Source organism: Nonomuraea sp. NPDC052116, assembly GCF_040680035.1.
GTDB lineage: Bacteria > Actinomycetota > Actinomycetes > Streptosporangiales > Streptosporangiaceae > Nonomuraea > Nonomuraea angiospora_A.
The window spans coordinates 1-57,519 of the sequence record NZ_JBFAWA010000044.1 but is presented as its reverse complement, the minus strand read 5'-3'; the positions used below and the strand labels follow the sequence as shown (position 1 = coordinate 57,519).

General features: G+C 69.3%; 46 protein-coding genes, 1 tRNA gene and 4 pseudogenes. 29 read left to right on the top strand and 22 right to left on the bottom strand.

The annotated features are described in order from the left end of the window. Positions 1-479 precede the first annotated feature (479 nt). Genes AB0L65_RS53275 through AB0L65_RS53255 form a run of 5 tightly spaced genes read left to right on the top strand, consistent with a single transcriptional unit; the run spans position 480 to position 10,969 of the window. A complete protein-coding gene (locus AB0L65_RS53275; protein ID WP_364263467.1) occupies positions 480-1,883 on the top strand; it encodes an acyltransferase domain-containing protein in 1,404 nt (467 codons plus the stop codon). Beyond that, positions 1,880-4,804, top strand: coding sequence for an SDR family oxidoreductase (locus AB0L65_RS53270; protein ID WP_364263464.1), 2,925 nt, complete (start codon positions 1,880-1,882; stop codon positions 4,802-4,804). The genes AB0L65_RS53275 and AB0L65_RS53270 overlap by 4 nt, the downstream gene beginning before the upstream one ends. Beyond that, positions 4,801-7,332: an SDR family NAD(P)-dependent oxidoreductase gene (locus tag AB0L65_RS53265; protein WP_364263461.1), complete on the top strand. Its 2,532-nt coding sequence runs from the start codon at positions 4,801-4,803 to the stop codon at positions 7,330-7,332. Before AB0L65_RS53270 ends, AB0L65_RS53265 begins: the two co-directional genes overlap by 4 nt. Continuing rightward, complete coding sequence (locus AB0L65_RS53260) at positions 7,329-8,663, top strand: cytochrome P450 (protein ID WP_364263458.1); 1,335 nt, start codon at positions 7,329-7,331, stop codon at positions 8,661-8,663. Before AB0L65_RS53265 ends, AB0L65_RS53260 begins: the two co-directional genes overlap by 4 nt. After that, positions 8,660-10,969 carry an SDR family NAD(P)-dependent oxidoreductase gene (locus tag AB0L65_RS53255; RefSeq protein WP_364263455.1) on the top strand — a complete coding sequence of 770 codons (2,310 nt, stop codon included), beginning with the start codon at positions 8,660-8,662 and terminating at the stop codon, positions 10,967-10,969. The genes AB0L65_RS53260 and AB0L65_RS53255 overlap by 4 nt, the downstream gene beginning before the upstream one ends. Positions 10,970-10,999: 30 nt before the next feature. On the opposite strand, the gene AB0L65_RS53250 is transcribed toward AB0L65_RS53255, so the two are convergent. Then, positions 11,000-12,316 (bottom strand): S41 family peptidase, encoded by a 1,317-nt coding sequence (locus AB0L65_RS53250; RefSeq protein WP_364263452.1) that lies wholly within the window; start codon positions 12,314-12,316, stop codon positions 11,000-11,002. A gap of 87 nt (positions 12,317-12,403) precedes the next feature. Between AB0L65_RS53250 and AB0L65_RS53245 the strand changes: the two genes are divergently transcribed. Together AB0L65_RS53245 and AB0L65_RS53240 are read left to right on the top strand one after the other, a co-directional pair. After that, a complete protein-coding gene (locus AB0L65_RS53245) occupies positions 12,404-13,057 on the top strand; it encodes a response regulator transcription factor (protein ID WP_364263449.1) in 654 nt (217 codons plus the stop codon). Then, positions 13,054-14,157: an ATP-binding protein gene (locus tag AB0L65_RS53240; protein ID WP_364263446.1), complete on the top strand. Its 1,104-nt coding sequence runs from the start codon at positions 13,054-13,056 to the stop codon at positions 14,155-14,157. The genes AB0L65_RS53245 and AB0L65_RS53240 overlap by 4 nt, the downstream gene beginning before the upstream one ends. Positions 14,158-14,179: 22 nt before the next feature. Here the strand turns inward: AB0L65_RS53240 and AB0L65_RS53235 are convergent, their stop codons facing one another. The 6 genes from AB0L65_RS53235 to AB0L65_RS53210 form a co-directional block, all read right to left on the bottom strand. After that, positions 14,180-14,767, bottom strand: coding sequence for an isochorismatase family protein (locus AB0L65_RS53235; protein WP_364263443.1), 588 nt, complete (start codon positions 14,765-14,767; stop codon positions 14,180-14,182). 180 nt (positions 14,768-14,947) lie between these two features. Next, positions 14,948-15,955, bottom strand: a complete 1,008-nt coding sequence (locus AB0L65_RS53230; RefSeq protein WP_364263440.1) for a 1-aminocyclopropane-1-carboxylate deaminase — start codon at positions 15,953-15,955, stop codon at positions 14,948-14,950. Positions 15,956-15,965: 10 nt separating this feature from the next. Beyond that, positions 15,966-16,652 (bottom strand): GntR family transcriptional regulator, encoded by a 687-nt coding sequence (locus tag AB0L65_RS53225; RefSeq protein ID WP_364263437.1) that lies wholly within the window; start codon positions 16,650-16,652, stop codon positions 15,966-15,968. 44 nt (positions 16,653-16,696) lie between these two features. Then, entirely contained in the window at positions 16,697-17,863 is a 1,167-nt protein-coding gene (locus AB0L65_RS53220; protein WP_364263434.1) for an aminotransferase class I/II-fold pyridoxal phosphate-dependent enzyme, read from the bottom strand. Positions 17,864-17,897: 34 nt separating this feature from the next. Beyond that, entirely contained in the window at positions 17,898-18,665 is a 768-nt protein-coding gene (locus tag AB0L65_RS53215) for an amino acid ABC transporter ATP-binding protein (RefSeq protein ID WP_364263432.1), read from the bottom strand. 67 nt (positions 18,666-18,732) lie between these two features. Continuing rightward, positions 18,733-19,323 (bottom strand): amino acid ABC transporter permease, encoded by a 591-nt coding sequence (locus AB0L65_RS53210; RefSeq protein ID WP_364263430.1) that lies wholly within the window; start codon positions 19,321-19,323, stop codon positions 18,733-18,735. A gap of 48 nt (positions 19,324-19,371) precedes the next feature. On the opposite strand from AB0L65_RS53210, the gene AB0L65_RS53205 reads away from it, so the two are divergent. Continuing rightward, a complete protein-coding gene (locus AB0L65_RS53205; RefSeq protein WP_364263427.1) occupies positions 19,372-20,574 on the top strand; it encodes a cysteine desulfurase-like protein in 1,203 nt (400 codons plus the stop codon). Between the two features lie 91 nt (positions 20,575-20,665). On the opposite strand, the gene AB0L65_RS53200 is transcribed toward AB0L65_RS53205, so the two are convergent. Beyond that, complete coding sequence (locus AB0L65_RS53200; RefSeq protein ID WP_364263424.1) at positions 20,666-21,298, bottom strand: TetR/AcrR family transcriptional regulator; 633 nt, start codon at positions 21,296-21,298, stop codon at positions 20,666-20,668. 112 nt (positions 21,299-21,410) lie between these two features. Here AB0L65_RS53200 and AB0L65_RS53195 point away from each other — a divergent pair, with 112 nt between their 5' ends. Both AB0L65_RS53195 and AB0L65_RS53190 read left to right on the top strand, forming a co-directional pair. Then, positions 21,411-21,875 carry a nuclear transport factor 2 family protein gene (locus tag AB0L65_RS53195; protein WP_364263421.1) on the top strand — a complete coding sequence of 155 codons (465 nt, stop codon included), beginning with the start codon at positions 21,411-21,413 and terminating at the stop codon, positions 21,873-21,875. Next, positions 21,855-21,963 (top strand) — tRNA-Met (locus tag AB0L65_RS53190). The genes AB0L65_RS53195 and AB0L65_RS53190 overlap by 21 nt, the downstream gene beginning before the upstream one ends. Positions 21,964-22,724: 761 nt before the next feature. Here the strand turns inward: AB0L65_RS53190 and AB0L65_RS53185 are convergent. Then, a complete protein-coding gene (locus AB0L65_RS53185; RefSeq protein ID WP_364263418.1) occupies positions 22,725-22,985 on the bottom strand; it encodes a hypothetical protein in 261 nt (86 codons plus the stop codon). A 322-nt stretch (positions 22,986-23,307) separates the two neighbouring features. Here AB0L65_RS53185 and AB0L65_RS53180 point away from each other — a divergent pair, with 322 nt between their 5' ends. Further along, entirely contained in the window at positions 23,308-23,577 is a 270-nt protein-coding gene (locus AB0L65_RS53180; protein ID WP_363969230.1) for a hypothetical protein, read from the top strand. A 753-nt stretch (positions 23,578-24,330) separates the two neighbouring features. On the opposite strand, the gene AB0L65_RS53175 is transcribed toward AB0L65_RS53180, so the two are convergent. From AB0L65_RS53175 to AB0L65_RS53160, 4 genes are all read right to left on the bottom strand, one after another. After that, positions 24,331-27,231, bottom strand: a complete 2,901-nt coding sequence (locus AB0L65_RS53175; protein WP_364263415.1) for a S8 family serine peptidase — start codon at positions 27,229-27,231, stop codon at positions 24,331-24,333. Positions 27,232-27,307: 76 nt separating this feature from the next. Beyond that, complete coding sequence (locus tag AB0L65_RS53170; protein WP_364263413.1) at positions 27,308-27,763, bottom strand: hypothetical protein; 456 nt, start codon at positions 27,761-27,763, stop codon at positions 27,308-27,310. Positions 27,764-28,033: 270 nt separating this feature from the next. Then, complete coding sequence (locus AB0L65_RS53165; RefSeq protein WP_364263410.1) at positions 28,034-28,708, bottom strand: RNA polymerase sigma factor; 675 nt, start codon at positions 28,706-28,708, stop codon at positions 28,034-28,036. A gap of 820 nt (positions 28,709-29,528) precedes the next feature. Continuing rightward, complete coding sequence (locus tag AB0L65_RS53160) at positions 29,529-30,770, bottom strand: MATE family efflux transporter (protein ID WP_364263407.1); 1,242 nt, start codon at positions 30,768-30,770, stop codon at positions 29,529-29,531. A 54-nt stretch (positions 30,771-30,824) separates the two neighbouring features. Between AB0L65_RS53160 and AB0L65_RS53155 the strand changes: the two genes are divergently transcribed. From AB0L65_RS53155 to AB0L65_RS53120, 8 genes are all read left to right on the top strand, one after another. Beyond that, positions 30,825-31,379 (top strand): PadR family transcriptional regulator, encoded by a 555-nt coding sequence (locus tag AB0L65_RS53155; RefSeq protein ID WP_364263404.1) that lies wholly within the window; start codon positions 30,825-30,827, stop codon positions 31,377-31,379. Positions 31,380-31,650: 271 nt separating this feature from the next. Further along, complete coding sequence (locus tag AB0L65_RS53150; RefSeq protein WP_364263401.1) at positions 31,651-31,806, top strand: transposase; 156 nt, start codon at positions 31,651-31,653, stop codon at positions 31,804-31,806. Between the two features lie 91 nt (positions 31,807-31,897). Further along, a complete protein-coding gene (locus AB0L65_RS53145) occupies positions 31,898-32,386 on the top strand; it encodes a hypothetical protein (protein ID WP_364263398.1) in 489 nt (162 codons plus the stop codon). Positions 32,387-32,769: 383 nt separating this feature from the next. Further along, entirely contained in the window at positions 32,770-33,108 is a 339-nt protein-coding gene (locus AB0L65_RS53140; RefSeq protein WP_364263395.1) for a hypothetical protein, read from the top strand. Beyond that, a complete protein-coding gene (locus tag AB0L65_RS53135; RefSeq protein ID WP_364263392.1) occupies positions 33,105-33,671 on the top strand; it encodes a hypothetical protein in 567 nt (188 codons plus the stop codon). The genes AB0L65_RS53140 and AB0L65_RS53135 overlap by 4 nt, the downstream gene beginning before the upstream one ends. Before the next feature lie 209 nt (positions 33,672-33,880). Continuing rightward, complete coding sequence (locus tag AB0L65_RS53130) at positions 33,881-35,440, top strand: carboxylesterase family protein (protein WP_364263389.1); 1,560 nt, start codon at positions 33,881-33,883, stop codon at positions 35,438-35,440. 76 nt (positions 35,441-35,516) lie between these two features. Next, entirely contained in the window at positions 35,517-36,173 is a 657-nt protein-coding gene (locus AB0L65_RS53125; protein WP_364263386.1) for a response regulator transcription factor, read from the top strand. Between the two features lie 19 nt (positions 36,174-36,192). Next, the gene (locus AB0L65_RS53120; RefSeq protein WP_364263383.1) at positions 36,193-37,383 is read left to right on the top strand and encodes an ATP-binding protein; all 1,191 of its coding nucleotides are present in this window, start codon (positions 36,193-36,195) and stop codon (positions 37,381-37,383) included. A gap of 178 nt (positions 37,384-37,561) precedes the next feature. On the opposite strand, the gene AB0L65_RS53115 is transcribed toward AB0L65_RS53120, so the two are convergent. After that, positions 37,562-37,753, bottom strand: coding sequence for a hypothetical protein (locus AB0L65_RS53115; RefSeq protein ID WP_364263380.1), 192 nt, complete (start codon positions 37,751-37,753; stop codon positions 37,562-37,564). 232 nt (positions 37,754-37,985) lie between these two features. Here AB0L65_RS53115 and AB0L65_RS53110 point away from each other — a divergent pair, with 232 nt between their 5' ends. Further along, the gene (locus AB0L65_RS53110) at positions 37,986-38,417 is read left to right on the top strand and encodes a hypothetical protein (RefSeq protein ID WP_364263377.1); all 432 of its coding nucleotides are present in this window, start codon (positions 37,986-37,988) and stop codon (positions 38,415-38,417) included. Positions 38,418-39,296: 879 nt separating this feature from the next. Here AB0L65_RS53110 and AB0L65_RS53105 read toward each other — a convergent pair. The 4 genes from AB0L65_RS53105 to AB0L65_RS53090 all read right to left on the bottom strand — a co-directional run bounded on the left by AB0L65_RS53105 (position 39,297) and on the right by AB0L65_RS53090 (position 44,651). Further along, positions 39,297-42,053 (bottom strand): bifunctional YncE family protein/alkaline phosphatase family protein, encoded by a 2,757-nt coding sequence (locus AB0L65_RS53105; RefSeq protein WP_364263374.1) that lies wholly within the window; start codon positions 42,051-42,053, stop codon positions 39,297-39,299. Between the two features lie 6 nt (positions 42,054-42,059). Beyond that, the gene (locus tag AB0L65_RS53100; RefSeq protein ID WP_364263371.1) at positions 42,060-43,409 is read right to left on the bottom strand and encodes an ABC transporter permease; all 1,350 of its coding nucleotides are present in this window, start codon (positions 43,407-43,409) and stop codon (positions 42,060-42,062) included. Continuing rightward, the gene (locus tag AB0L65_RS53095; RefSeq protein WP_364263368.1) at positions 43,406-44,320 is read right to left on the bottom strand and encodes an ABC transporter ATP-binding protein; all 915 of its coding nucleotides are present in this window, start codon (positions 44,318-44,320) and stop codon (positions 43,406-43,408) included. Before AB0L65_RS53095 ends, AB0L65_RS53100 begins: the two co-directional genes overlap by 4 nt. A gap of 133 nt (positions 44,321-44,453) precedes the next feature. Beyond that, positions 44,454-44,651 (bottom strand): hypothetical protein, encoded by a 198-nt coding sequence (locus AB0L65_RS53090; RefSeq protein ID WP_364263365.1) that lies wholly within the window; start codon positions 44,649-44,651, stop codon positions 44,454-44,456. A 267-nt stretch (positions 44,652-44,918) separates the two neighbouring features. Between AB0L65_RS53090 and AB0L65_RS53085 the strand changes: the two are divergent. Further along, a pseudogene (locus AB0L65_RS53085) lies at positions 44,919-45,217 on the top strand (transposase); the annotation flags it as partial. A 17-nt stretch (positions 45,218-45,234) separates the two neighbouring features. Continuing rightward, positions 45,235-45,441, top strand: a complete 207-nt coding sequence (locus AB0L65_RS53080; protein WP_364263362.1) for a hypothetical protein — start codon at positions 45,235-45,237, stop codon at positions 45,439-45,441. 18 nt (positions 45,442-45,459) lie between these two features. On the opposite strand, the gene AB0L65_RS53075 is transcribed toward AB0L65_RS53080, so the two are convergent. Then, complete coding sequence (locus AB0L65_RS53075) at positions 45,460-47,637, bottom strand: NACHT domain-containing protein (protein ID WP_364263359.1); 2,178 nt, start codon at positions 47,635-47,637, stop codon at positions 45,460-45,462. A 581-nt stretch (positions 47,638-48,218) separates the two neighbouring features. On the opposite strand from AB0L65_RS53075, the gene AB0L65_RS53070 reads away from it, so the two are divergent. From AB0L65_RS53070 to AB0L65_RS53050, 5 genes and pseudogenes are all read left to right on the top strand, one after another. Beyond that, entirely contained in the window at positions 48,219-50,846 is a 2,628-nt protein-coding gene (locus AB0L65_RS53070) for a caspase family protein (protein ID WP_364263356.1), read from the top strand. Between the two features lie 239 nt (positions 50,847-51,085). Further along, a pseudogene (locus AB0L65_RS53065) lies at positions 51,086-51,319 on the top strand (transposase); the annotation flags it as partial. A gap of 61 nt (positions 51,320-51,380) precedes the next feature. Continuing rightward, on the top strand, positions 51,381-52,565 hold the full coding sequence (locus AB0L65_RS53060; RefSeq protein ID WP_364263353.1) for a transposase: 1,185 nt from the start codon (positions 51,381-51,383) through the stop codon (positions 52,563-52,565). A 144-nt stretch (positions 52,566-52,709) separates the two neighbouring features. Then, positions 52,710-52,985: pseudogene (locus tag AB0L65_RS53055) on the top strand (recombinase family protein); the annotation flags it as partial. Between the two features lie 101 nt (positions 52,986-53,086). Beyond that, complete coding sequence (locus tag AB0L65_RS53050) at positions 53,087-53,407, top strand: hypothetical protein (RefSeq protein ID WP_364263611.1); 321 nt, start codon at positions 53,087-53,089, stop codon at positions 53,405-53,407. A gap of 263 nt (positions 53,408-53,670) precedes the next feature. Here AB0L65_RS53050 and AB0L65_RS53045 read toward each other — a convergent pair whose 3' ends face one another. Continuing rightward, the gene (locus AB0L65_RS53045) at positions 53,671-54,654 is read right to left on the bottom strand and encodes an alpha/beta hydrolase (RefSeq protein ID WP_364263350.1); all 984 of its coding nucleotides are present in this window, start codon (positions 54,652-54,654) and stop codon (positions 53,671-53,673) included. 231 nt (positions 54,655-54,885) lie between these two features. Between AB0L65_RS53045 and AB0L65_RS53040 the strand changes: the two are divergent. Beyond that, positions 54,886-55,182 (top strand): annotated as a pseudogene (locus AB0L65_RS53040) (Tn3 family transposase); the annotation flags it as partial. Between the two features lie 13 nt (positions 55,183-55,195). Here AB0L65_RS53040 and AB0L65_RS53035 read toward each other — a convergent pair. Together AB0L65_RS53035 and AB0L65_RS53030 are read right to left on the bottom strand one after the other, a co-directional pair. Continuing rightward, positions 55,196-56,026, bottom strand: coding sequence for an SDR family NAD(P)-dependent oxidoreductase (locus tag AB0L65_RS53035; RefSeq protein WP_364263347.1), 831 nt, complete (start codon positions 56,024-56,026; stop codon positions 55,196-55,198). Between the two features lie 105 nt (positions 56,027-56,131). Beyond that, positions 56,132-56,743 (bottom strand): maleylpyruvate isomerase family mycothiol-dependent enzyme, encoded by a 612-nt coding sequence (locus tag AB0L65_RS53030; protein WP_364263344.1) that lies wholly within the window; start codon positions 56,741-56,743, stop codon positions 56,132-56,134. Positions 56,744-57,123: 380 nt separating this feature from the next. Here AB0L65_RS53030 and AB0L65_RS53025 point away from each other — a divergent pair, with 380 nt between their 5' ends. Further along, the gene (locus AB0L65_RS53025; RefSeq protein ID WP_364263341.1) at positions 57,124-57,441 is read left to right on the top strand and encodes a hypothetical protein; all 318 of its coding nucleotides are present in this window, start codon (positions 57,124-57,126) and stop codon (positions 57,439-57,441) included. The last annotated feature ends 78 nt before the right edge of the window (positions 57,442-57,519 follow it).

Here is a 57,519-nt window from a genome sequence, read left to right as displayed (position 1 = left end):
CAGCCGCGCCGCTGATCTCAGCGATCAAGCCGGCCCGCCGCTCCTCGCCTGGCGCATGATCCTGGCAATTCCTCAAGGATCGACAACGCCCCCTCCTCATACATCCGCGACGCCGGCGTGCCCTACCGTATGAGTTACCCGACCTGAATCCCGAGAGGGCTGCCGGTGACGCCTGCTGTCGCTGCGACTGCTTGAGAAATGTACGGCGGGCAGCCCTTCCCCCACCGACGGGCATCCCATCGGCCAGGAGACGGCCACCGCAGTCGTGCGGGCCGCCCCAAAACCCGCAGGTTGGCCCTTCGCCGGCCCGAGGTCCATTTCACGGCTTTGCGATCACCCCTGACTTCACGCCTGCTTTAGGGGTGTCCGCGACGCATGCAGCGCGGTTACCTTGGCTTCATCGAGCTCGCACGCGGAATATTCAACGCGAATCCCAGGTATGGGAATTTCGCCGACACCGTGCTCTGAGGGGGACCGGAATGCTGAGCTCCGTTGAAATTGTCGTGGGTCTTTTCCCGGGTCAGGGAGCCTATCTGCCGGGCGCTCTGCCACGGCTACGCGCACATGATCCCGGGACCGCCAAGGTGATCGAAACCATTGACGCGGTGGCCGGCGGCATTCTCGGAAAAGGCCTGAGCCGAGCCTTTTCCGATGATTCCGTCGATCAATTAGTCGAAGCGGCGCCGGACGTGCTCCAGTTGGCTGTTTTCGCCACTTCGGTCGCCGCCTTTCGTGCGCTCTCCGATCAGGGAGCGCGGTTCAGCGTGCTCGTCGGGCACAGCCTCGGCGAGATCGCGGCGCTGGTCGCCGGTGGCGCGCTGGACGTCGCCGAGGGCGCGGAGATCCTCTGCCACCGGATCACCGTGCTGCGCGAGCACGACACCAGCGGCGGCGGGCTGCTGGCGCTGGGCTGCGAGCCCGACCGGGCCCAGCAGATCCTCGACCTGCTGCCGACCTCCGGCGCCGTGATCGCGGTGGACAACGGGCCGGCGCAGACGGTGGTCGCGGGGCGGGCGGACGCGCTGCGCCGCACGGCGACGATCGCCACCGCGATCGGGCTGCCGTCGACCACACTGCACTCGCCGCATCCGTTCCACAGCCCGCTGCTCGCCCCGGCGCGGCAGGAGCTCGCCCGCCGGCTCAGCGGATACGGCCGGAGGGGCCTGCGCATTCCCGTCTTCTCACCTGTGCTCGGCCGCTACTACCGTGATTCCGACGACCTCGGCGAACTGCTCGCCTCCCACCTCGTCACGCCGGTGCGGTTCGGACCCGCTGTGGAGCGGCTGCATCGCTCGGGCGCCGGCGTGTGGGTGGAGGTGGGCGCGGGGCGCGCGCTGACGTCCCGGGTCCGCTCGATCGAGTCGTCCGCCTCCGTGCACACGCCGCTGCTGCCGGACCTGGACACGCTCCGCGAGACCGGCCAGTTCCTGGCTCCCGCCGCCGAACCACGGACGGTCCGGCACACCGGCACGACCATGGCGCACCCGCCCGCACCCGCCGCCGTGACACCGGACCCGAGCACGCCTCCCGCAGTGACACCGGACCCGAGCACGCCTCCCGCCCCGGTTCCGCCGCAGGACACGAGCGCGCCCTCCGCGCCGACGCCGCCCGCGGGGCCCACGTCGAGGGAGACGGTCGCCGTCCGGGTGCGTGATCTCTACGCCACCACGCTGGAGTACCCGGAGGAGGTCTTCGAGGACGGCGCCGAGTTGGAGGCCGACCTCGGCGTCGACTCGGTCAAGCGGGTGGAGCTGATGGGCAGGCTCGGCGTGCTGTTCGAGCTGGGCCCGCCGCCTGAAGACATGCGAATGGCCGATTACCGGACGTTCGGCCAGGTGGTGGACTTCGTTCTCGACTCGCTCGCCAGGGCGGGCACGACATGACGGGATTCCACGGCCGCGTCGCCCTCGTCACCGGCGGCGCGGGCAGCGTGGGCGCGCGCATCGTACGCTCGCTCGCCGAGTCCGGCGCCAGAGTGATCATCAACTGCTTCCACTCCTACGACGAGGCCAGGACGCTCGCGGCCGAGCTGGGTGACGGCGTCGAGGTGATCAGGGCGTCAGTGGCCAAGCCGGATCAGGTACGGCGCATGTTCGACCAGGTCAACGCCACCCACGGACGGCTGGACCTGCTGGTGAACAACGCCGCCGGCGGGACGTTCGCCGCCTGGGACGAGCTGGCGGAGGAGCACCTGGACCAGGCGTTCGAGGTCAACGTCAAGGGCGCGCTCTGGTGCGCGAGGGCGGCCCGCCCGCTGCTGGCCCGGTCCGGCGCGGGCTGCATCGTCAACGTCTCCTCGCTCGGCGCGTCTTACGCCCCGGCCAACTACCTGCCGGTCGGGCTGTCCAAGGCGGCTTTGGAGGCGCTGACCCGCTACCTTGCGGCGGAGTTCGCCCCGGACGGCATCCGGGTGAACACCGCCTCCGTCGGGCTCATGGACAATCCGGTCGGCCGCATGTTCCCGGGATTCGAGTCGGTGAGCGCCAACCTGGTGGCGGCCACCCCGCTGGGGCGGCTGGCCACACCCGACGACCTGGCCGACCTGGTCCTGCTGCTGGCCTCTCCCGGCGCGGGATGGATCACCGGGCAGACCGTGGTGGCGGACGGCGGCATGTCATTGCAGCGCCGCGCCACGTCCCCAGACCCGGAGCCGAAACCAGAGCCGGCGCCGCAACCAGAACCGGAGCCTGAGCCAGAGCTGGAGACGCATCCCGATCAAGACGTGGATCCTGTCGCGGTGGTCGGCATGGGGCTGGCCGTGCCGGGGGCCAGCGATCCGGACGGCTTCTGGTCGCTGCTCATGGAGGGCGCGGAGCTGTTCGTCGACGTCCCGGCGGATCGCTGGTCGATGGCGGGCTTCCACGACGACGACCCGAGTGCCGCCGACAAGACGTACCAGCGCCGCTCGGGCTTCATCACCGGCTTCACGCCGCACCCCAAGCTGGCCGCCGAGCGGCCGGACGACGGGCTCGACTTCACCACGGTGTGGCTGCGGCACAGCGTGCACCAGGCGCTGGAGGGCGTGGCCAGGCGGGACGGCGACACGTACACCGCCTGTTTCGGCTTCACCCCCGACGGCAGCCAGCACCTGCAGGAAGCGCTCATCCGCGAGGAACTGGGCGAGGTCCCCGACTCCGTGCTGTGGCACGGTGACGCCACCCGATCGCAGCCGTTCCCGCACCGGATCGGCGCCAGCGCCATCGAGGGCCTGTTGCCGGCGGACACCCGGCTGCTCATGGTGGACACGGCGTGCTCGTCCTCGTTGTACGCGATCGACCTGGGACTGCGTGACCTGTTGTCCGGCCGGGCCGACGTCGCGGTGTGCGGCGGGGCGTTCGCGCTGGTCCCCAGCGGGTCGGTGCTGTTCTCCAAGCTGTACGGGTTGTCCAGGAGCGGAGAGGTGCGCGCGCTCGACAGGACCGCCGACGGCGTGCTGTTCTCCGACGGAGCGGGCGCCGTGGTGCTGAAGCGGCTGTCCAGGGCTCTCGCCGACGGTGACACCGTGTACGGCCTGGTCGCCGGGGTCGGCCTGTCCGCGGACGGCAAGGGCAAGGCCATCTACGCGCCGTCCAGCGCGGGCCAGGAGCTGGCCGTCGCCCGCGCGCTGGACAAGTCGCGCGTGGAAGCCGGCGAGGTCGACTGGGTGATCGCGCACGCCACCGGAACCCCGGCGGGTGATGAGGCCGAGTTCCTGAGCCTGCGCGCGGCCTACGCCGGGACGAACCCGGTCCAGGTGACCTCGAACAAGTCCCTGATCGGCCACACGGGCTGGGCGGCCGGGGTGGTGTCGGTCATCCACGCGCTTCTGGGGCTGCGGCACGAGGTCATTCCCGCCCAGCACCGCTTCTCGGCGGCCCCGGACAGCTTCGGCCTGGAGTCGTGCAATCTGGAGATCCCCAGGCGACCCGTGCCCTGGCCGGCGCGGTCGGACCGGCCGCGCACCGTGGCCGTGTCCGGCTTCGGTTTCGGCGGCACCAACGCGCACCTGCTGATCCAGGAGTTCCGGCCGGGCCGTCGCGGCAAGGCCGGCTACGGAGCCAGGACCGGCGAGCCCATGGTGATCGTCGGCTGGTCGGCGCACGTGCCCGGCGCCGAGAGCAACGCGCAGGTCGCGGAGTGGGCGCAGGGCAGGAACATCCTGCCGAACTCCTTCGGCGACGGCTACCCGAGCCCGCCGTTCGCCCGGCTGCGCCTGCCGGCCTCCACGATCCGGGCGACCGACCGCACCCAGCTCATGATCATCGAGTGCATGCACCGGATGGACCCCCGGGTCCGCGAATTCTGCCGGCGGCACAGCCGTACCACCGGGGTGGTGGTGGGCCACACCGGGCCCACCAGGAACGCGGTCCTCTACGCGATCCGCGCCCACCTCGACGAGCTCGACCGCCAGGCCGTCCCCAAGGCGCAGGAGCTGCGCGAGCGCGTGACCGGACTGATCGCCGCGCCGGACGAGGACTCCTTCCCCGGCGAGATGCCCAACGTCATCCCCGCCCGGCTGTGCGGCTACTTCGACCTGCGTGGCCTCAACATCGCCGTGGACGGCGGCGGAGCCTCGCTCGCCGACGCCTTCGAGGTGGCCGAGTGCTACCTGGACTTCGGCGACGTGGACGCGGTCCTGGTCGCCGCGAGCAACGGCAACAGTCTCACGTCCTGGGGCCGCCTGCTGGGCTGCGGGGAGATCGGCGAGGGGACGTTCCTGTTCGCGATCACCAGGAAGTCGCTGGCGCTGGCCGAAGGCCTGCCGGTGCTCGCCGAGGTGTCCGTGGAGTCCACCGTGGAAGAGATGCTGGAGGCCATCGCATGACCCGCGCGAACTTCCTGGGCGCGCAGGGCGGGCGCGAGCTGATCGCGTTCCTGAGCGGCGCGCAGAGCCGGACGGCGGTCGAGCTCAGGGCCGACCGGCAGGCGAGCCCGCGGGTGATCCGGCTGAGCAGGCAGCCGAAGGCAGCCCGTCTGCTGGACCGCCACGTGATCGAGCTGGCGCCCGCGCCACGCCGGCCCATCCGCTCCGCCCCTCCGGCGATCCCGGCGGACTCCGTCGTGCTCACCAACTCCGCCGCGTTCCGCACCGCGCTGGCCCACCAGGACGGCCAGGCACCCCGGCACGTACGGGTGCTGGTGGACGCCACCGATCCCAGCCTGCGCGAGGCCCGCTGGTCGGACCCGGTCCGCGAGCTGCTCGCCCTGCACGAGCGCACGTTCATGACGGCCAAGGAGTGCGCGCCACGCCTGGCGGGCGGCTCGTTCGTGGTGAGCGTGGTGGGCGGCGTCACCGAGGCGGGGGTGCCGCTGCCCGTCACCGGGTTGTTCACGGGCCTGGTCAAGAGCCTGGCGCTGGAGCTGCCGGACACGAACGTGCTCGCCACGGTGCATGCGCCAGTGCCGCTAGAGGAGGTGCTGGCCACGGTGAGCGCCGAGCTGGGCGCCGGCCAGCTCCTCCCGGTCACCTATCACGTCGGCGGGCGCCGGCTCACCCCGCGAGCGGTGCCCGCCGAGGCGGTGCCGGCCGGGATGCCGGCGCTGGGCCAGGACTCCTTGGTGGTGGCCGCGGGCGGGGCGCGCGGCATCGGCGCGCCGATCCTCACGGCGCTGGCCGGGCGCTACCGCCCGCGCATCGTGATCCTGGGCAGCTCCCAACTGCCCGGCGACTCCGGGGAGCTGCCCGAGCGCAGCACGTTCATCAGGGCCCAGCTCAACGGGCCGGGCCGGGTCAGTGTGGCCGAGGCGAACGCGAGGTTCGACCGGCTGCGCGAGCAGCGGCAGGTCCGGGACACGCTCACCGAGCTGGAGCGGCTGTCCGGGCCCGGGCGGGTCCGCTACCTGCGCTGCGACCTCCGGGACCCGGACGCGGTCAAGCATGCCGTCGACTCCGTGGACGGCCCCATCGACCTCCTGCTCAACATCGCCGGCACCAACCGGGCCTCCGACGTCACCGCGAAGTCCGTCGGCGACTTCCGCACGGTGCGTGACCTCAAGGTGCATACGTACCTGAACCTCAAGGAGGCGCTGCGCGGGCGGGAGCCGCGCCGCTGGTGCAACTTCGGCTCGTTCATCGGGCTGACCGGCCAGCGCGGCGAGACCGACTACGCCGCGGCCAACGACTTCCTCAACATGGCCGCGATGAGTGCGGAGAACGAGTTCACCATCGGCTGGACGCTCTGGCGCGACGTCGGGCTCGGTGCCACCCCGCTGATGCGCGCCTTCCTCGCCGAGATCGACGCGTACACCCCGATGCCGACCGAGGAAGGCGTCGACCACTTCCTCACCGAGCTGACCGCCGTGCGGGACGCGCCGGCCACGGTGTTCCTGGGCGACAAGGAACGTGAGCTCGTCAGGGGCATCCGGCCGGAGTTCCTGGACTTCTGCATGGGCGAGGCGCGCGCGCTGCCGTACATCGACACGGTGCTGCGCCGCAACGCCACGGAACTGGTCGCGGAGCGCACGTTCACCCTGGACAGGGACGGCTATCTGGAGTTTCACCAGGTACGCGGCTATCCGACCTTGCCCGGCACGTTCGTGCCCGAGCTGGCCGCGCAAGCCGCGGTCTCGCTGGTGCCGAACCGGGTCCCGGTCGTCTTCGAGGACCTACGGCTGGAGTCGTTCCTGCGGATCTACCGGAAGGACCGGCCCGAGGTCAAACGGCTCACCGCCACGCTGCTGCGCACCGACGAGCGCGAGTCGGTGGTGGCCGTCCGCGTGCTGGGCGACGTGGTGGCGCCGAACGGCGTGACCGTGGCCCGCGACAAGCTGCACTTCTCGGTCACCGTACGGCTGCGCGACGCTCCCGTGCCCGGCCCGAGGTGGACGCACTGGGACGAGCACGGCAGCAGGCCCCTCCGCGACCCCTACCACGCGCCCGGGTCGGACGTGCTCCTGCGCGAGGTGTTCCGGTCGACCACCGGCACCCGGGAGCACCCGCTGGGACGGCGAGGCCGGCTCGCGCTCGACGCGCCCGCGTTGCGACGCTGGTTCCCCGACCTGCTGGTCCCCTCCGTCACGCTCGACGGTCTGGTGCGCGTGGCCGTCCTCCACACCGTCGCCGACCGCTGGACGCCCGTCGCGATCCCGCGCACGGTCCGCCGGATCGACCTGTACGGCGGCCACACCGACCTGACGCTCGCCGCGCTGACCGAACCCGTCGAGCTCTACGTCACCCCCGTCGACCTCGACCTGGAGGATCCCGAGCCGGAGAACCGGGCGATCGCGGTGGCCGCCGACGGCGAGGTGCTGCTCCAGGTGAAGGACATCACGGGCGCCATCGTCGGCTACGTGGACCAGGAGACCGGCCAATACGTCGACAGGGAACGATTCGACCGCCAGGAGCGCTCATGACACGCCAAGGAACCTGCCCTGTCGCCCACGGCCCGGCCGGGCTGCCGGTGATCGGTGACGCCATCCCCTACTTCAAGGACCCCCTGGCCTACACCCTGCGCATGCAGGAACGCGACTCGCTGGTGTCGGTCAAGCTGCCCATCCCGTTCGTGCAGGTCACCGAGCCGGAGGCGATCGAGCGGGTGTTGCGTACCAACCCGGACAACTACGTACGGGGCAAGCTCTACCGCGGATTCTCCGGCGTCATGGGCTCCGGCCTGCTGACGCTCGACACCGACCAGTGGCGCGGGCCGCGCAAGGCCGTCCAGCCCGCGTTCAGCCTGCAACTCGTGCGGAGCAACGCGCGCGAGGCCGTCGGCGCCACCGAGGAGGTCGTCCGCCGCTGGACGGCGCACGCGAAGTCCGGCGACGTCGTGGACGTGGCACCCGACCTGATGGACATCGCCGCCAGGGTCCTGGGCATGGCGCTGATCAGCCAGGACCTGTCGGGCACCGACTACGCGCGAGCCGCCGCGATCGCCAACAAGGTCATCTTCACCCGCACGATCATGGGCCTGCCCGCCATGATCCCCTCCTTCGTGCCGACCCGGTATCACCGCGACCGGAAGTGGGCGGACCGGGTGCTCGACGGCATCATCCACCGGGTGATCAGCTCGCGCCGCGCCGATGGCGAGTACGGCTCCGACGCCGCCGGGCAGCTGCTCCGCGCCGGCCTTTCCGAGGCGGAGGTGTCGGACAACCTCCGCACCCTGCTGCTGGCCGGCTCCGACACCACCGGCCAGGCGCTCGCCTGGACCATGTACGAACTGGCCAGGCACCCGCAGGCCCGCCGCGCCGTCGAGCGCGAGGTCGACGAGGTGCTCGCGGGCCAGGCTCCCACACCCGACCGGCTGGGCGAACTGGTGCAGACCACGGCCGCGATCAACGAGGCGCTCCGACTGCACCCGCCGGTCTGGCAGTTCCCGCGCGACGCCGTCGAGCCGGACTGCCTGGCCGGCCGCACGGTGCCGGCGGGGACGACGGTCCTGCTCAGCGTGTACGGCACGCACCGCTCACCGGAGCACTGGTCCGACCCGGAGGCCTACGATCCCCGGCGTTTCCTCGACGACACCCAGGGCAAGCGGCACAAGTACGCCTTCCTGCCGTTCGGCGGCGGGCGGCGCATGTGCATCGGCAAGGGGCTGGCGATGGCCACGCTGGTGACCGCGGTGGCCATCCTGTCGCAGCGCTACCGGCTGCGGCTGTCGGGTGCGCACACGGTGCGCAGCGGACACTACGTGACGCTGTTCCCCAGCGGCGGGATCCCCGCGGTCGTGCAGGAGCGGACGTGACGGCCGCCGCGCCGGTCCGCCCGCACCTGGTGTCCTTCGACACCACCTCCTTCGTCCGGCCGGTCCGTCGCATGATCTGGGAACCCGTACCGCACCCGCTTCCGCCTCCCTCCCCTGTGGCGCGGCGGCTGCTGGTCATCGGCTCCGACGCGGAGCTGGCCGCGGAGGTGGCGCGCGCGCTCGGCGCGGACCTCTGCGCGCCCGGCCGCGAACCCGAGCGGGACGACTGGGACGGGATCATCGACCTGAACGTCGTGGGCGTCCCCTACCGGTTCGACGGCGGGGAATGGCGGGACGCGCTGGCCAGGACGACCCGGATGGTGCAGCGCAGATACGGTGCCTGGGGAGCCGACCCCCGCGCCGACCGGTACTGCTACGTCGCCGTCACCGCCATGGGCGGGCTGATGGGTTACCACGACGGGGCGATCGACTCCCCGCTGGGCGGAATCTGGGCCGGCTTCGCCAAGTGCCTGCCCCGCGAGCTGCCCAACCTCGCGGTGAAAGTCCTGGACGTCGACGCCATCGACCCGGCCCGCCTGGCCGAGCTGCTGACGGCCGAGCTGGCGGCCTGGGACCTGTTCGAGATCGGCTACCGGCGGGGAGTCCGCCACGCCTTGAACGCGCGGCCGAGCCCGGAACCGCCGCCCCGCGTCGAGCTGGGGTCCGACGACCTGGTGCTGATCTCGGGGGGCGCCCGTGGCGTCGGCTTCGCCCTGGCCCGCGGGCTCGCCGAGGAGTTCGGCTGCCGGGTCGTGGTGACCGGCCGCGACGAGCTTCCGGCCGACGCCGGCTGGCTGGCCATGGACGACGCGGACTACTCCGAGCACTGCCGGGCCAGAGTGCGGTCCGCCCGCACCGCCAGGGAGCTCCGGGACGTACGCGCCGCGCTCAAACGCGAGGCCGAGCTGCGGCAGGTCGGCGCGAACCTGGCAGCGGCCCGGCGGGACGGTCTGCGCATCGCGTACGAGCCGTGCGACTGCGTGCGGCCGGAACAGGTCGACGCGCTGTTCGCCCGCATCCCCGATCCCAGCGTGATCGTCCACAACGCGGGCATCGATGTGCCGACCAGGCTCGACAACAAGACCCCGGAAGACGTGGTCCGAACGGTCGACGTGAAGGTGACGGGCTTCGCCAACCTCACCCGCGCGGTGCTCCACACTCCCGGCAGGCGGGACACGCTCAAGGTGTTCTGCAACGTCGGCTCGCTGGCCGGACGCATGGGCGGCATGATCGGGCAGATCGACTACGCCGCGGGCAACGAGGCTCTGTCCAGACTCGGGTTCTGGGCGCGCAACACGCTCGGGCTGCCCGCGCAGACGTTGTGCTGGCCGACCTGGGAACGGCTCGGGGTCATCGCCAACTACGACGCGGCGGTCCGCTACGTGTCCACCATCGATCCGGCCGAGGGAGTCCGGCGGTGGATCCGCGAGCTGCGCTCCGGCCACACCGGGGAGGTCATGTTCATCGGCCAGGTCGGCAGCATGCTGGTGCCCACTCAGCTACGCGGCTTCCGGCTCTTCACCGGGCACCCGGATCTGCCCAGATTGCACGGGCTCGCGCACTTCCTGGGCTCCGTCGAGCTGTTCGAACCGTCTCGCCGGCTACGCAGCAGCGTGATCCATACGCCGGGCACTCATCCGTGCCTGACCGAGTTCACCGTGGACGGGCGTGCCGCGTTGCCGATCTCGGTGCTGATCGAGCAGGCGTGCTCGGTCGCCGACTGGGTCGTGCCGCCGGACCGGCCGCCGCAGCACCTGGTCGAGGTGCGGGACGTGCAGGTCCGGCTGCCCGCGCTGGTCCTGGCCCCGGACGGGAGCCGGTTCACCACCCGGGCGCTGGGCGAGACCCTGGAGGAAGGCTGGAGCGTCCAGGTCACGATCACGGCGGAGACCGGGGAGACGGCCGGGTCGATGCGACTGCTCTACCGGTCGTCGCCGCCGGTGCCTCCGCCGTCCGTGCCGCCATCGGTCATGCGCGGCGTGGCCGCTTCTGGCGGGCGGCTGGCCTGGTCGGGGCTGGTGCTCGGCGCGGGAGACCGGCTGCCGGCCGTGACCGCCGCCGATCTGTGGACGTCGCCGTTCCCGCCGCAACACGGGATCGCCCCCGCCGCGCTCGACGCCGTGGTGCGCCGAGCGGGGCCGGTGACGGGCGACGTCGTCGAGATCGCCCGTATCGTTCCGTATCCAGGGGCGCAGCAGGTGGACGAGCTCCGTCCGGTCGCCGGCGGCTGGGCCGGGCTGAGATCAGGCTGCCAGGTCCTGTCCATCGAGGGGGTGACAGCCGGGACCGCCCTGCCCACTCCCTGAGCCCGCCCGAGGGCCGTTGCGGCGAGCACGTCAAAGAAGCGTCAGCGCCTTGGCCACGCCCGGGTCGCGCCCGGTGGCCAGGTCGAGGGCGGTCATGGGGGCGTAGTGGTCGACCGGGACGCCGATCGTGTCGATGATCTCGCGGGCGGGCCCGAGGTGCCGGACCTTGGGCAGGAGCAGGATGCTGCCGTCGTCGAGGAGGTATCCGTCGCTGGGGCCGGAGACGGCCCCGGCGGTGCGGGTCCCGATGAGGGTGCCGAGGCCGTTGTCCTTGACGGCCGCGCTGAAGTCCTCGCAGGCCGAGGCGCATCCGCGGTCGGTGAGGACGACCAGGCGCGAGCCGAGCAGCGGGATGCTGTCGTCGGTCCGGTTGGGCACGCAGTCGCCCTTGAGCGGGCAGAAGTAGCTGGTGACCTTGCCGTGCGCGAACGCGCCGAGCAGCCGAGTCACCTCGCGAGGCGACCCGCCGCCGTTGCCGCGCAGATCGAGGACCACCGCCTCCGGCTTGTCCTTCAGCTTGGCGATGACCTGGTCGGCGGCGCCTTCGTAGAATCCGGGCAGTTGGACGTAGGTGACGCCGTCGGCGAGCTTCTTCGACGTCACCGCCGGAGGCTGCTGCGTGACGGGGCCCTCTCTGAGCTCGACGGTGCGGGTCCGTCCCGTCGTGGGGCGCTTGAGCGTGAGCGTCACCGTGCCGGCGGTGAAGGCTTGGACGATGCTCTGGTTCACGGTGTCCCCGATGAACGGCGGTATGCCGTTGGCCTTGACGATGATGTCGCCGGGCCTGATGTCGGCCTTGGCGGCGGGGCTGCCGGGCAGGACGCGGGTGATGAACAGCGGCGGCTTGGCCGCCGGGTCGAGTTGCGGGCCCTGCTGGGCCGACACACCCACGATGCCCGTCCCGACCGGCCCGCCTTCCGGTGGAGGAGTCGGCCTGACCGCGCGGGCGTGGTTGTCGTGCAGTCCGGCGACCATCGCGGTGATCGCGGCGCGCAGCGCGGGCACGTCACCGGCGCCGAGGGCTTTCGCGAAGGCGGCCCAGTCGGTGTCGCGGTTCCCGGTCAGTTCGGGCAGCTGGAGGTCGGGCCGATCGGCGCCGCGCCGCATCAGGTCCTGGGTGTAGGCGGCGAAGGCGCTCTTCAGCAGCGCCTTCGCATCCATGGCCGGACCGCTGTAGTAGTTGTCCAGCACGCAGAAGTACGCCTGCCGGAGCGTGTTCACCGAGGTCGGCGGCGCCGACTCCGGCGGTGGCCCGGTGAGGGCGGTGCAGCGCTCGGCAGGCGCGGAGGCGGGTGCGGACAGGGAGCAGGCCGCCATGAGGATGGCGGCGCAGAGGGATTTGATCACGCCGCCAGCGTGGCCGGAAGCGGGTTGCTCGGCTGTGAACGAATCCGTTAACGCCGCTGTTACCCCGGTTCGGGTACGAACATCGCTATGCGGGTTCTGGTGGCCGAAGACGAACGAGACCTGGCCGATCTCGTGGCGGTGGGGTTGCGTCGCCACGCCATGGCCGTCGACGTGGTGTACGACGGGGTCGCCGCGTCGGAGCGGCTGGCGGTGAGCGACTACGACGTTCTCGTACTGGACCGGGACCTGCCCGAGATGCACGGCGACCTCGTGTGCCGTGAGCTGGTGGCGCGCGGGAGCCGTACGCGGATCCTGATGATGACGGCGGCCGCGGCGGTGCCGGAGCGGGTGGCCGGCCTCGGGATGGGGGCCGACGACTACCTGCCCAAGCCGTTCGACTACGCCGAGCTGGTCGCACGGGTGCAGGCGCTGGGGCGGCGCAGCCAGGCGCAGGTTCCGCCGGTGCTGACGCGGCGCGGGATCGTGGTCGACACCCACCGGCTGCAGGCGTCGCGGGACGGGCGGCATCTGCAGCTGTCGCTCAAGGAGTTCGCCGTCCTTGAGGTGCTGATGAGGGCGGACGGCGCGGTCGTGAGCTCCGAACGGCTGCTCGAAGAGGCATGGGACGAGAACGTCGACCCGTTCACGACGGTGGTGCGGGTCGTGGTCAGCCGCTTACGCGCGAAGCTGGGCGATCCGCCCTGCATCCAGACGGTTCCCGGCGCGGGATACGTGCTGTGACGACGGTCCGGGTACGCCTCACCCTGATCTACTCCGGATTGTTCCTGCTGACCTCGACCGTGCTGCTGGTCACGGTCAACCTGCTGCTGCGCCACGCGCTGGACAGGAGGATCGGGCGGATCGGGCCGCTCCCGGTGGCGCCGGCGGCGCCGGACCTCCCGGGCCATCAGCCGCCGACGCTGCCCGATCTGGTGGACGAGGTGATCGACTACCAGTGGGGGGTGACCGTGGCGACGGTCGGAATCCTGACGCTGGTGTCAGTGATCGTCGGCTGGCTGGTCGCCGGGCGGATCCTGCGGCCCGTCCACCGGATCACCGCCACGGCGCAGCGGCTGTCCATGTCGACCCTGCACGAACGCATCGCGCTCAGCGGCCCGAAGGACGAACTGAAGGAACTGGCCGACACGTTCGACGCGATGCTCGACCGCCTCCAACGCTCCGTCGAGGGGCAGCGGCGGTTCATCGCGAACGCGTCCCACGAGTTGCGGACCCCGTTGGCCGTCCAGCGAGCGGCGATCGAGATCGGCCTTCCTGAGGACATCGGTGAGATCCGCGACAAGCTCCTGTTCCACAACCACCGCACCGAGAGCCTCATCGACGCCCTGCTGGTCCTGGCCCAGGCGGAGCACGGCCTCGAGAAGAGGACACCGGTGGCCCTGGACGAGGTGGTGCTGCTCGTCCTGGCCGAAGGCGGCTCGGACGAGGTCACCGTGACGACGCGGATCGAACCGCTGGTCGTCGACGGGGATCCGATCCTGCTGAGCCGGCTCGTCACGAACCTCGTCGACAACGCGGTTCGCTACAACCATCCCGGCGGAACCGTTGAGGTGACGCTCTCCCGTGGGGTTTTGACGGTCCGTAACACCGGCCCGCACGTGCCCCAGGAACGCTTCGGCGATCTCTTCGAGCCCTTCCGGCGGCTGCAGACGACCCGTGGACAGGGCGCCGGGCTCGGGTTGTCGATCGTCGCGTCGATCGCGAAGGCCCACGGAGCCGACGTGCGAGCGAGCCCCAACCCGGGGGGCGGGTTGGAACTCGTCGTGATCTTCGCGGAACCCGAGGCTGCGGTGCCTGTCACGGACGACCGCAGCCAGTGCTGACCCCCGAGCGTGGCGCCTGAGTTCAGGCGACGACAGGCTCGCCGGTCAGCGCGACACCGGCCCGGCGCATTTCGTCCAGTGCGGTGCGCGTGGTTTCGGCAGCGACGCCGGCCGTGTAGTCGAGCAGGACCCGCACCGCGAAGCCCGCGCGCGCTCCGTCCAGTGCCGTGGCCTTCACGCAGTGATCGGTCGCGATGCCGACGACATCGAGTTCGGCGATGTCACGGGCCTTCAGCCAGGCGGACAGTGTCGTGCCGTCCTGGGTCGAGCCCTCGAAACCGCTCTTGGAGGCGGAGTGAGCGCCCTTGTAGAAGACCTCGTCGACGTGCCCGGAGTCGACGGCGGGCGCGAAATTCGGATGGAACTCGCCTCCCTCACCACCGACGACGCAATGCACGGGGAATGAGTCCCGGAAGTCGGGGTTGTCGGAGAAGTGGGCGCCCGGATCGATGTGGTGGTCACGGGTGGCGAGGACGAAGGCATACTGCCCGTCTGAGCGCCGGACCAGGTCCGCGATGGCGGCGGCTCGATCCGCGCCACCCTTCACCGGAACGCTACCGCCCTCGCAGAAGTCCTTCTGCACATCGACAATGATCAGTGCACGACTCACGGACGATCCCCTTCCCTCGGATGAGCCACATCCACCCAACTGTGACATTGAGTGCAGACAACCTCACTATATGTGTTCATAGTAGGGGGCAGAAGGGAGCGCGCCGCTCGTTCGCCCGTCTCCCGCGCGAGCCGCAACCTGCCGTTCGAGCAGCCGATGGCGTTCGGCTCGGCCCAACGCTCAGCGGAAGACGCCGCTGTAGGCGTTGAGGGCGGGCTGGCCGCCGAGGTGGGCGTACAGGACGTTGGAGTCCTTGGGAATCTCGCCGCTGCGGACCAGGTCGATGAGCCCGGCCATCGACTTGCCCTCGTAGACAGGGTCGATGATCATGCCTTCCAGCCGTCCGGTGAGCCTGATGGCGTCGAGGGTGGACCGCACGGGGATGCCGTACCGGTCACCGGCCCAGCCTTCCAGCACCGTGATCTCTTCCTCGTGCAGGTCCCGGCCCAGGCCGATGAGTTCGGCCGTGGCGCGGGCGATCTTCGCCACCTGGGCACGCGTCTCGGCGAGCTTGGCCGAGCCGTCGATGCCCAGCACGCGCCGGGGACGATCCTGGCCCGCGAAGCCGGCGATCATGCCTGCCTGGGTGCTCCCGGTGACGCTGCACACCACGATGGTGTCGAAGAAGACGCCGAGCTCGCGTTCCTGCCGCTGCACCTCGTACGCCCAGTTGACGAAGCCGAGACCGCCCAGCGGATGGTCGGACGCTCCGGCGGGGATCGCGTACGGACGGCCGCCGGCGGCCGTGACCCCCTCCAGGGCTTCGTGCCAGCTGTCCTTGAGCCCGATCCCGAAATCGGCCTGAACCAGGCGGACGTCCGCGCCCATGATGCGCGACAGCAGGATGTTGCCGACCTTGTCGTTGACCGCGTCCGGCCAGTCCACCCAGCTCTCCTGCACGAGTACGGCCTTCAGCCCGACCTTGGCGGCGACCGCGGCCACCTGCCGGGTGTGGTTGGACTGCACTCCCCCGATGCTGACCAGGGTGTCCGCACCCTGGGCGAGGGCGTCGGGGATCAGGTACTCCAGCTTGCGGGTCTTGTTCCCGCCGAACGCCAGCCCGCTGTTGCAGTCCTCACGCTTGGCCCAGACGCGGGCTCCGCCGAGGTGGTCGCTGAGCCGGTCGAGGCGGTGGACGGGGCTGGGACCGAAGAGCAGCGGATAGCGCTCGAAATCGTCGATGGACATGTACGGCTCCTCAGGTTGAAGACTCGTTCTCGGAAGCGGCGGGCATGGCATCGAGGAGTGGGACCAGGGTCCCCCAGTTGGCGCGTACGGCGAGCGCCGCCCCCTCCACGTCTCCGGCCGCGCACAACGCGATGATCCGTTCGTGTTGCGCGACCGACCCCCGGCCGCTCAGAGAGGAGAACCGCATCCGCTCCACGCGCCGCAGCACCGGCGTGAACTGGTCGAGAACGGCACGTATCGCATGATTCGCGGACGCGATCACCGGGATGCCGTGGAAGTCGTCATCGGCGGCGAGCGCCGCGTCCACGTCGTCGCGGCGCAAGGCCTCGGCGAAACGCGCGTTGGCCTCGCGCATGGCGTCGAGCTCGCCGGCGGACAGATTCGGCAGCGCCTCCCGGACGGCGAGCTCGTGTATGGCGGCCGTCACCGACTGGGCGGCGCGCACGGCCCGGACGTCCACCGTGCTGACGATGGTGTAACGGCCGGGCTTGGTCCGCACCAGCCCGGCCTGCTCCAGACGCGTCAGCGCCTCCCGGACGGGGGTGCGGCTCACGCCCAGCCACTGGGCCAGATCGCCGTCGTTGAGACGTTCGCCCGGGGCGAGCGTGCCGTCGACGATGGCGTCTCGGATGGCGCGATAGGCGTTCTCCCGGAGAAGCGACCTGGTGACCGCTCCTCGGCTCTGTGGAACCGGCATGCAATATATTGCATGACGCATGTCGCGAGGAGTCAAGGCCCGTCTCAGAAACGCCCGGCGGGGTGAAGGAGGCCGCTGGCGCAGATGCGGCGGATGCCTTCACGCAGGTCGTCGGCGGAGGCCGCGAGCGACAGGCGGATGTACTCGCCCGAGCGTTCGCCGAAGGCCGGGCCGGGGCCGACCGCGACGCCGTGCTCGGTGATCAGTCTCTTGGCGATCTCCATGCCGTCGAGATCCCGGTTGCCGGTGCGCATCCACAGGTAGAAGGCGCCCTGCGGCCGGTAGACGTCGAAGCCGTGGGCGGCGAACTCCCCGACGGCGAGGTCGCGGTTGGCCCGATAGGTCTCGACCATCGCGCGCTGCTCGTCTTGCGGTCCGGTGAGCGCGGCCAGTGCCGCGTACTGACCCGGTGTGCTGATGCAGGAGACCATCGGCTCCTGCAACCGCGTGATGATCTCCGCGAGCGACGGCGGCGCCGCCAGGTAGCCGATGCGCCAGCCGGTCATCGCGTACGTTTTGGAGAAGGTGAACACCGAGATCGTCCGCTCCGCGCCGCCGACGGCCGCCGTGGAGGCGAAGGTGTCGTCGAACACGACCTGGTCGTAGCACTCGTCGGAGACGATCCACAGGTCGTTCCGCTCGGCGAAGGCGATCAGCTCGGCGAGGGTCCCGGCCGGGAACACCGACCCGACGGGGTTGGACGGCGAGTTCAGCATCAGCACCTTGGTGCGCGGCGTGACGAGTCGTTCCAGCTCGGCGAGGTCGGGGAGGAACCCGGTCTCGGGCGCCAGGGAGTAGGCCGTGGTGGAGGCGCCGAGGATCTTCCCGAACGCGATGTAGTTGGGCCAGGCCGGGTCCGGGATCAGGATGTCGTCGCCCGGCTCTACCAGCGCGGTGAGCGTGGCGAACAGCGCCTGCACCCCGCCGGCCGTGACCACGATGTCCTCGGGGCGGGCGTCGAACCCGTTGACCCGCTTGATCTTGTCGCTGAGCGCCGCCCGCAGTTCCGGGATCCCGGCGTTGGCCGTGTACTTGGTCCGCCCCGCCGCCGCGGCCTCGTCGGCCGCGCGCACCACGTGCGCGGGCGTCGGGAAGCCGGGCTCGCCGATCTCCAGCCGGATCAGGTCCGGGCGGGTGCCGGACATCGCCAGATCCATGATCGTACGGATGCCGTTGTGCTTCATGCCTGCGACGGCGGGGGCAGCGCGCATGCTTGGCTCTTTCCTGGAGGACCGCGTCCGGCGGTCAGTGGATGCTGCGGAGGAACTGCTTGGTGCGCTCGTGCCGGGGGTGGTCGAAGAACTCCTCCGGCGAGGCCGACTCGACGATGCACCCCTGGTGCATGAACACGACCCTGTCGGCGGCCTGGCGGGCGAACCCCATCTCGTGCGTCACGACGACCATGGTCATACCGCCCCTGGCGAGGTCGGTCATCACCTTGAGCACCTCGCCGACCAGCTCGGGGTCGAGCGCCGACGTGGGCTCGTCGAACAGCATCACCTTGGGGTCCATGGCCAGCGCGCGGGCGATCGCCACGCGCTGCTGCTGCCCGCCGGAGAGCTGCGCCGGATAGTGGCCCGCCTTGTCGGACAGGCCGACGCTGTCCAGCAACTCGGCGGCCCGCCGCTTCGCCTCGGCCTTGGGGCGGCCGAGCACGCCGCGCGGCGCCTCGATGATGTTCTGCAGCACGGTCAGGTGAGCGAACAGGTTGAACCGCTGGAACACCATGCCGATCGGCACCCGCTGCCTGGCGACCTGCTTGGGGGTCATCTCCCGGTAGTGGTCGCCGCGCGGCTCGTACCCGATGAGCTGGTCCCCCACCCAGATCTGGCCGCCGTCGATGGTCTCCAGCCGGTTGATCGCGCGCAGGAACGTGCTCTTGCCGGCGCCGGAGGCGCCCAGCAGGCACACCACCTCGCCGCGGTTCACCTCCAGGTCGATGCCGGACAGGACCTCGAGCGGGCCGAACGACTTGCGCACGCCGACGGCCTTGATGATCGGATCGTCGCTCATGCGCCCCCCTGCGTCGGTCGCATGAGCGACAGACGGCCGTGTTCATTTGGTCGCTCGCTTCGCTCGCTCATGCCTTGAACCTCTTCATCGGGGGCCGCAGGATCGTACGCAGGATCGAGGCGCTCGCCGACCTGGCGCCCGGTGCCGACACGTCGTAGGCCCGCTCCAGGTAGTACTGGCCGACGCTGGTGACGCTGACCACGACCATGTACCAGAAGCCCGCGGCGAACAGCGTCTCCATGACCTGGAGGTTGCGGCTGGAGATGTTCTGCGCGGCGCGCAGCAGCTCCTCGTACGTGATGACCGAGGCGAGCGACGTGGTCTTCAGCATGTTGATGAAGTCGTTGCCGGTCGGCGGGATGATGACCCGCATCGCCTGGGGCAGCACGATCTTCCACATGGTGCGGGCCGGCGACATGCCGAGCGCGCCGGCCGCCTCGATCTGGCCGTGGTCCACGCTCTTGATGCCGCCGCGGATGATCTCCGCCATGTAGGCGGACTCGTTCAGCGCCAGGCCGAGCAGCGCCGCCATGAACGGCGTCATCAGATCGTTGGTGGTGGTGCTGTAGAGCACGCCACCGAACGGGCTGGGAATCGTGATCCGGTCCACGACCATCGACAGGTTGTACCAGATGAGGATCTGCAGCAGCACCGGCACACCACGGAACCGACACCACCCGCTGATCCCCCTAGGAATGAACCGATCATGACCTACTCCCTTCAGGCCCTTCGCGCGCACTTCCCCGCCCTGGCGCAGGGGGCGGCGCACTTCGACGGCCCCGGCGGCTCGCAGACACCCACCGCCGTCGCCGACGCCGTACACCGCACGCTCACCGCCGCCATCGCCAACCGTGGCCTGGTCACCGAGGCCGAGAGGTTCGCCGATGAGGTGACGCTCGCCGCCCGGACGGCGATGGCCGACTTCGTCGGCGGTGATCCGCGCGGCATCGTGTTCGGACGCAGCATGACCCAGCTGACCTTCGACTTCGCGCGTACCCTGGCCAAGACCTGGCGGCCGGGCGACGAGGTCGCGGTGTCGCGGCTGGACCACGACTCCAACATCCGGCCGTGGGTGATCGCCGCCGAGGCGGCGGGCGCCACGGTGCGCTGGATCGACTTCGACCCCAAGTCGGGAGAGGTCACCCTCGACGCGGTCGAGGCGGTGCTGTCGGAACGCACCCGGCTGGTCGCGATCACCGCCGCCTCCAACCTGATCGGCACCCGCCCGCCGATCACCGAGATCTCCCGGCTGGCGCACGCCCGCGGTGCTCTGTTCTACGTCGACGGCGTGCACTACAGCGCGCACGTCCCGGTCGACCTGGCCGCGCTCGGCGCCGACTTCTTCGCCTGCTCGCCGTACAAGTTCCTCGGCCCGCACCTCGGCGTGGTGGCCGCCGCGCCCGAGACGCTGGAGTCGCTGCGGCCGGACAAGCTGCTCCCGGCCACCGACGTGGTGCCGGAGCGCTTCGAGCTCGGCACGCTGCCGTACGAACTGCTCGCCGGGACGACCGCCGCCGTCGACTTCCTCGCCGGCATCCTGCCCGGCACCGGTTCCCGGCGTGAGCGGCTGCTCGCGTCCATGGCCGCCGTCGAGAAGAACGAGGACGGACTGCGCGAGGGCCTGGAGAAGGAGCTCGGCGGCCTGCCTCAGGTGATCTCGCACTCGCGTGCCGCCAGCCGTACCCCCACACTGCTGCTCACCTTCGACGGACACCCGGCCACCGCCGTACGCGACTTCCTCGCCGACCGGAAGATCAACACGACGGTCAGCAACTACTACGCGATCGAAGCGTCGCGCTGGATGGGCCTCGGCGACGAGGGCGGGCTGCGCGTCGGCCTGGCTCCCTACAACGACCAGAACGACATCGACCGCCTCACCACCGCGCTACGCGACTTCTTCTCCCGCTGAGCTCCGGCCGACCGGCCGGGCTCGGGCCGGAGTTGCGACGCCAACGCGAGATCATCGCCGGGGCGACCGGGAACACCTCCACCCACCGGTTCTAGGCCGATTCCGGCGGCCGAACGCCTCGGGTGAAGGCGTCGACCAGGGAGTGTGCCAGCTTCGCCGTCTCCCCGGCGGTGGGCGTCCTGGTCATGGCCTGCTGGGCGCCGTCACGGACAAGGACGACCAATCCGTGCGCGGCCGCCCAGGCCAGCAGCGCCAGCTCTTCGGGTGGTGCGGCGCCGGGCTCCTGCTCGGGTCCGCTCATGGTGGCGGTGGCCTGCCTCAGTACGGAGAAGGGCTGCTGCTGGGAGGCCACCAGGTCCGGATCGTCGGCGTGGAGTTGGTCCGGGCGGAACATCAGGTCGAACAAGGCCGGGTTGTTCAGGCCGAAGCGCAGGTAGGCCAGTCCCAGCGCGCTGAAGCGGGCGGAGGTGTCCTGTCCCGCACCGGCAGCGGCGGTGCTGAGGGCTTCGCCGAGCAGGCGGAAGCCTTCGGCGGCGACGGCGGTCAGGAGGCCGGCGCGGTCGCCGAAGTGCCATTTCGGCGTCGCCCGGGAAACACCCGCCCGCTCGGCGATGGACCGCAGGCTCAGCCCGCTCACGCCGCGTTCGACCAGTTCGGAGCGGGCGGCGTCGAGAAGGGCCGCACGGACGTCCGAGGGATAGGACGGGTCTGACAGCGGGCTCATGTTGTGGAAGCAGGCGCGATTGCGGCGCTTCGCCGCGTACGCCCGGCAGCGGCTGGGGATCGACGCACGCCGCGCATGATCCTTCACCACACGACTTCGGAAAGGACACCTCATGTACCGCATGATCGTGCGACGCAACGTACGAGCCGCGTTCGCCGCCCTGTCGCGAGGCAGCATGGACCTGATCGACGCGATGAGCCCTGATGTGCACCACACCTTCCCCGGCAGTGGAGCGCTCGGCGGGGAACGCACCCGTCGCGATGACGTCGAGGTCTGGCTGGAACGGCTCTACCGGGTGCTGCCGGGGCTGGAGTTCCACGTGCGTTCCGTCGCCGTTGACGGAGGGCCCTGGGACACCAGGGTCGGCGTCGAGTGGGACAGCGTGGCGCCCCTGCTCAACGGCGGCACCTACACCAACAGCGGCGCCCACGTGCTGCGCATCCGCAAGGGGAAGATCGTCTCTTTCCATGCCTACCTGCACGACGTCCAGGCGCTCGACGACGCTCTCGCCCAGCAGGCCGAACATGGCCTGAAGGAGGCCTCGGCAGCTCCGATCGCGGGCGGGGCGCGCATCTGATCCCGCCGGTCTCGGCCGGCACACAGCGACGCACCGAGGGAACCGACTCATCATCCGTGGGTCGTGGGTTCAAGTCCCACCCGCCCGCCTGACCGGGGCCCGCGACCGCCGAGACGCCGACCACCCTGGCCAAGATGTCCCCCAGGACGTCCAGTACGACGTCCCCGCTGGCGCAGCCGTTTGCAAGCCTGCGGGGAGAGACTGGGACGACAGCGACCTGTGCCTGTGGCGCGAGGACGGGGAGTGGAGCCTGCTGGCCCGGACGGCGTGATCGAGGTGGAGGTGTTCGGCTTCTTCGGCCACATCACCGCCTGGAACGGCAGCCGCGCCTGCCCCGTCAGTGGGCGTCGAGAGGTCCATCAACCGCATGAGAAGACCCCGCTGGATCCGCCAGTGGGGTGGTGCTCGAAGCAGAGCTGCAAAAGAACGCCAAGGGCGGCTGGCCTGATGGCCCGCGGACCTGATGGATGATGCCAGAGTGGCGCGCTTTGAGACGTTCGTGGAGGAACTACTCGACTTCCTGCTGACGCGGCTGGATGAGGCCGGGTTTGAGCGACTCATCGCCCATGAGCCCCGGCGAATGTGTGCCCCTTTTATATTCTCGGGCGGCGGCCGTGTGGAGCAGCGAGGAATGTGGTTCACGGGGTGCTGCGCTTGCTCGCAGATCCCCTCAGGAGGGTTCGGCGGGGACATCAAGGTCGAAGCATGGCCATGCTTTCATGTTCGGTCTCTGACGCTGCAGTTCGCCGACGACCCGGACTACTGCCAGGGGTGGAGGCCCGAGCATGCGCTATTCGCATCGGGGAGGCTCATCCACCAGGACGACGACTAAGGGCTGAGACACGACTCTCAGGCCAGGAGTCCCAGGGTTTCGGGCGCTTCTATGACGGTCAGCTGCCGCTCGGGGTCGGTTTCCCGGTGCGCGAACTGGCTGATCAGGTCGGCGAGGGCTTGCCGGTCCTGTCCGGGGAGGCGCTGCAGGAGAGCGATCACGGGCTCCAGCACCTCCATCGTGGCCTCAGGCCTGATGACGTCGTCGTCGCTGAGATCAAGCCGGATGACGATCTCCGTGAGCGCTTTGGCGAGGGTGCGTTCGAGCGTGGTCTTCATGGGCTCTTGGCCGGTCGTTGGAGGTGGTGATGCGTCCTGGACGGCTGCCATGGCGTGAAGGCGGCCCACCCCGTGAGGGCAACTCCACATTATTGCGATCCAGAAAACGAAAACCTTATTACGGTTATCGGATAGCTTTCGAGAGAGGGCGCACTAAAATATCCCGGCACCCAACCGTGGAAATGCGCCGAAAGCATGCGTAATCAATATTTCCCCCGCGTTCACCCGAAGTTCTCGCGGCAGGGGTCGGGTCGCGGCGATAATCCTTGATGGCAACGCTTTTGTGAGTCCACGAAAGCACGTACCGAATTTGGAGATTCACATGAAGAAGTTCCTGGCGCTCGCGGGCGTGAGCGCCGCCCTGGCGGCCGGTCTCCTCGCGACCGCGCCCGCTCACGCGGCGACGGCAAACGCTACTTCTCCCAGCGCGATGTCGCCCTTCCGCTACTACGACACCTTCTACGGGCCGAATCCTTGGTGGTCATGCTCTCAGCGCGGAAATCTCGGGCTGCAGAGAGGTGAGTGGTATGACTATGACTGCAGGCCTGGCACCAGCTGGGTGGATCTTTATATCCAGGTAAGTCCCAACTAATTAGTCCAGCGAGCGAGCAGTCCCTCCAAGGATATCCAGTGATACTCCGGACGGATGCTTTCTCGATATCAGGCTCGGCAATGCCTCCGCGATGACCAATATCGGAGGCAGCACGGCCGCTGCTCGCTCTGCGGGGACCACTTGATCAACGCCGACCGGCCGCCCAAGTCGCCCGACCAATGGGCGCGATGGTGGCAACACGTCGTCCGGCGCGCGATAGCAGCCGACCACCTCACGCACTACGGACGACCCGGCCGGACCGGCGATGGTCAGACCCGCCTCGTTCACGCCTCCTGCCATCGCGGCTACCTCGCCCGAATGCGCAGGAGCCCAGCACAGCACACCTGAACTGCCCTTCGCGGCTTGCTTGAGCCGTGTGCCGCGACGAGTGGCACGCACGGTTCTGAGGGGCCCCGGGTGCAGCAATGCACCCGGGGCTACCCGGCGAGCGGAGGGTCTTGATCGAGCACATCAGGAGCGCAGATCAGGAAGTTCCACAACTTCCGCGAGCCGACGGTCGGTTGCGTCGTCCACTGTTCTGCCATCTCCTTGATCAACTGGAGGCGCGACTCCTGACGCCGAGGTTGCGGGCTCATCGGCTGGTTACGCCGGGCACCCTGCCGGCTTGGCACCGGCGCTTGATCCGAGATCGGTGGACTTATCCGAGCCGGTCCGGCTGCCCGAGGATGAGCAAGGAGGTTCGGGACTTGGTGCTGCGCGCCACACGCCTTGGGACGTCCTCACCGTTGCGGATCAGCCGACGGCGTAGGCGCGGGTGATCGTCTGGGTCACCCCGTCGCCGGCGGTGTCCGTGACTGCAGCGCGGATGGAGACGAATCCGGCCGCGGGAGGGTTCGTCAGCGTGGCGGTCCAGCCGGAGCCGGTGCGGGTGACCGGGACGGGACGCCAAGTGGCGCCGTCGTCGGCGGACACCTCCAGCCGGATCGATTTCACCTCCGCCTTCGTGGAGCCGGGGTTGCGCTCAACCCACATGGGCATGCGGGTCGTGCTGCCCGGCTTGGCGCGGTTGAAGTCGTCCAGGCCCTCGGGGCTGTAGCGGACGGCCATCAAGGGCAGCGGCTGCTGCGCGGCGGTGGTCGTGGACGGGAACGTCCAGACCGATTTCACCTCCGTGGAGAGCGTGGCCTGCCGGCGCATCGACGTGGTCAGCGTGTAGGCGCCGGATCCGGCGGGCAGATCGGCGCGCAGTTCGCAGGTCTGCGGTTGGTGGACGTCGCAGTCGGCGAGGTCGGCGGTGGCCGGTGCCTTGCCGTCCATGGCGAGGGTGGCGGTACCGGTGGCGGCGGCGTCCGAGCCGGTCCTGCCCGGCTGCCCGTCGGCGAACATCGCCGTCGCGGCGAAGGTCAGGCCGTCGCCGGTGCGGTGGCCGGCCGGCAGCAGGAACGACGGCCCGGTGACGGCGGCGTTCCAGACTTCGCTGGTGTGACCGCGTTTCATGAGCTTGCCGCCGTCGGAGGTCAGCGTGGTGCCGGCCTGGAGGCTGCTGCCGTAGACCAGACCCGGAGTCCGATAGTGGACGAGCGTGCCAGGCAGCGCGATGTCGCCTACCGACGAGACCGGGAACTCGACCATTGAATCGCCGACGCGCAGGCTGACCTGGGGTGAGCCCGTGGCAGCCGCTCCGGAGGCTCGGTAGGTCGCGGTGACCTTGGCCAGTTCCTTCTGTCTGGCGTGGTAGGTGGGGTCCTCCGGAAGGCCGCCGCCGCGCCGGTCGACCAGGGTGTAGACGTACGGGCTGGGCGAGAGGTCCTTGCTGAGCCACGTGGTCGCCAGGGTGTAGGTCAGGCCTGGTGACGCGGCGGGGATGAGGAAGACCTGGGAGTTGGCGTCAAGGCCGAACATGCGCCTCCAGGAGCCCCACGCGCCGTGGTCCAGCCCGAGGGTGAGAACGCGCTGGAGTTGGGCGGTCGGATCGTCGATGGTGGTTTTCGTCGGCTTGCCCTGACGTGTGTCCACGGTGAGCCGCTGGTCGCTGCCGTCGAGCTTCAGCGGGGAGTCGGCGATCGTCAGCACAGGCTGCCCGTCGATCTTCTCTCTGATGCTGGTGTAGAGGTTCCAGTCGCCTTTGGGCAGTCGTACGGTGGCCGTCCCGTTCTGGAAGGACAGCGCGTGGACGGTCCCGGTCTCGGCGTCGTAGATCTCGCCTTCCTGGGGGTTGACCGGCAGGCCCTGCCTGCCGACGGCGGTGATGGTGACGTCGTAGGACTCCGGCTCGACGTACGCGCCGGCCAGCGTGCGGATCACCGTCTCGCCCGACTTGGCGGTGACTGTTCCCGGGTACTCGTCCGGGGCCTTGCCGCTCGCGTCGATGGTGAGCGTGACCGACGCCTCACCCTTGGCCGGGACGGTGACCTGGTCGGACGACAGGTTCAGCACCTCGCTGTCCGCCGACAGGCTGAGGGTGACCGGGGTGTCGCCCGCGTTGGCGTAGGTGATCGTTTTGGTCGCGGTCCGGTCGCCGGTGCCGTTCCAGGGGAAGGCCGCCCACACGTTGGCCTGCTTGGGCACGACCTGCTGCCGCAGCGCGCGTACCAGGTCGATCGTCCCGGCGCCCTGCTGATAGAGCGTCGCGTCCTGGACCGGGGCGGCGCTGCCGATCAGCGCGGCCTTGAGCTGCGCGCCCGTCCAGTCCGGGTGGCGCTGGGCCAGGATCGCCGCCGCTCCCGCCACGTGCGGGGTGGCCATCGAGGTGCCGCTCATCGATCGGTAGCCGCCCCCGACGGCGGCGGCCATGATGTCGACCCCGGGCGCGGTCACGTCCGGTTTGATCGCGTGGTCGCTCACGCGCGGCCCCTGGCTGGAGAAGTCGGCCATCCGGCCCTGCTTGTCCACCGCGCCCACGGTGAGTGCCGCCTCGGCGCTACCGGGACTGAGCACACTGCCCTTGACGCCGTCGTTTCCCGCCCCCGCGACGAACAATGCGCCGGTCTGTTCCGACAGCGTGTTGACCGCCTGCTCCAGCGGATCCAGCTCAGGGCCGTCAGGACCGCCCCAGCTCAGGTTGACGATCTTGGCCTTGACCTCGACGGCGGCCCACTCCATGCCAGCAAGGCCTTCGGACTCGGTCAGGCCATTGCCTTCGCCCACCTTTCCGATGGCCAGGCTCGCCTCCGGGGCCACGCCCCGGTACTTCTCGCCTCTGCCGGCCACGATCGAGGCGACGTGGGTGCCGTGGCCGTTGTTGTCGCGCATATCCGGTTCCTTGCTGAATTTCCCCTCATGCGTAACCGCGTCCTTCAGGTCCGGATGGTCAGGGTCGTAGCCGGAGTCGAGGACCGCGACCGTGACGCCCTTGCCCGAGAAACCCTGCTGCCACGCCTGCGGCGCGCCGATCTGCTTGACGCTCTCGTCCAACGAGAAGCTCCTGCGGCCGTCCAGCCACAGCTTGGTACGGCCCGCCACCAGAGTGCGAGCTCCCGTGAGAGTCCGCCAGGTCTGCGCGGCGTTCGCCTTGGACACGCGTGCCGCGCTCATGCCCAGACTGGACAGCCGCCGCACCTGCGAGGAACCCAGTGGTGTGGTGATGCCCTGTTCGATGACGGGGATGTCGGGGGTGTCGGCGTCGCCGTACCGCCAGGCCAAGAGCTGAGTGACGTCGAACAACCGCCGGTCCAGCACACCCTGGGCGAGCAACGGCGCCCCGCCAGCAGGACGGCGAGGAGCGACTTGCCTAAAGTCATGATCTACCTCACGTACGAAGGAGAAGGCCCTACCGGGGAAGCTCGTCCGTCCAACCTGTGGTCAGCTTGATGAACAACCCGCGGTTCGTACCCGCCAGCCCGCCATCAGCGGTGGGGAGCCAACTGGTGCGGATCACCCGGGACGTCTCGGGATCGACGACCAGCCTGCTCTCCCGCTTCCCGCCCTGGATCATCAGCTCCTCCCCGCCTTCGACCGCGCCCAGCCGCTGCACGCCCGGCAGTTCGGCGAGCGCGCGGAACGCCGCCGATCGGACGTCCGCGGGCGCGGGGAGCTCCGCGATCAGCGAGGCCAGCGGCAGGAGAGCGATGTCGTGCTCGCCGACGGGACCACCCTTCTGCATCGCGGTGACCTTCTGCCGCAACGCCTCGGGGTCGGTCGGCAACGCCTCGAGATCCTCCATGGAGACCTCGGTGCCGCTGTCGGCGGGTCCGAGCCAGAACGTGCCCGAGGGCTCCTTCACCACGCCGGGCCCGTTGCCCGGCTCCCCTCTGCTCCACCGCTGCCCGTCGCGCGTGGTCCAGCTCTCGCCCCAGAAGTGCCGGCCGTCCTCGCTCTCCCGTTTGATGTGCCAGTAGCTCCCCGAATCCTGTGGCGTACGCTCCGCGCTGGCGGCGGCCGCCGGGACCGCCGAGGAGCCGCCGTACGGGCCATCACGGCCAGCAGTTGCCCCCGCGCGCCGGTCAAGGCGTCCGGACCGGTTTCCGCCACCTCCGAGCGCAGGCGCCTGATCAGCTCAAGGTCGTTCATGGTCTTCTTCTCTCGTCTCGATGGGATTGGCGCCGCCCAGAGCGTGCGCGACCTTGCGGCGGGCTCGTGACAGGCGTGATCGGACCGTGCCGATGGGCACCTGCAGCGCTTGGGCCGTCTCCTCGTACGTCAGATCGCCCCAGGCGATCAGCAGCAGCACGTCCCGCTCACCGCGGCCGAGTTTCGCCAGCGCGGCGGCCAGGCGTTGCCGGGTGGCCGATGCGGAGACCCGGGCGGCCACCCGCTCGTCGAACGCGGCGACCACGGGATCCTCACCCGTACGGGCCATGGCCCGGTAGCCGCGCACTTCAGCACGCCGGTGCAGGCCGATGACGTTCGTGGTGATGCCGTACAGCCAGGGCAACGCCTCCGTACGCGCGAATTCGTACCGGTGGCGCGTCTCGAAAGCCCTGGTGAACGCCTCGGCCACCACGTCCTCGGCATGGTCGGGCCCGAGGCGCCGCGCGGCATAGCGGTGCAGGACGGTGGCGTGCCGGTCGAAGAGCGCCGCGAAGCGCTCCGGTACGTCCAGGGATGCCGCGATGATGGCGGAATCGTCCTGGCACTCCGCCAACCCCGCCTGGCCGCGTACCGGTGGCCGGTGGTCATCGGGAGGTGGGGGATCCGTCAAGACGAGCTCCCGTTCTGAGGTGGTTGTCACGACCGTCTTTATCTGTAGGGCGTTTTAGGGTTCCCCGTAGATGTTCCGAACGGATAGAGGCCGTCCCCGATCAGGTCGCGAGTTCGTCGGCCGAGGCGGCCAGAGGCCGGCCCGCCCGGTGGCGCCGGCAGCAGTCACGGGGATCTCGCCGGGGATGGGCCAAGAAACAGGCCGAGGCACCTCGGCGTCGCGCCCCAACCCATTGGCCCCTCACCGACGACAAGACCTGAACGGGTCCACCCGAAACCGTCCGGCTCAACATGGCGGGCCACCGGGCGCTCTGGCGGCGTGCCTGGGCGATGAGCCGGTATGAGGTGCTCGGGCGCAGCAGTGGCCTGCCCTGGTCGCGCAGCTGGTTCGTGACGGACGTGATGCCGGCGCCGCGGCCGTCCGGGGAGACGTCCCAGCCGAGGTAGGCGGCGTCCGGGGGGCATGGGGAGCTTGGCGGGCTCCCAGGGCGAGTTCGTCGCTCATGGCGATGACGCGCAGCATCAGCGTGCCTGAGCAGCCCGCAGCGCCGGGGCCAGGCCACCATAGGAGATCACGTGCTCGTCGTCGAAGATCGCCTGCGTACGGCTATGGGAGAATCGCACTTACGAGGTGCCTTCCTGAGCCGGCTGATTGAATCACGCAGAACGAGGGCGACGGTGGCCGCTGATCGGCCCTGCCTGGAGCAGAGAGTGCTCCAGCGCATACCCACGAGTCACGGTCGACGAGATGCGTACCGTACGGCCTCGAGTTCGGAGAAGCGCTCAGCGCGTGACATGTCAGCAGACCAGGCCGTACCTGGACGCGATGACCGCGGCCATCCACACCGAGATCAACGCGGTGGGCCTGCTGGTGTTCGAGTCGATCGGGGTGCTCGGTCGCGAGGGGGCGCAAAACCGTTCGCGCATGGCGCCAGCGCGCCTACGAGGCTGACCGCCGTCCCTGCGGCCATTGACAACCACACCCCGGTGACCCCGAGCCATGAGCTCAGCATGTACGCGAGGGGCAGTTGCACGGCGAAGCCCGCCAGCGTGGCGGCGAGCAGGCGGCTGCCTCTTCCACTCGCCTGCATGACCCCGCCCACGGCGAGCAGGCCGCCGAAGGGCACCAGGTTGAGCGTCATCCAGCGCAGGAAGCCCACAGCCACCGCCGGGTCCTCGGTGAACAGCCCGGCGACCGGCGCCGCGATCACGTTGAGCACGATCGCCACGACGGCGCCCGACCCGAGCCCGAGCCGGAGCGGCGCCCGGACGGGCTCTGAGCGGGCTGTACGGATCATCGCCGCCTGGCGCAGCGCGTAGAAGACCATGACACCGGCCAGCATGATCTTCTGCCCGATCCCGTAGCCGGCCACCTCCGCCGTGCCGAAGCCGGCCACGATCTCGACGAGGGCCAGGCCCACCAGGGAACGAGCCAGGAAATCTCCGGACATGGGGAGTCCTGTCCGGAGCACCTCGCCCACGACCAGGCCCGGGCCCAGGGAGCGCGGTTGTGTCACGGAGAGGACGGCGATCAACAGCGTGAGCAGGCGCGCCAGCACCGTGGCCAGCGCGGCCCCCTGAACGCCCAGGTCGAGCCCGTAGATGAAGACCGGGTCCAGTACGACCACCAGGCCATTGCAGATGAACGCGTTCCGCATGGGGAGCTTTGTGTTCCCCATGCCCTTCAGGATGCCGTCCACGACCGTCTGGGCAAAGTACACGGGCAGTCCGCCGAGCGAGACCAGCAGGAAGCCCGCTGTGAGGGCCGGCGAGTCGGTGAACAGGCTGGCCAGCGGCTCCCGCAGCAGCACGCCGGGCACCGCGATCGCGACCGAGGACGCCCCCCACAACCACCACCCCGTCCTGATCACGGGTGCCAGCGGCGCGTGCCCGTCGCGCCGCCCGATCAGCACGGTCACTCCTGTCGGCACCGCCAGGAACAGGCCGTAGGCCAGGTATTCGACCGTGGTGCCCACCGTGACCGCTGCGATCGCCGCCTCACCCAGCCCGGACACCCACAGCAGGTCGATCATTCCCACCGCGACCACGGCGGTGAGCAACTCCACGTAGATGGGCAGAGCGAGCCGGATCATCGATACCTCGTTTCGCTATATATCGATTAGATGTATAGCGGTACGATGCATCCCATGGCAAGCGGCGGCGACCTGGGCCTCACCATCCTGGGATTCCTGAACGAGCGGCCCATGCACGGCTACGAGCTCAAATCGCACCTGGCGGCGCTCACCGGCCATCTTCGTCCGGTCAGCGACGGCGCCCTCTACCCGGCCATCGCCAGGCTCCAGGCGAAGGGGCTGGTCGAGCGGCACGAGGAGGCGGGCGCGGCCGCCGCTCCCAGGCAGGTCCTCACGATCACCAGTGCAGGCCACGAGGAACTGCTCAGGCGGTTGCGCGAGCCCTTGGACCTGGATATCAGTGACCAGACCAGGTTCTTCGCGCTGCTGGCGTTCCTGTCGGCGCTACCCGACCCGACCGACCAGGCCCAGGTGCTCCGCCGCCGGCTGGCCTTCCTGGAAGCACCCGCCGGCTTCTTCCGCAAGGACGGCAGGCCGGTCAGGGCAAGGGACGAGCCGGATCCGTACCGGCGTGGCATGCTGCTGATCGCCCGCGCGTCGAGCCAGGCCGAGCGGGAATGGCTGCGCCACCGGATCGAGGAGCTGGCCCCGCCGTCCGGGCCCGGGTAGGCGACAAGGCAGCGAACAGGTTGAGTCGGCCGGCACGGGCAGTCAAGCCCGCGAGCCACCCTGCTCTGTACCCGCCCCCGAAACTATCACCGTGGCCAAGGGCTAACAGGGCTCAGGTAAAGGCTTTCCGCGTCGGTCTTGGCTGCGTCGCGGAAGAATCGCACTTACGAGGTGTTGTCCTTCCTAGTGGGCCGCCGGAAGTGTAGAGAACTCCCATCGCCCCAGGCCACACGGTTCCTTTGTCAGATCCCCAGCGGTGGATCCAGGCTAAGTGGTCGTCATCGCCGTCACCGCCGACGGCCACTGCGAGGTCCTCGGCCTGACCGTCGGCGAGCAGGCGTTCTGGACCGAGTTCCCGCGTTCCCTGCGCTCCGTTGCCTTGCACGGCGTCCGCCTGGCGACGCTGTCGAGTCCACTGAAGCTGTAACGGATCGACGCGGGACATAGTTGGGCCTGCAATTGCACCACTCGACCTGACTGGATGGCGAGGCCGGGGCGGGGGTGGCATGCTGAGGCCGATGCGGATGATCAAAATAGCGGTCGCGGTCTTGGCGGTCGCGGCGCTGTGTTTCACCCCGGCAGACGGGTACGCGGCGGTGGTTCTGACAACGTGCAAGATACGCGTGGCGCAGCAGCATCCTGTGCTGGAGCGGGACGTGACCCCGTTGCTGACCCGGTTGTTCCCCGCGGACTCGGTCACAGCCATCGACCGTGAGGATAACTGCCAGTTCGAACCGGACCCTGATTTGATTCCCTCACCGAGTGCCAGCGTGGTCGTAACAGTGGCGGGTGTCCAGCACGTGCGGGATGCGCTGGCGGTGATGCACCGGGAAGGCTGGCAATTTGATGAGCCTTTCGAGGAACTCGATCCGTTCGGCCAGATTCCGGGGCTGACGAAGAAGCTTTCGCACGGCACCGTCGATGCGTTTGTTGAGATGATGTCGGCCGGGGCCCCTGTGTCCGGCGGTTCCGGGGTGCCCACTTGGGAATTCAAGTTCAGCTATTAATGAGCCTCGAAAGCTCGGTGTGCTGTTGGGTCCCTTTCTTGACGCCACGCGCCGCGCACCAGCCGCCGCAGCGAGCGCGGCCTGATCAACGCAGGTCGGGACTGGCAACACGTTCGGTAGGGCAATTCCAGGACGCGGGCCTGTAGAAAGGCGCATTGCGCAACTGCGGGACAGTCCGCGCGGGGCGAACCTGCCCGGCATGTCGGTCTGGCCCAGACCGACATGCCGGGCCCGTAGTCGCGACGGTGTCAGAACGACGGCCGTAACAACCACGAGTTCATCGGAGGCGACGAATGACAGCAAAGAGCACGCCCAGTCACCGGCTCTCGATCAGGTGACGGCAGCACCCTGTGCGGATCGCCGTGGCCGGGGCGGGTTCTTGCATGATGCTCCTGCTCATGCTCTTCGGCTGGAGCGAGGTCGTGCTGTCCGGGTTGTGCGGCGGTGGCACTTGTGCTAGGGGGTGGTACGTCGATCTTTTGAAGGTGACGCTTGTTCTGCCTCCCTTCGCCGCTTTGCTCTTCGCCTGCTCCTGCTTGTTCTCCCGGACGGGAATGGTCGGCTGGCAGTTCCGGGTCCAGGTTCTGGCCTTCTCGGCGGTCGTGATCGTATGGGTCGTCGCGCTGGAAATTCTCCCTCGGGCGGGGGAGGTGAAAAGCCTGCTTGTCCACAACAGTCGTGGGAGCAGTTCAACGGTCACCACTTGGAGAGAAACCCAATGATCAACACGCTGTACCGGGCCGCCGGAGTCCTCGCCCTGGCCGCCGTCGCCGCCGCGGCGAGCCTCTCCCCCGCCGCTGCCGACACTGTTTCGGCGGCCTCCATCAAGGGATCGGCACGGATGTACTTCCCGGCCCCGGGCAACGACATCCGGATCACCGTCGACGCGCACGGTGAGTACACCGCGAACAGCCCCGCCTTCCCCACCCGGGCCTGGGGCACGTTCCGCATTTATCACGCCGTCGAGGAGCCGGGGAAGCCGCGCCAGGTGAACTGGGGTGAGCTCGAGGTCGACTGCCTGACCACCGGCGGCCCCACGGCGACCGTCACGGGAACCCTCGTCCGAGCCACCCCGGGCGGCCCGTGGGAGGATCTGGTGAAACGCAAGGTCCGGATGGGCGTGAGCTTCTACGTCGCGGGCAAGGGCAAGGGCCCGAGCCGGATCGGGCTGTCCGGGGCGACGGCGCCGGGAGAGTCGCCGCTGACCAAGTGCATGGCCCCTGCCCCTGACGCACCGGTGATCCGGGGCGGCTACGTCCTCAAGGACAAGAGCCCGCTCCGATGATGCTGCCGAGTCTTTGGTGATGCCGAGGCGCGGCAACCGCCGGAACTTTGGTCGCACCGACGCGCAACAAGCGATCGCGAGCCCGCAACGTTCACCCGTCACGGCGGGCCCGGCGCGGACACGAAACTGACCGCATGATCGGAAAAATATCATGGGCAGGGCCGTCTACCCGGCGGCTTCTCGCTCTGGTCACCGGTGGCTGCCTGGCCATGACCGCGTGTGTCACGCCGGCCGCCGCGCAGCAACAGGCGGCGTCGAAGGCGCGACCGTCGGTCGTTGAGCTGGACTCGGGCCGGATCAGGGGCACGGACGACGGCACGGTCAGGACGTACTCGGGGATCCGCTTCGCGCAGCCGCCGGTGGGGAAGCTGCGGTGGAAGGAACCGGTGCGGGTCGCGTCATGGCGGGGAGTGGCCGACGCCACCAAGCCCGGCCGGCCGTGCCTCCAGGAGGAAGGAGGCAGGCAGGCCGGTGGGGAGGACTGCCTGTTCCTTGATATCACCGCGCCGGCCAAGTCGTCGCGCGAGCGGCTGCCGGTGATGGTGTGGCTGCACGGGGGCGGCTTCCTCGACGGCTACGGCAGCATGTACAACGCCCGCCGGATGGCCGGCCAGGGCGAGGTGATCGTGGTGACGCCCAACTACCGGCTCGGGGCGTTCGGCTACCTCGCCCTGCCGGGGCTGCCCGGCTCGGGCACGTTCGGGCTGGCCGACCAGCTCGAAGCCCTGAGATGGGTGCGGCGCAACGCCGCGGCCTTCGGCGGCGACCCGGGCAACGTGACGCTGATCGGCCAGTCCGCCGGCGGGATCAGCACCTGCGCGCTGCTCACCTCTCCGGCCGCGCGCGGCCTGATCGACAAGGCCGTCATGCAGTCCGGAACGTGCACGCTCAACTGGCCGGCCGGCACCTACGTCCCGGTTCCGGACATGCCGCCGTTCACGCCCTACCCTTCGCTGAAGGCCGGCCGGGACATCGGCCTGGCCGCGGCCAGGCGGCTCGGCTGCGCGGCGGGCAAGGAGCTGGAGTGCCTGCGGGCCAAGCCGGCCGCCGAGCTGATGAAGGTCAACGACAGCTTCGGCACTGCCCTCGCCCACGGCACGCCGCTGCTGCCACGCGACCCTGCGCAGGCGCTGCGCACGGGCGAATTCCCGCGCGTGCCGGTGATCTCCGGCGCCGCCAAGAGCGAGGGCAACGGCTTCGTCGCCGGCACCGCGCAGGCCGGGATCCCGGTGACCGCCGAGAACTACCCGGCATTGATGAAGAACGCGTTCGGCGAGCAGGCCGGCACGGTGCTGAAGGAATATCCGCTGACCGCCTTCTCCTCCCCCGGCCGGGCCTGGGCGACGGTGAGCAGCGACCGCGCCTGGGCCTGCCCGACCCTGGAGGCCGATGAGGCGATGGCCGCCCGCACCACGGTGTACGCCTACGAGTTCGCCGACGCCAACGCCCCGAACATCTTCGGCACCCCCTCCGACTTCCCGCTGGGCGCCCAGCACGCCAGCGACCTGCCCTACCTGTTCGACCTGGACGGCGAGCGATGGGATGGGCTCACGCCGGAGCAGTGGCGGCTGGCGGAGCAGATGATCGGCTACTGGACGTCCTTCGCCCACACCGGCAAGCCCCAGGCCGCCGGCGCGCCTGCCTGGCCCGCGTTCACACCGTCCGGCCGGACCGTGCTCAGCCTGAAGCCCGCAAGCCAGGGCGGCATCGGCCCGGCCGACGTGAGCGGTGAGCACCGCTGCGCCTTCTGGCGCGGGCTCGGCGGCTGACCACCGGTGATGGCGCCCGGCTCGAGCACGGGCCGGGCGCCACGGCGGGCGAGGACGGATGGCAGACTGTGCAGGCATGATCAGGGTTCTCCTGGCCGACGACGACCCGATGGTGCGCCGGCATCTGACGGCGATCCTCGGCTCCAGCACGGAGATCGAGGTGGTCGGCGAGGCGCGGGACGGGGCCGAAGCGGTCGAGGAGGTCCTGCGTAACCGGCCCGACGTGGTGCTCATGGACCTGCGGATGCCGGGGGTGGACGGCATCACCGCGACAAGGGAGATCGCCGCGCTCGCCGCGCCGCCCGCGGTCATCGTGCTCACGACGTTCGACTCCGACGAGCACGTGCTCGGCGCCCTGGAGGCCGGCGCCGGGGGCTTCCTGGTGAAGGCCACCCCGGCCGAGGAGCTGCTCAACCTGGTCAAGGTGGCGGCCGACGGGAACGTCGTGATGTCGCCGAGCGCGGCGCGCAGGCTGATCGCGCAGTCGTCCCGAGGCGACGAGCGGCGTGACAGCGCGCGGGCGCGGGTGGCCACGCTGGCCGAGCGCGAACGCGAGGTGCTGGCCTGTCTCGGCGAGGGGCTCACCAACCCCGAGATCGCGCAGCGGCTGTTCCTGTCGGAGACGACCGTGCGCAGCTACGTCTCCCGCCTGCTGGCCAAGCTGGATCTCACCCACCGTACGCAGGCCGCCCTGCTCGCCCACCAGGCCGGGCTCCTCGACGAGCCCGGCTGAACACTGTGAGGTGCCCACTGTGCGCACACCGCGACGTTTCTCCCGGCCGAAGCTCATCGTCGGCGACCGGAGGGTGATGCTCGCGGCCGCCTTCGGCGCGGCCACGCTGTGCGCGCTCCTCCAGATTGTCCTGTACGCCGCGGGCGCGTACACCCGCGGCCCCGGCTCGCTCGCCGAGCTGGCGCTGAGCCTCCTGCTCGACGCGTTCCTGCCACTGGTGGTCCGCTTCCCACGGACGGTGGGAGCGCTGGCCATCGCGATCACGACGATCCTCGCCGCCGGCGCCGGCCTGGCGCCGGGCGTGATGACGGCGCGGGGCGACCCGTTCGTGACGCCCGTGGCGGCCCCGATCGTGGTGTCGTTCCTGGTCGCCCTGCTGCCCTGGCGGCAGGCGTTCGCCTACGCCGCCGTCCTGGCGCTGCCGGCGATCCCGATCTGGTCTCCTTCGTGGAGAACGCTGTACGTGGCGCTGTCGGCCACCGCCCTGCCCGCGCTGCTCGCCCTCTACCTCAAGGTCCGCGGCGAGCTCGTCCGGTCGCTGCGCAAGCGGGCCGAGCTCGCCGACTCCGAGCGCCGGCTACTCGCCGAGCGGGCCGAGACCGCCGAACGACAGCGCCTGGCCGCTGACCTGCACGACATCGTCACCCACCACGTCACCGAGATCGTCCTGCACGCCGACGCGCTGCGCGTCACCACCCGCGACGACGACGCCCGCGCGGCGGCTGAGCAGATCCGGCGGGTCGGCACGCGTACCCTCACCGAACTGCGCGACCTCATGCGGGTGGTCACCACAGGCGCCCGGCCGGTGCCCACCGGGCGTCCCGACGACGACACCGGCGGCGACCTCGCCACCCTGGCCGCCGCCGATGACGCGGCCCTGCACGTCGAAGGCGACCCCGGCACGGTGCCCGCGGTCGTCGCCCGCGCCGTCTACCGGGTGGTGCAGGAGTCGCTCACCAACGCCCGCAAGCACGCCCCCGGCGCGCCGGTCACCGTCAACGTCGTCTATCCCGGCGACCGGGCCGACGTCGAGGTACGCAACGAGCCTGCCCAGCGCGGCACCGACCCCGCGCTGACCGGCGCCGGCTCCGGGATGGGCCTGACCGGGCTCAACCGCCGGGTGACCCTGCTCGGCGGCACCTTCAGCGCGGGAGACGACGACAAGGGAGGCTTCACGGTCACCGCGAGCATCCCCGCCTCTGCCATGTAGAACGTCTCCGCGGTCGATACCGGCCTTCCCTCGCGGGAGCCGGCGGTTCTGCTGTCCGGGGAACCCGGTATCGGCCGCACGTACCAGGACTCTGCAGGCCGCCGGCCCGTCACGTGCTCCATGCGGCAAAGGCCTGCGCCGCCTGCCGCCGTCGCCCGGCTACCGCGTCAGAACACCGTCAGGTGCCCACCATGAGGGCATACACGCTGTACGCGCGCCCGCAGTAGTAGCCGCTCGGAGCGGTCTTGAGATCAATCTGGCAGGCCCTCATGCACGCGGTGGTCAGCGGGTACGTCTTGATGATCCTCGGTGTCGCGCTGGCCTGCCCCGCCAGCAGCGTCAAGCCCGCGCAGGCCGTCAGAACGACCATCGCCAGCCCTCGGACCATACGCCTGCTACCTGATGTCACGTTTCCTCCACCATCGTTTCCGATCATGCGACCAGCTCCGTACCGGTCCCGGTCTCGCCGAGACCCGTGCATGTTGCGAGCCCTCGATCGGTTGTTGCACATCGGCGTGACCAAAGTTCCGAATGTCCCCGACGTGACGCCTCGGTGGGGCCGCCGTCGGTACGGTGGCACATTCGTGATCAACCAAAGGAGCATGATGAACCAGACGACAACCCTGCGAGTCGGCCGCTCGGCGCTGGCGGCGGCCCTGGCCGGAGCCGTGGCGCTGACAGGAGCCGCGCCCGACGCGAACGCCGCCGCCGGGAAGGCGACGTTAGGGCCGTTCGGGTACGGCAACTTTCAAGAACCATCGGTACGAGGGCAACCGGGCGGGCCTGTTCATCTCGAAGAAGCAGGGCGTGGTGACGATCTCCGCGCCCGGCAAGGTCAAGACGCCTCAAGGCATCGGCTGGGGCTCCACCCCACGCAGTTGAGGGCCACCTACCCCAACCTCAAGCAGAACGCTCTGTACGGCACCTACGCCGCCGTGCCTGGCAACCCCAAGGCGATCTACGTCTTCGCCGCGTCGAAGAGGATGGTCCTCGGCGTCACCCTGGTCATGACCGCGCAGACCTGCCTCAGGTGATGCCCATAGCACCGCGGACGGAGGGCGGCAGCCCGCGCCACGCTGACGCACCCATTCCGGCGGCCGGTGGCCGGCGCGCCCTTGTCCGGTATGACGAGCCGGGCCGGAGGCGCGTACCGTGAAATCTGACAGCGCTTTGACCACGTGTTTGTCGGTCTGGGCCGGGCAGGTCGCGCAACAAGGTACACGGCCGGTCAACTGCGTGCCGCTCGAATTCGGCGAGCACCTGGCGCAGATGCCGCTCACCATAGACCGGCACGTGGTCCAGGCACTCACACCGTGGTGTTCCGGCAAATCGCTCCGCATAGCAATTCGCTTGAGGGGCTCGGGGTGGAATCTTGCGGATCCGTACGCCGGAGCCGGTGAACGCCCGGTCGACGACCTGGGAAAACTCGCCATCACGGACTCTGATGAGGAACTTGAACCGGCCCACGCGCTCCCCCAGGCCCATCATCAGGTTCCGGGCCTGCACGCGCCTCCTCGGCGATCGGCGGGCGGCCGGTGTTGCCCGGGTAGGTCCAGTGCCCCCTGACCAGCCTGCGGTGCCCAGGCCGGCAACGCACCCGGCGTCAACGATCCGATGCGCCCGAAACCCAGCGCGGAAGGCGCCGGGTGAGCGCTGCCAGGATCGCCCGGTCAGCCCAATCCGGCCGCGGACGAGCGACTTGGCGGTGCGGCACCGCCATCTCATGCCGCAGCACGAGAGGCATCGCCGCGGGTCAGCAGGATCAGCCGGTCCACAACCCGGATGAAGCTCCACGACGTCGTCGATCGAGAACGCTGACGCTCCTGGGAGACCTGGCGACAGCCCTGCTTGTCCTTGGGGACGAAGCCGTACCCGCCGCTGCGGGTGGCAAGGCTGTCGCCGTTCGGCGTAGGTCAACCGTCGCGTTCGGACGACGGCAGGAAGCCGCCTGGTACCTCGACCGGGGTGAGGATTCTGGTCTCGCCGGGGTAGGGGGTGTCCCAGTTGTGTGCCTGGTACCAGGTGAAGTGGTCCATGAGCGCAGGGCTGGCGTAGTCGGGGATCGCGTTCGACCCGGTGAAGTGCTGGTCCTTCTGCCAGGCGGTCCACTTGTCGATGGTGTCCTGCTTGTCGGAGGACACAGCAGTCGCCGCGGTGGGGGTCCCACTGTCGTTGCCGCAGGCCGGTGGGGTCGCCAGGCCGTCGGTGAGCGGCACCTGGTTGGGCACGACGTTGAACGGGGTGTGGTCGGGCTTCTTGGTGAAGGCCCCGCTCATCGGGGTGGCGGCGCTGTCCTTCTGGTTCATCGGCTGGATCCCGAGGATCTGCTCGATGGTGCGGATCACGGTGATCTGCGTGTAGTAGGTGCTGTCCACCTTGCCGTGCTGCGCCCAGGGGCTGATGATCTGCACGGGTCCGCGAGCGCCGTCGACGTGGTCGACGCCGTTCTGCGTGTCGTCCTCGATCACGAAGATCGCGGACTCCTTCCAGTACGGGCTGTGCGAGATCGTGTCGACGATCCTGCCGGTGGCCAGGTCGCTGTCGGCGACCGAGGCCACCGAGTTCGGCGGTCCGCCGGTGTGGTCGCTGGACAGCCACATCATGTTGAGGTTGGCGGGGCCGTTGGCCTGGAAGTCGCGCTTCCAGATCTCGTACCGGTAGACGTCGGGGATGTTCAGGTCGTACTTCGGATACTCGTGCACCGTGACCGCGTTGAGCGACGGGATCGGCGACTGGGTGTCGGTCTTCATGGTGGTGTCCTGGCCGGTGGCCGCCATGTTCTTGGCGTCGCAGTAGAAACCCTGCCACGTCGCGCCCGGAGGCACGGTCTCGAACATGGTGAACTCGCCGAAGTTGCGCACCGTCTTGCCTGCGGCCTGGGCGCCGGTCCACAGGAAGCCGGACCGCTGGTGGCCGAGCGCGTCGTCCTCGGTGTCGTAACTGCGCTGGTACAGCCCGGCGCTGGACTCGGTGTACTCGGGGTTGTCCGCCTGCATGAGCCAGTTGTGGCCCTCGGCGGAGTTGGTGCCGATGGAGTAGGTGTTGTCGTAGAGGCCGAACTGGCGGACCATGGCGTGCTGGTTCGGCGTGACCTTCTCGCCGAACTGCGCCAGCGACGGGTCGCCGTTGCCGCGCGAATCGTCGCCGAACATCTGGTCGTAGGTCCGGTTCTCCTTGACGATCAGCCAGACGTACTTGATCGTCGAGGGGTCGCCCAAGCGCTTGGGGACGGGGACGGGATGCTGCTTGTTCGCCTCGGCCTGCCTGACATCGTGCTTGCCCCAGCCGTTCTGGGCGAAAACCGTGGCCGTGGACCTGGCGATCGCCCGGTCGTCGGGCAGCCTGAAGCGGAGCAGCGTACCGGTGGAGTCGTGGGTGTTGTGGCCGGTCGCCGGGGTGGTACCCGGCCCCTTGTCGATGGTGCGGGTCGGGCCGCGCTCGCCGATGCCGCGCATGTTGGTGACGATCACCTCGTTGCCGACGGTGGTCACCTCTGCCGGGTAGTAATCCATCGGGAGCAGGCCGACGTACCTGACAGGCTCCTGCGGGCGAGTGTAGCGGTAGACGGCGAGCGCGTTGGCCCGGCCGAGAGTGACGAGCAGGTGACCGTCCCCGGTCAGGGTCACCCCGCTGGGGGCGTAGCCGACCTGCGACTGCGGCCACGGCTGGGTGGCGATCGTCTGGACGACCCGGTCGCGGGCGGTGTCGATGACCGAGACCGTGTCGTCGAAGGTGTTGGTGACGAACAGGGCGCCGCCGGCGGCGTGCAGCGCGGTCGGGTGCAGTCCCACGTCGATGGAGGTGACCGCGGCCGCGGGATCGGCGATGTCGATCACGCTGACGGTGCCGGTGGTGGTCGCGCCGGTGACGAGGTTGGCAGGCACCTGGGTGCCGTAGGAGTTCATCGTCGCCTCGCCGGGCTTGGCCGGGCGGCCGCCCTCGTTGCTGACGTACAGCTTGCCGCCGGCCATGGCCAGGCCACGTGGCGCCGTGCCCACTGTCCAGCTCCGCTGGATCGCACCGGTGGCCGCGTCCATGGCCACGACGCGGTTCTGGCCGTTGACGGCGACGTACACGGTCGTGCCGTCGGTGGAGAAGACCGCCTGTGCGGGCAGCGCCTTCATGGCGCCCTGCGCGGCGATGGTGATGAACGTCGGCGCACCCAGGGTTCCATCGGCGTTGACGGGGAAGCGGTTGAAGCCGTTCATCTGCGGCAACCACAGGGTCTTACCGTCGGGAGAGTACGCGGGACCTTCCTGGCCGACGTCGTTGCCGGAGATGCGCACCCCGGCGGTCGCGGCGGTGCCCGCCTGCTGCAGCACCTTGTACGTCCGCAGGTCGACGATGGTCAGCGCGATCGAGCGGTCGTTGGTGAGGGCGGCGAGGAAGCGGCCGTCCGGGCTGATGGTCGAGGCCAGCAGCTTGCCGTTGTCCACGAGCAGGCGGCGGCCGATCGACTTCATGATCTGGTCACTGGCGAGCTGCAGGCCGTCCTTGTACGTGGTGCCGACCAGGTTGGAGTCGAACCCCTCGGTGGAGGCGTAGGCGATGCCGCCGCCGGTGACGGCGATGGCCACGGAGCCCGCGACAGCGACGCGGGCCCGGCGGCTGGAACGCCACGCCAAGAGCCGGCGGTGGCTCTTGGTGATGCGCCGACGTGTGACGTGCATGGTTCATCAGCCCTTCACGGTGCGTGTGAGCAGATCGATGTTCACGTCGAACTGCCACAGGGGGTTGGGAGCGTCCCCGATGGGAGTGCGGACCTGGAAATAGCCGTTGACCTCTTTGGGGCCGTCACCGTCTGCGATGAAGCGGCCGTCCGAGGTGATGTCGAGCTGGTAGATGGCGTTGCCGAGGGCTGTGGCGCCTGGCAGGTGCCAGGACACGACGCACCGCCAGTCGTTGCCTGGGCCTTCGTCCGCGACCCGCGAGCCGCCCTTGTCGCAGGAGGCAGCTGCCTGGAGCTGCGCCTCGGTGACGTCGGGGCGGCCGAGCTCGCGGGTTTGCAGCCGGTAGAGGTGGGCGAAGGCCGTGGCGAGCGAGTCCTGCACCTTGGCCTGCTCAATACCCGAGCCAGTGGCCGGGGTCGCCACGACGATCACGCCGTAGGCGAGGACGGTCAGCGCGGTCAGCGGCAGGACCCCGGACAGGATGTTCCTGGCCGACCCGTCGTAGTTCAGGTCGGTGAAGTCCCGGCGCAGGAACAGCCGGTACGCCAGGGCGGTGGCGACAACCGCCCAGGCCAGGCTCACCGCCAGGCCGACGAGGAGGGGGCCGGTCTGCACAGGGGCGGTGAAGAGTCCGCGCCAGGCCAGGAAGCCCTCGCTCGGCAGCGCCAGCCGTACCGCCGCAGGCAGCGGGAGCAACTGCGCGAGCTGGAGCACCAGGGCAAGCAGCGCGGGCATCAGCAGGCCCATGGGAGAGCGGCCAAGGACGATCGAGCCGAGGAGACCGACCGCGGCGAACGCGAGCGTGGGCGCCAGCGCGCAGGCCCAGGCGAGCAGGACCGTGCTTGCCGCGTCCCCGGGGGCGATGATGCTGCCGTCCAGGCCGACGAGCTGCCCGTTGCCGGCGGCGGCCAGACCGCCCGCGATGCCGGAGGCGGTCAGCCCGATCACCAGGAGCAGGATGACGGTGAGGCTGGCCAGGCTCTTGGCCACGAAGATGCGGCGCGGGGACCGTACGGCCACCAGCAGGTGGCGCCAGGTGCCGAGCCGGTCTTCCACGGCGAAGACGTCGCCGGCGACCAGCGAGGTCAGCAGCGGGAGCGCCCACGTACAGGCGAAGTCCAGGACGACCAGTGATCCCGCCCAGCCGGTGGCGTTCATCCAGCGGCCGAAGACCGTGTCGGTGGGGAGCGAGCTCTGCAGGCTCACCACGGCCACGAACGCCGCGGGGCCGAGCCAGCAGACCAGGAGCAGCAGCCGGATCCGCCACTGGGAGAGCAGCTTGACCAGCTCGAACCGGTAACCGTTCCGTAAGGGAGCGGGGCCGGCGGGCCGGGGTTCTGCGACGGTCGCTGTCATGAAGAGTCCGTTTCCGTGAGCCTCAGGAAGGCGGCCTCGAGCGGTGGCACCACCGGTCCCAGCTCCCTGAGCGCGACCCCGGCTGTCACCAGGCGGGCGATCAACTCGTCCAGGGAGGACGTCGATCCGTGCACGACGACGTCGGTGTTCTTGCCCGGCACGAGACGGAGCCCGGGCGTCTGCGCCGCGTGCTCCCTGGCGGCATCGGGGTCGGTGGTGACCAGTCGATAGTCCAGGTCGCCGCTCTCCGCGGCCAACTTGCTTACCGGACCGGAGAACACGGCCCGCCCGGTGGCGAGAATGGTCACCTCCGAACACAGCGCGGCCAGGTCGTCCATCCGATGGCTGGACAGGACCACCGCGGTTCCATCGGCGGCCAGCCCGCTGATGACCCGGTGAACGTGCCGCTTGCCGGCGGGATCGAGGCCGTTGGCCGGTTCGTCCAGGACGAGCAGCCGCGGCCGGGTGAGCAGCGCGGCGGCCAGCCCCAGCCGCTGACGCATGCCCAGCGAGAAGCCACGGACCCGGTCGTCGGCGACGTCGGTGAGCCCGACCTGCTCCAGCGCCTCACTCGCGTCGACGGCGCTCTCCCGCAGCGAGGCCAGCGCCGTCAGGTTCTGGCGGGCCGTGAGCGAGGGATACAGCCCAGGCCCGTCGACGAAACCCGCAACGCCATCGGGTACGGCCAGCGTCCGCCCCACCGGCGCACCGAGGATCTCCAGCCTGCCGCCGTCGGCGACCGTCAGGCCGAGCAACAGGCCCAGGAGCGTGGTCTTCCCCGCGCCGTTGGGACCGACGAGCCCGTGGACCTGCCCACCCGTCACGAAGAGGTCGACATGGTCAAGGGCCAGCACTTCGCCGAAGGTCTTGATGATCCCACGCGCCCGGACCGCGGGGGGAATCGCCGCCATGTCGGTCCCCTTTGCTCGATCCCCAACCCGGGCAATCTAAAGATCGTGACTTACACGGAGCTGACGTCCAGCCAAACTCTGCGTAAACCACTGGATCAGCCCTTGTTTCAGGACTTTGGCGGCTAGGGACTGACTAGGTGAGGGAAGGCGGGTCCCATGCGTTCTGGAGGGCCGGCTGCGCGTCCGCTCCGAGGACACCGTGCGCGTTGTGGGCCAGGAGGGAGGGCAACGCGGCCCAGTGGGTCACGGTCTCCTCACTGTGGAGGCCGTTGGGCATACAGATGATCCCGTCGGAGTCGACGAAGCAGTCTCGGTGTTCCGACCCGTCCACACCGAAGTGAGTGATATGAAGACCATCGGATGCACCAGCCAGAACTCCTCGTCGTCCACCTCATCCGTGGTCCTCGCACTCAGGCTGTATCGATCTTTTATCGGGTGCCCGAAGCAATCATCGACGACCCGCCTGGGCCAGCCGGCGGGCCATCGCCGCGGTGGCATGGCGGGCGCCCTGTTCGCCGAGGTCGCCGGCCGGGGCGCGGACGGCGGGGTCCATGCGGTCGGTGACGATCTCGGTGAAGGACGGGGCCGCGGCGCAGGGGATGCCGACACCGTGCGCGATGACCTGCGCTCTTACGTGATCGAGCACCTGGGTGCACGCGATGGCGTGCTGATCGTGGACGAGACCGGCTTCATCAAGAAGGGCGACAAATCCGCCGGAGTGCAACGCCAATACTTCGGCACGGCCGACCGGATCGAGAACTGCCAGCTGGGGGTGTTCCTGGCGTGTGCGACCAGCGCCGGCCGCACCTTGATGGATCGGGAACTGAATCTGCCAGGTCGTGGATCGGGGATCGCGACCGACGCGCAGAGGCGGGCATCGGAGCCGACGTGGAGTTCAGCCGCTCTATTCGCGCGTGCTGACGATGGCGGACGGCGTCGCGCTGCAATTCGCCCGGTCACTGGTCAGCGGTGACTCCGACCATCAGGCCGCGATGCTGTTCCTCTCGCGGAGCACCGAGCCGTTCCAGGTCCGCGACCTGCCCGGGCTGTCCGCGGCGCAGCAGACCGAACTCGCCCGGACGCTCATCGTGGACGGATTCCTCGTGCGGCTGACCGGCTGACTCCCGGGTCCCTCGCGGCTACGACTCGACCGTGTGCAGGGAGGCCGGCGCCGCGAGGTGATCGTGTAGTTCGGCGTGGCGGAACTGGTAGAGCGGACCCACCGTGCGCAACAACCCCAGGCGGTGCATGTCATCGAGGAACGGGATCAGCCTGCGGGGAAGGTGGCGTTGGGTCAAGAGAGTGATGCTGCAGGCCAGCCACGCGTGGTGACGCCCGGATAGCAGTCCGCCGACGAGCCCGCCAAGGAACGCGCCAACGCCCCCGACCGCGAGGCCAAGGCTAATCGCCTCCCAGACGTCACCGAAGAACACGACCCCGAATATGAGCGCGAAGACCGTGACAGCGTATGTGTACGCGGCCGCGAGAATACGAGCGAGGGTGAGGTTCCGGTCAGCCCTCCAGGCCGACGAAGCACTGGTCGAGGCCGTGAGCGGGGTGGGCTGTTCCATCTTCCTTACCCACGTGGAGAAGATAATCGTGGCTCCGCAAGTGACACCAAGCAGCCCCATAGCGATCAGAACATCTTGAAGCCAACTAGGCATGGACTTCTCCAGCAGCGCGGCGGCGAGGCTTACAAGCAGGAGGCTCGCGTATCCGACTCCGACTCCGAGCGCGATACCCCGAATGGATGGCAAGTGAAGTAGGGCAAGCCGTCGGTCGGTGAATCCCGGGGCCTCATCGAACCAGCGTCTGGCCCTGACCCAAGTCAAGATAAAGATACTGAACCCGACTGTGGCACAGAAGATCAGGAAGTCCAGGTCCTCGAAGGGCACAAAAAGTACCGCGCCGGACAGGATCGTGGCGAGCCCGATTGTGCCCCCGACCGCCGCCGGCAGAAGGCGTCGCCTCGCGGGAGAGGTGGTGTAGCGGGCGATGTTCCACCAGGCCAGGTCTCGGGTGTGGTTGCGGGTGAGCGCTTGGGCCAGGTGGCTGAGCCAGGTGCGTGCTTGGCCGGCGTCCCACATTTGGCGTGGGCGGAAGGGATCGCTGTGGTCGATAGTGGGGAGGCGGGCGCGGATGAGGGCGTCGATGAGGTGGTCCAGCAGGTGGCAGCGCAAGGCCTTCGGGTCCTGGCCGAGGGGGCCGAGCAGCGGCGCGGGGTCGGCGTTGGTTCGGATGTAGACCATGCGGATCAGCCACAGTCCCAGCGGGGTGGCGGTCACCGCGGCCAGCGCTGGAGCTGATCCCGAGCGGATGGCTGTCAGGGTTGGTTCCCAGTCGTAGCGGGGCTCGGGCGGCAGGCACGTGTGGAGATAGGTGGCCGCGATGGAGGGGGTGAGTGCGGTGGGGGCGATGACGGCCGCAGCCGTCACCACGTCTCCCGCGCTCTGGACGGCGGCGGCGAACTCGGTGGTGCGGCTGGTGAGGATCAGCTGATCACCCTCGATCAGCGAATCGTTCAACGCCCGGATGATCTGTGCTCGGGCCGGCGCGGGCAGTTCGTCCAGGCCATCGAGAATGGGCAGGATGTGGCCTTGCGTGGCGAGCGTCTGGGGGGCGGCGTCGCCGCCGTACTCGGGGGCGCGCAGCGTTCGGTAGGTGGTGGCGAGCTGTTCCGCCAGCCATTCGTCCAGGCGGCGGTGGCGAGTGGTGTCCCAGCCGGCGATCGACAGCATCACGGGTACCGGTTCCTCGTGGCTGCGGCTGGCGACGAGTTCCAGCAGCAGTTGCACGGCCAAGGTCGTCTTGCCGGTGCCGGGGCCGCCTGTGATGATCAGGCGGCGGTTGCGCAGGCGGCGAAACTGTCCGGCCAAGGCGCGGATGTCGTCGGCGTTGCCGCTGAAGGCCAGGTCGGGGCCTGCGATCAGTTGCGGGTGGTCCATCAGCGTGCGTTTGCCGGTCAGATGCCAGGCGATCGGGATCGGTTGAGGATCGCCCAGCGAGCGGATGCGCGCCTCTTCCTTCCATTGCCGCTGCACCAGATCCGCCAGCGCCGCCTTGGCATTAGTGATCATCGTGTCGGTCGGGGCGGCAGGAGGTGGTCGCCGACGCAGGGCCCACTTGGTCAAGGCGATCGAGGATCCGGCCAGGGTGACAGCAGCCACCAGCATGCCCAGAAGCTCATTGATCTCAAGCTTTTTGTGCCAATCGATCCAGGTAAGCAGCGCTATGACGGTCAGGGCGACGAAAGCTACGAACACGGCGAGGGCCACAATGATCCGCCAGCGTCGCTGCCGCACTTCGGCAAGCGGCACGCCCCTCACCTCCTTCGGTCTTCACGGCGCGGCCTGAAGGCTCTCGGTGAGGGCGTCGGGCTCTCCCCCTCAAACTGGCCTCCTCGAGGTCAACTTTCTCCCGCAACTGCATCGCCGGCTTTCGCGACCGATCTTCATTGCACGGGTCTTTACAGAGGTTTCGGAAGAAGGGGAGTCGGCTGTGCCGGACACCTAACCCGCCGACGTTTCGCCTGCCAGATGCGGAGCCGGGCACGCGGGAGCTGCCCGCCGAGCACTTCGGCGCCCACAGCTGGCAGATGTCGAGCACCACCGTGGGCCGCGTCCCGTCTGTGCTTTCTCGTTTGATCTGTCGTGTGAAGTCATCGTTGACCTGCGGTTCGCCAGTTGTATCTGGGGTGGTCACTGGTCTTGCTCTCTCATTTCAAGTGGCGAATTTCGGGGAACGGGACGACAGCGTAGGTGTCGCGCCGACTGTCGGCCGCGCGCATTCCCGGTGACGGGAGTCCATGAGACGACCCCCCGGAAACCGTGGCGCGCGGCTGGTTCCTCGGGCAGCATCGGGGTGTCTGCCACGTTCGACATCCTGATCCGGAGCGGCGATGTCCGAAGAGAACGGTTTCTCACTGCGGATCACCCCGGGCGGGGCCGACGTCGATCCGGCGGAGGTCGAAGAGTTGGCCATCCAGCTCCGCCGGGACCTGCTGGCGTCGGGGATCTCCGGGGTCACGCGGGCGGTGGAGGGGCCGGCCCCTGACGGGACCCGGTCGGCCGAGCTGCTCGCCGCCGGGATCGGCTTCCTGGTGACGGGACTGTCCACGGCGGCGTCCGTGGCGCAGGTCGCGGACTACGTCCAGCGGTGGCGGCAGGCGCATCCACGTCGTCGCCGGGTCCTGGTCTCCGTCGAGGCCGGTGCTACGTCTGGTGGTGCGGCTGCTTCCGGTACGGCCGGCCGGCGGAGCGCGCTTCTGGTGGCCAACGCGGTCTACCAGGATCCCGGGCTGAGCCGGTTGCGTTCGCCGGTCTCCGACATCATGGAGCTTGCCCAGGTCCTCGGCGAACCGGGCATCGGTGCCTTCGACGTCGAAACGCTCACCGATGCCAGTGAGTCCGTGTTGCGCCGCCGGGTCGCGGCTCTCTTCGCCGACCGGCGGCCTGACGACGTCCTGCTCCTGCACTTCTCCTGTCATGGGCTCAAGGACCAGCGGGGCCGGCTCTACCTGGCGGCGGCCGACACCGAGCTGGACTCGCTCGCGGCGACCGGGCTGCCGGCGTCGTTCATCTCCGAGCAGATGAGCGAGTCCGCGTCGCGGTCGGTGCTGCTGGTGCTGGACTGTTGCTACAGCGGGGCGTTCGCGCGCGACGCTCCGGTGCGCGCGGACCGCACCGTCTACCTCGGCGACGAGTTCCGCGGGGGTGGGTCCGGGCGTACGGTGCTGACCGCGTCCAGTGCGACCGAGTACGCGTTCGAGGGCGGCCGGCTCACCTCCTACGAGGCTCAGCCGTCCGTTTTCACCGAAGCGCTGGTGCACGGGCTCAGGACCGGGGGCGCCGATCTGGATCACGATGGTGAGATCACCGTTGACGAGCTGTTCGACTACGTCGCCCGGCGCGTCCGCGAGGCCGGGGTCGGGCAGGTGCCGCGTAAGTGGAGCTTCGAGACGACCGGGGCGCTGGTGGTCGCGCGCAGCGTCCGCCCGGCCGTGCTGCCGGAGGAGGTCCGCGCCGATCTCGGCAGCGATCGGCCCGTGCTGAGGCTGGAGGCGGTGCGAGCGCTCGCCGAGCTGCTGGCCGGGGGGCGCGAGGGCTATCGGCGGGCCGCCCGTGAGGCGCTCGCCGGGTTACGCGACGACGATGACAGCAGGCAAGTGCGGGCGGCCGCCGCTGCCGCCCTGGGTGACGTCGCGCCGCCCCGGCTGCCCCCGCCCGCCGTACCTCCGCCCGCAATCGAGGCGCCTCAGGTAGAGACGCCTGAGGTCGAGACGCCATCGCCGTCGCCACCCGGCAGCGCCCCGGTGCCCGTCACGAAGCGCCGACGCGTGTTGGTCTTCGGCGCGATCGGCCTCGTCGTCGCCATCGCCGCGACGATCGGCATCTTCTCCGCAATGCCCACACAGCGCACTACAGAGAGCGGCAGCGGCCCGGCAGGCTTCGGGGCGACGCTGGGAATGATCACGCTGAGTCACGGCGGCTCGATCGAGTCCGCCGAGCTGAGCCCCGACGGCCGCTGGGTGGTCACGCTCGACCCGCCGGTCGACCAGGCCGCCGCGCAGATCGCGAGGTTGTGGGACACATCGACCGGCCAGAAGGTGGCGACGTTCGACACGGACCACGGCGTCGTCTTCAGCCCGGACGGCAAGCTGGTCGCCGGTGCCTACTTCGACGGCAAGCGCGAAGTCACCACGGTGGACGGCGAGCCGCTGGGTGTCCACTCGGGTGGCACGACGACCGTCTCGCTGCGTAACACCAGCAGCGGCGACGTCATGGCCTCGTACACCGGCCACCAGGGGACCGCGGCCGTGGCGTTCAGCCCGGACAGCAAGACCGTCGCCACGGCCAGCACGCTCGCCACCGACCAGCCCTTTGACGCGCCGATCCGCTTGTGGGACCCCTCGACGGGCAAGCTGCTGGCCACGTTGACCGGCCACCGTAACGGGATCCAGAGCATGGGGTTCAGCCAGGATGGGAAGGTGCTGGTCACGGGTGCCGCCGGCGGGGTGACGAAGGTGTGGGACGTGGTCGGCGGCAAAGCCACGGCGACGCTGGACAACGCTTGGTTCCCCGTGTGGATCAGCCCCGACGGCAAGACGCTCGCCGACACGCTGCCGGGCGGCAAGGACGGATTCGAGCTGAGGCGCGTGCCCGACGGGAAACGGCTGGCTTCGGTCGCCAAGGCCGGGCGCTTCGCTGGCTTCACGCCCGGCTCCAAGGCGTACGCGACCGACAAGGACGGGGGCGTCCGCCTCTTCGACCTCGCGACCGGGAAGGTTCGCGCGACTCTGACCGCGACGGTGCGGGGCGATCTGGCGTTCAGCCCGGACGGCAAGCTCATCGCCGCCGTGACGAAGGAGGGCGAACCGGCTCTGTTCGATGCCGCGACCGGTCAGGGGCTCACGCCGCTGACCGGCCACACCGGCAAGGTCACCGACCTCACGTTCACGGCGGACGGACAGGCGCTCTTCACCACCGGAACTGACAAAACGGTGCGAAAGTGGAACGTCAAGCGCTGATCATGGCCAGGGGGCGGCCGGGTCGTTCAGCGGACGGCTCTGAGAGCGTCGATTATTGCGCCTGCCGAAAACTACATCCATGCAGTTCAAGTGGCATGTCGGTATTCGCGGTGGACTCGGTTGCGTCCACGGGAGTGGTGTACGAGTTTGACCTGGTCACAGGCGTGGCGTCGTGAAATGAAGACGGCCATCGCGTGATCCTTCGAGTAGCAAGATCAAGATCGAAGGAGAACCAGGCTATGGCCGTAGACAACAGTGTGACGCCCGGGCAGTGGCTGGCGCGGCAGATCGAGACCGACGGCCCGGATCTGCTGCGATCCATGGTGAAGATCATGGCCGTAGCCTTGATGTCGGCTGAGGCCGACAGCCTGTGTGGAGCCGGTTATGGAGAGCGCAGCAGCGAACGGACCAACTCTCGCAACGGCTACCGCAGCCGCGAGTGGGACACCCGCACTGGAACGGTGGCTGTTGCTTTTTGAAAACGATCTTTGGGTGCCGTGGGCTTGGTGATCTGGTTGACCCTTGTATGGGTGGGTGGCAAGAGGCTTCCGACGGGTTGATCGGGATCAGCAGTTTCTGCTGCCGGTGGATATGCGTGAATGGCTTCCCGACGACCATGTGGTGTGGGTGCTGCTCGAGGTGGTCGAACATCTGGACGTCACTGCGCTGGAGGCTCGGCATGTCCAGAGCGGTCCGGGCCGCCGGGCCTATGATCCTCGGATGCTACTGGCGCTGCTGATCTATGCGTACTCGGCTGGGGTGCGCTCGTCGCGGCAGATCGAGCGGTCGTGCCGGACGGATGTGGCGATGCGGGTGATCTGCGGGCTGCAGGCGCCTGATCACACGGTGATCGCTCGGTTCCGGCAGCGGCATCAGGACGCGGTGCGGGATCTGTTCACGCAGGTGCTGTTGATTTGTGCGAGGGCCGGGTTGGGGCGGCTCGGGGTCATCGCTGTGGACGGCACGAAGATCGCGGCGAACGCGGCGAACGCGGCGAAGAAGGCCAGCTGCCGTCGGCAGTGGCTGCAGCAACAGGTCGATGAGATCCTCACACGGGCCGCGGCGGAGGACGCGGCCGAGGACACTGGGCTTGGGGCGGGCGAGTGCGGTGAGGAGACGCCGCGGCAGTTGCGGGCTCGGCGTGATCGGGAAGATCGGATCAAGCGGGCGCTGGCTGAGGTGATTGCCGAGGAGGCCGAGCGTGGGCTGGGTGCCGAGTCCGCGGCGGCCAAGGAACTCGCATTCCTTGAGGCGACCTGGGCCGGCCGCAGTGACGTGGGGTCTCGACCGGTGGGGGCCGACCCTGTGGCGATCGCCGAAGCGCGGCTGCAAGCAGCCCGAGACCGGCTGGCCGAGGAGGTCGCGGCCAAACGCGAGCGGATCGCGGTGGTGCGCGAGCAGATCCGCCGGTTCGAGGCCGGTCAAGGACCCAAGCCGCATCTCGGGCCGTTCAGCTTCGATGAGAATCGCGGTCAGCAGGTGGCCCGCGCCAAACGGTGGGTGACCCGGGCCGAACGGGAACTGGCCACCGCCCGAGCACGCAAGGCCGCACCTCCCGCTGAGGACATGCAGGCTGATCTGTCACCCGTGCCGGGGGGGCAGGCATGGGCCGCGCGGCATCACCGCCAAGAGCGAGCGCCCGGTCGCCCGGCGCAATGTCACCGATCCCGACAGCAGGCTGATGCACGACAGCCACGGAGGCACCGTGCAGGGATATAACGCCCAACTCGCGGTGGCAGACGACGGCCTGATCCTTGCCGCTAAAGTCGTCCAAGACCTCAACGACCGACGGCAACTGCGGCCGATGAGCCAGGCGGCGCTTCGTGCGGCATTGCTGGTTCACCAAGCCCGGTGCCTGCGCCAATGCCCGACCCTGGGCGGATGCTGCATCAACGCTTCAGAGCCGCAAGCCGATGGCGACCCGCGCGGTTGCGCTCCGTCGCCGACATCCTCGCCCTGCGCCCCGTGCTCATCCGCCGTGGCCTGCACCTGCGCGTCGAATCCGGGCTGCTCTCCGGCATCGACCTGGCCAGCGACGACGCCGACACCAAAATGATGGTCTCCGTCCTGGCGGCCGTGCTGGAGTTCCAGCGCGACATGATCAGCGAGAACACCCGCAAGGGTGTCGCTGCCGCCGGGGCGGTCGGCAAGACCCTGGCCCGGGAGCACCGGGTCGCCCCAAGACCATCCGCCGCGTTCTCGACGCCGCCGGCGCCCGCGACCTGCCCGGCCCGCTCGACATGCCTCCGATCCGCCCCGGCGAGCTGGACGACGCGCTCGCCCCACAGCTGGACGTGGTCCTCGACGTGCCTGGACGACTCGCCGATCTCCTGCGCATCGCTGGGGACGAGGTCGGCCGCCTGGCCCTCGTCTCAGGACGGAACATCCGCCGCGGCCCCGGCTGTTCGGTCCGTATGGTGGCCCCGATTGCGCTTCACCGCGCCGTGCTGGAGCAAAGTGCCACCGCTGCCGACAGCGCCGGCCCGGCTGAGCGCAAGGCGCGCCGGGTGTACGCCGCCCGCGTCGCAGCCGTCGAGGCCACCCGACTGCATGGGTCATGACCTGCGAAAACCCTTCAGCGAGACACATTCGAACGGAAAGTCACGGCAAGCCGCTCAACTCCGCTCTGCTAACGGGACTTTTCGTTCGGATGCTCGTCATGCCCCGAGCCGCGCATGCTGGGCGGGGTAGTCGGCGGCGTGGATCTGGTGGACCACCGCGCCGTCTTCCACCCACCGAGGCCCCGTGGGCCGCACTGGGGCGACGGGCCTGATGTGGCAGCGAACGAGAAGAGGGAGCCTGGGCGGGTGCGGCAGAGGGGCCTTTATGCGGTGGGCAGGGTCGTGAGCCATTCGGTCAGGAGATGGTTGACCTCCTCGGGACGTTCCTGCTGGATCCAGTGGCCGCAGCCGTCCAGGAGGTGGGAGGAGACCAGCCCGGGAAGGGTGGCCGGGTAGGCGCTGATCGCGTCGGCCATCCAGGTTGTGGAGGCGTCCAGGCTGCCGCCGATGAACAGGGAGGGCTGCTTGATGGGGGCGCCGTTGAAGTCGGCGAGGTCCTTCCAGTCGCGGTCTATGTTGCGGTAGCGGTTGAGCGCGCCGGTCATGCCGGTGCGCTCGAACTCCCCGGCGTACACCTCCAGGTCGTCCTCGGTGAGCCAGGAAGGCAGGCGGCCGCTGGGGAACCGGTCGCGTAGCGTTGCGCCGGGGCTGACGAAGTGCGGGTCGGGGGCATCGGGGCCGGGCATGGTCTCGGCGGACAGCGCCGCGTAAAAGCCCGCGAGCCAGCCCCGCACATCGGGTTCCATCTCGGCCTCGGCGCGGCCGGGCTCCTGGAAATAGGAGACGTAGAACTCCTGGGCACCGCCCATCTGAGCGAAGATGCCGGTGGGGCGGGGGCCACCGGGTGGCGCGTAGGGCACACTCAGCAGCCCCACCGCGCGGAAGACCTCGGGGTGCAGCAGGGCGGACGTGGCCGCGATGTTCGAGCCCCAGTCGTGGCCGATGATCACTGCGGACTCCTCGCCCAGGGCGCGCACCAGCGCGATGTTGTCCTCCACCAGAGCGAGCATTCGGTAGCTGTCCTCCGTGGCCAGCTTGGAGGATCGGCCGTAGCCGCGGACGTCGAGCGCGACCGCCCGGTAACCGGCCTGCGCGAGCGCCGGGAGCTGACGGCGCCAGGAGTACCAGGACTCGGGGAAGCCGTGGACGAGCAGCACCAGCGGTCCGCTCCCCTGCTCCGCGACATGAATCCGGCCGCCCGGCACGGGCACCGAACGATGCGTGATCTCTGCTACGTGCTGCGACATGTGTCTCCTCCAGATGGCGTGCCACTTCTGCCAGCGGCAGTGCTCTTGTCCCCCGCTCCGCGTCCCCTATTGCTCCGCGGGCACCACTACCGATCATCCCCGCCGACCTGGCCAGTTGCCCAAATCTTGTTGCCAGATCAGCAACTTCCACGATGCGGCCCGCCCAAGTTCCCCAGCGCCACTTCTCGTTCCCCTGCCACATCAGGGCCACGACCACCCGCATCCGAACCACTGGCGGGGAAGATCTTCCACGGCAGGAAGGGCGAGATCTACCAGCGCTACTACAAGGGCATGGAAGACCAGCTCGGCGCGCTCGGCCTGGTGCTCAACTGCGGCACGCTGTGGAACACCTTCTACATGGATAAGGCCTTGGACCAGCTCAAGGCCAAAGGTTACCCATTGGCCGAGGAGGACGTCGCGCGGCTGTCGCCCTTCGTCCGCCAGCACATCAACGTGATCGGCACCTACTCTTTCGCCAAGCCCGAACGGGGTCCTGCCGGCGTCCGGCAGCTCCGGCAACCCGGATGAGCCGGATTGGGAGTCAATCAGTGCGTGTGACGAGGGACAGACGTGTCAGGAACTGATCGGTGCGACGGGTGATGAAGTCATTCCAATCCGAAGCGCGTTCGACAAGCACGTCCCGGACCTGGTCGTGGGTGTAGAGCATGAAGGTGTTGTGCAGGATCGCCTCGGCGACCTGCTCACCGACGACGTCGGGCATCAGGACCGGGAACTGCTCGCCCGGTCCCCGCGTGGCGATCTCCGGACCGAACGTGCCCGGCAGCGAGGCCGCGATGTTGGTCGCCACCGGGCCGGGGCACAGCACGGTGACGCCGATGCCCTGCGGTCGCAGGTACAGGTGCAACCCTTCGGAGAGCTGCACGATGGCGGCCTTGGTGGCGGCGTAGGGCAGGCGGTCGTAGGAGTAGGTGAACAGGCCTGCGAACGATGCCGTGTTGACGATGTGCCCGTGCCCTTGGCTGACCAGCAGCGGCAGGAACACCGCGTTGCTGCGTACCACGGACAGCAGGTTGATGTTGATGATCCGCTGCCACTCGGTCACCGGCAGGTGATCGGGCAGGCCGCGAGTCAGCACACCGACATTGTTCATCACCACGTCGATACTGCCGAACCGGTCGAGAGCGACGGCCTTCAGGTTGTCGAATGCGGTCTCGTCCGCCACGTCACAGCGAACTCCGACCGCGTGGCCGCCCTCCTGGTTGATTTCCATGGCGACGACCTCCGCGGCGTCGGCATCGATGTCGGCGACCACAACGCGGGCGCCCCGCCGGGCCAGCGAATGCGCGGTGGCGCGCCCGATTCCGCTGGCGCCACCGGTGATGATCGCGGTCGTGTCGGTCAGCGATTCCATGACACTGGTGTCCTTTCTCTTCTGCGGTTTCGTGTGATTCGGCGGTTGAGGGCCGTCTTCTGTGGGCGGCGTGGCATGCCCGGGCCGTGGCCGCCGCTTGGAGAGTCAAACGGCGGTGTGTGCGTCTCGGAGCGCGGCGACGGCGTCGGCGCCGCCTTCGAGAGTGACCTGGGCCGCGTCGCGGCGTCCACTGAGATACAACAGCAACTCGGTCGGTTCACCGCTGAGCACAGCGCCGCCGGCCGAACCGAACTGACGAGGCTTACCACCGGGTCGGCGCAACTCCAAGCCGTATGGTCGGATCTGGCGGGCGACTCGCCAGCCGGTGAAGCCGGCCATCCGCCAAGCGAGCGTTTCGAGGTCGGGGCGGTCGATCCGCCGGCCTCGACCATTGGCTCGCCGAACATCTTCGTGGTGGATGAAGTACTCGACGCCGTTCATCAGTGTGCGGATCCCGGGCAAGCGCCACGGGACCAGAGGGGCACCACCGCGCAGTCGATCGATCAGGACCGCAAGGCCTTTGGCTTTCTCGATCGACATCCGTTCGTCGGTCCATCGCGCGAAATGCTCGCGCAGCACCAGGTGCGCGGCCAGGTCGAGCGTGGTCCAACCCTCGCACAGCGTCGGGGCGTCCGGTCCGAGCTCGGCCAGAAGGTCGCACAATTCCAGGCGCTCCCGCATGTCGAGAGGCGATCCCTGCTGGCGTGCAGTACTCATGGTGTTTCTCCCTCCACGAGGCTGGCTGTCGCCGGCTCGGTGGTCCCATCGATGTGCGGCGTCCATCCGCTGTCGACTCGGACGGTGGTCTTACGGGGTTCCGGTACCCGGATTAGCTAAGCGGGTTAGACCCTCGCTCCAGGAAGCGGCATGCCATCGCGACGCCCAGAAGGCGGCGATCCTGCGCCATGCCGCGCCGCAACCGGCGATCGAGAAGGACTTATGTCGCATCCCACGGCAAAATCGCTGATCAGGGACTCGCAACAACGTCAAAAAGGCTTCACCTGAGCAGCAGATCCAGCATCCTGGGCAGGACCAGAAACTGCCCCGAGCAGAGCTCTCCTTCTCTGGTCCTCCCCTTTCCTTTTGAAGAGGTCTTCGTGACTCGGTATGCCATCGACCGTGCCCACAACACGCTTCTCGCGCAGTGGAGCACCGGCATCGGCGACACCGCCATCGTCGTGGCCCGGCTGACCCACGACCAGCTCCACCAGAACACCCGCCGACTCGCCGCGGACCTGACCCGCCTGTCGCACCTCTGCTGGCGCTCCTACACCCACCCCGCCAGCTCCGCCGACCGGCACAGCCCCCACAGCCTCGGCTGGCACCGGCAACAGGAACGGGACGCCTTCACCACGATCCTCCCCACCCTGACCACCACCCCGCGACCCACCGACCAGCCTGATGACGTTCGTTGAAAGTGCTCAGACCTGCTCGTTGAAAGTGCCCACCTGGGAGAACTCGCCGGTGGCGGTCGTTCCGTCGCTGGTGAGCTC

Excerpts from the sequence above, each read along its gene's own strand:
- AB0L65_RS53275 (WP_364263467.1), top strand. The coding sequence starts at position 480 with ATGCTGAGCTCCGTTGAAATTGTCGTGGGTCTTTTCCCGGGTCAGGGA.
- AB0L65_RS53270 (WP_364263464.1), top strand. The coding sequence starts at position 1,880 with ATGACGGGATTCCACGGCCGCGTCGCCCTCGTCACCGGCGGCGCGGGC.
- AB0L65_RS53265 (WP_364263461.1), top strand. The coding sequence starts at position 4,801 with ATGACCCGCGCGAACTTCCTGGGCGCGCAGGGCGGGCGCGAGCTGATC.
- AB0L65_RS53260 (WP_364263458.1), top strand. The coding sequence starts at position 7,329 with ATGACACGCCAAGGAACCTGCCCTGTCGCCCACGGCCCGGCCGGGCTG.
- AB0L65_RS53245 (WP_364263449.1), top strand. The coding sequence starts at position 12,404 with ATGCGGGTTCTGGTGGCCGAAGACGAACGAGACCTGGCCGATCTCGTG.
- AB0L65_RS53230 (WP_364263440.1), bottom strand. The coding sequence starts at position 15,955 with ATGTCCATCGACGATTTCGAGCGCTATCCGCTGCTCTTCGGTCCCAGC.
- AB0L65_RS53225 (WP_364263437.1), bottom strand. The coding sequence starts at position 16,652 with ATGCCGGTTCCACAGAGCCGAGGAGCGGTCACCAGGTCGCTTCTCCGG.
- AB0L65_RS53220 (WP_364263434.1), bottom strand. The coding sequence starts at position 17,863 with ATGCGCGCTGCCCCCGCCGTCGCAGGCATGAAGCACAACGGCATCCGT.
- AB0L65_RS53215 (WP_364263432.1), bottom strand. The coding sequence starts at position 18,665 with ATGAGCGACGATCCGATCATCAAGGCCGTCGGCGTGCGCAAGTCGTTC.
- AB0L65_RS53205 (WP_364263427.1), top strand. The coding sequence starts at position 19,372 with ATGACCTACTCCCTTCAGGCCCTTCGCGCGCACTTCCCCGCCCTGGCG.
- AB0L65_RS53200 (WP_364263424.1), bottom strand. The coding sequence starts at position 21,298 with ATGAGCCCGCTGTCAGACCCGTCCTATCCCTCGGACGTCCGTGCGGCC.
- AB0L65_RS53195 (WP_364263421.1), top strand. The coding sequence starts at position 21,411 with ATGTACCGCATGATCGTGCGACGCAACGTACGAGCCGCGTTCGCCGCC.
- AB0L65_RS53185 (WP_364263418.1), bottom strand. The coding sequence starts at position 22,985 with ATGAAGACCACGCTCGAACGCACCCTCGCCAAAGCGCTCACGGAGATC.
- AB0L65_RS53180 (WP_363969230.1), top strand. The coding sequence starts at position 23,308 with ATGAAGAAGTTCCTGGCGCTCGCGGGCGTGAGCGCCGCCCTGGCGGCC.
- AB0L65_RS53160 (WP_364263407.1), bottom strand. The coding sequence starts at position 30,770 with ATGATCCGGCTCGCTCTGCCCATCTACGTGGAGTTGCTCACCGCCGTG.
- AB0L65_RS53155 (WP_364263404.1), top strand. The coding sequence starts at position 30,825 with ATGGCAAGCGGCGGCGACCTGGGCCTCACCATCCTGGGATTCCTGAAC.
- AB0L65_RS53145 (WP_364263398.1), top strand. The coding sequence starts at position 31,898 with ATGCGGATGATCAAAATAGCGGTCGCGGTCTTGGCGGTCGCGGCGCTG.
- AB0L65_RS53140 (WP_364263395.1), top strand. The coding sequence starts at position 32,770 with ATGATGCTCCTGCTCATGCTCTTCGGCTGGAGCGAGGTCGTGCTGTCC.
- AB0L65_RS53135 (WP_364263392.1), top strand. The coding sequence starts at position 33,105 with ATGATCAACACGCTGTACCGGGCCGCCGGAGTCCTCGCCCTGGCCGCC.
- AB0L65_RS53130 (WP_364263389.1), top strand. The coding sequence starts at position 33,881 with ATGACCGCGTGTGTCACGCCGGCCGCCGCGCAGCAACAGGCGGCGTCG.
- AB0L65_RS53125 (WP_364263386.1), top strand. The coding sequence starts at position 35,517 with ATGATCAGGGTTCTCCTGGCCGACGACGACCCGATGGTGCGCCGGCAT.
- AB0L65_RS53115 (WP_364263380.1), bottom strand. The coding sequence starts at position 37,753 with ATGGTCGTTCTGACGGCCTGCGCGGGCTTGACGCTGCTGGCGGGGCAG.
- AB0L65_RS53110 (WP_364263377.1), top strand. The coding sequence starts at position 37,986 with ATGATGAACCAGACGACAACCCTGCGAGTCGGCCGCTCGGCGCTGGCG.
- AB0L65_RS53105 (WP_364263374.1), bottom strand. The coding sequence starts at position 42,053 with ATGCACGTCACACGTCGGCGCATCACCAAGAGCCACCGCCGGCTCTTG.
- AB0L65_RS53100 (WP_364263371.1), bottom strand. The coding sequence starts at position 43,409 with ATGACAGCGACCGTCGCAGAACCCCGGCCCGCCGGCCCCGCTCCCTTA.
- AB0L65_RS53095 (WP_364263368.1), bottom strand. The coding sequence starts at position 44,320 with ATGGCGGCGATTCCCCCCGCGGTCCGGGCGCGTGGGATCATCAAGACC.
- AB0L65_RS53070 (WP_364263356.1), top strand. The coding sequence starts at position 48,219 with ATGTCCGAAGAGAACGGTTTCTCACTGCGGATCACCCCGGGCGGGGCC.
- AB0L65_RS53050 (WP_364263611.1), top strand. The coding sequence starts at position 53,087 with ATGCCTCCGATCCGCCCCGGCGAGCTGGACGACGCGCTCGCCCCACAG.
- AB0L65_RS53045 (WP_364263350.1), bottom strand. The coding sequence starts at position 54,654 with ATGTCGCAGCACGTAGCAGAGATCACGCATCGTTCGGTGCCCGTGCCG.
- AB0L65_RS53035 (WP_364263347.1), bottom strand. The coding sequence starts at position 56,026 with ATGGAATCGCTGACCGACACGACCGCGATCATCACCGGTGGCGCCAGC.
- AB0L65_RS53030 (WP_364263344.1), bottom strand. The coding sequence starts at position 56,743 with ATGAGTACTGCACGCCAGCAGGGATCGCCTCTCGACATGCGGGAGCGC.